The sequence below is a fragment of the Thermotoga sp. RQ2 genome (genome assembly GCF_000019625.1).
Taxonomy (GTDB): domain Bacteria; phylum Thermotogota; class Thermotogae; order Thermotogales; family Thermotogaceae; genus Thermotoga; species Thermotoga maritima.
In genome coordinates this window covers 401,226-458,503 of record NC_010483.1, presented here as the reverse complement: position 1 = coordinate 458,503, position 57,278 = coordinate 401,226, and the positions used below count along the sequence as shown (strand labels likewise).

The window sequence follows — 57,278 nt, the reverse complement described above, 5'->3', positions numbered from 1 at the left end:
CTGTTTTTGTTGTCTGTGAGCGCTCTGATGTACACAGCGACTCCTCCGGGTGCGTATCCTTCGTAGATCACTTCCTGGTAGTCTACACCTTCGAGTTCTCCCGTTCCTCTTTTTATGGCTCTTTCAATGTTTTCTTTGGGCATGTTTTCCGCCCTTGCTCTTTCAACTGCTGCTCTCAATCGCGGGTTTGTTTCTATGTTTCCTCCTCCTTCCCTTGCTGCAACGATGATTTCTCTGATCAGTTTTGTGAAGATCTTGGATTTCTTCGCATCCTGGGCCATTTTCCTGTGTTTAATATTGGCCCACTTGTTGTGACCTGACATCATTCCACCTCCTGCTGTCCTTTATATTTTAACACCACGATTGTCATATCATCATGCTGCTGGGCATCTCCCATAAACGACTTAACGTTTTTTCTCAGTGTCTCAAGCAGTTCAGCGGGTGTTTCACCTTTAAATTCCCTTAGAATCTTTTCGAGCCTTTCGTATCCGAATTCTTCACCAGCTTCGTTCCTTGCTTCTGTCAATCCGTCGGAGTAAGATATCACGAACGTATTAGGTCTCAGGTGAATGGTGTGTTTTTTGTATTCCCACTCTGTTATACCGATTGGAATCGCGGAAGCTTCGATCTTGACTAGCTCTCCCTTATGCAAGAAATAAACTGGATTGTGGCCTGCGTTTATAAGATTCAAAGTTCCATCTGGAGATATCTCTATGAAAACCATCGTTACAAAACGATCGTTTGTCATATCTTCACAGAGAATGGAGTTCAACCTGTTCACGAGTCCTTCCAGATCGGGACACGTGGTGACCAGTACTTTCAGATAACTCCTCACTGCGCTCATGAGCAGAGCCGCCGGTACACTCTTTCCTGCCACATCACCCACGACTGTGAGAAATCTTTTCTCCTGTGACACGAAGAAATCGTAATAGTCCCCACCAACTTGAACAGCGGGTTGAGAGCAGGCATCTGCTTCTACGAAACCAATCTCTGGAATTTTCCGGGGAAGAAGATTGGTCTGTATCTGTCTTGCTATGTTCAATTGTTCTTCCAGTCTTTCTCGCTCTATCTCCTTTTTGAGAAAATCCAATCTGTCGAGAGCACTCGCTATGTATCTTGCCGTCATCTCAGCTATTTTCCTGTCACCTGCGGTAAAAACTCCTCCGTCTTCTTTTCCAGCGAAACACACGTATCCGTAATATCTGTTCCCTTTTATCGGTACAAACAGAAGATTTGAAAATTTCTCAGATTTCCCGGGTTCTATCAGAACAGTCTTTTCTGGATTTCCTATCTCCGCTTCTATTTCTTCTCTGTTCAGATCCCCGACTGTCAGTTCACTTTCAAGATGAACGAGATAGCTTTCGAATTTTATCACGTTCCTGAGGAGTCGAATGACTTTTTCCAGTTTGTTCTGCAAGTTCAAAGGGAATTCGAACGTACCGAAAATCTCCGAGATTTCAAGCAGAGTTGATATTTCTTCGTACGAGCGCGAGAGTTCTTCAATCTGTGCTTCCATGAACATGGCCTGTTCTTCTAAACTTTTTCGATATTCGTTTATCTCGTACTCCAGGATCTTCAGAAGATCATCTATTCCCTTTGAACAGTCGTGTTCAAGATTCAAGATTTCAGCGATTCTTTCGCAAATTTCCCTTTCATTCATTTAATAGATGCTTCACCTCCTCGATGAACTGGGAGGGACTGAACGGCTTTCTCATGACCTTTCTGGCACCCAGGGAAAGTGCCAGAGATTCGTCCTCTTCACCACCCTTTGCCGTGAGGACTATCACCGGAATTCTTTTCCATTCTTCTTTTTCCTGAAGCTTCTTCAACACGGTGAATCCATCCATCACGGGCATCATTATGTCGAGAACTATCAGGTCTGGTGTGAATTCCGAGAGTCTTTCCAGGGCTATTTGCCCGTTTTCCGCTTCTATCACTTCGTAACCTTCTTTTTTCAGATTGAAAGAAACGATTTTTCTCAGAACCGCTGAATCGTCAACAAGAAGAATCTTTTTAGACACGCGTACCACCCCTTTCGAGGAGAGAAGAGAGAGGACCGTGCCCGGTCATGGCTTCTTCACATATGGGTAAGAAAAAAGTTCCTTCTTCTGCAAGGAGTAACGGGTTTATCAGTTTCTCCCTCTTTTGAGTATACCTGAAGATGTGATACTTTTTTCCACTCGATACTTCAAAATCAAGAAGACTCTCTTTGAACGAAACTTTTTTGTTCTTTTTCAAAATAGTCTTCTCCAGATCCACAGGTTTTTCTGAGATCACTAAGAAACGATACGAGTTGACCAGTTCGTTGATGTTTCCATCGAAGATCCATGCGCTTTCTAAAGCGAAATCCTTTGGGAGGATGTTTTTCAGAGTCTCTATGTGTTTTTCTGAGATGTTTTTCACAAAGAGTTCCACGTAGAAAGCGAGGTTCACCACACCCACCGGCATGGCGTCGAGGAAACTCATCTTCGGTTTTGGATGGAAACCTTCCGTGAAAACGATTGGAAAATCTGCTCTCCTTATGGATCTTTCCACGAGTTTTATAGACTCAAGTGTTGAGAGAAATCTCCTCATTCCTTTTTTCTTGAATCTGAGAACGATCTTCATTTTGCCACTTCCTTCGGATAGCGGTAAATCAAGAGGAATGCAATGCCGATGAATATCGGAAGATAATAGGTAGAAATCCTCCAGATGAGAATGGAGGCGAGTGTTTTTTCAGAAGAATTCAAAATCTTGGAAAAAACGATCTGATAAACCGCTTCCACTCCTCCACTCGCTCCAGGAGTGGGTATGTAAAACACGACCAAACTCAGGAAATAGAAGAGGCCTGTGACGTCGAGAAAACCTATTTTTCCGGATGTGAGCCAGATGGCAAGGTAGAGAACAAAAGATTGAACAAGCAGGGAAATGAAAGTGAGAGGAAAATCGAAAAACATAAAGCCACTTTTCCAGAGTACTTGAACGCTTTCTTTTAATTTTTCTGTCCATTCGAGAAATCTGGTATCCCAATCTTCTATTTTGGTGATCTTTTTGATGAGTCGATCTATCCATCTTATTCTTTTGAAAGCGTTAAAAAGACGTGCGATAAGAGGAGGATTTATCAGCGCAGACATCAAAACGGCTATGAACGATACGCTGATGAGGTACGCGAGAAGTATCAACTTTGAAGTCAAAAGTGCGTTCGAGAAGAGAAGGTTTCTGTATCTCACAAGGCCCAGAATCGAAAGAACAGTAACAGAGATCAGGTATTCTACGAATCTGGAAAGAATCACGTTCACATTGTGCTCAGATTTGAAACCCATCTTTGAGAGGTGATACGTCTGGAAAAACTGTCCTCCAAAATAAAAAGGGGTGAGCATACTGAAGACAAAACTCATGTAATTGTTGAAGAAAGAATCGTACAGTGGAAACTTCTCTTTCCATACGAACGAGTAAAGCCACTTCATCCTGAGAGAGTCTATGACGATAGAAAAAACAAATGTTCCGCAGAGGAGGAACATGTAAAGGAGAGATTTTAAATGAAAATATCTGGAAAATTCAGCGGGATCTACTTCCCTGAAAATAAAAAAGACGGCGAGAAATCCAAAAGCCAGCGCCAGAATTATGTTGATCCACTCTTTTTTACTCAGATTTTCACAACCTCCTCAAAGAAGATTCGAGGGATGCAAGCAGATCTTCAACGGTTTCCATCCAGTCTTCGACCTGGGCGACTCCGTACTCAAGCATCGGCTGTTTCGTCCAATCCAATCTCAGGAACTTTCTCTTCAACCTTTTGAGGAGTCTTTCCGCGCCTTCTTTCGATGTTCCGGGAAGAACGATCATTATTTCGTTTCTCTTCAGGAAATCGAATCTATCAGAAGACCTCAAAAGTTCTCGAAGGAGTTCATAGACACGTCTTGCCGTACCGTCATCTTCGAAAAAGAGATAGATAACAGAAAGTGGAAATCCGTATCGCTTTGATTTTTCGAATTCGTCTTCGAGATAGCTGAGGATACCAGATGGGAATATCAGGTACGCTTTCATCATTTCGAATTTTCTTCTCAGCAGAAAATCCGGAAGGCGTGGATCGATCACGTCCAGCACACCTTCCGGAATCTTCTCAGGTACGTTCTTTGAGACCAGAATCACCCACCGACCCTGTTCCTTCAAATCGTCGGTGATGATCACATCCGCCGATTCATTTATGAAAAAACCTACCTCTTGAACGATGCTGGCTATTCGTTCACGAAGTTTTTCATCTTCCAGATCGATTTTCACTTTCATTTCACCATCTCCAGGAAGTATCTGTGCAGTCTCAAATCGTCGGTGAGTTCTGGGTGAAACGTGCACGCGAGTATATTTCCTTCTTTCACCAGAACAGGGTCATAATCGTAAGTTGCCAGAATTTCCACATTCTTTCCTGTTTCAACGATCCTTGGAGCCCTTATGAAAATGGCTCTGAATGGATCTTTTCCTACAGCGGGTATCTCTACAAACGTCTCAAAGCTTTCGACCTGTCTTCCGTAGGCGTTTCTTTCAACGGTTATGTCCAAAACTCCAAGTTTTTCCTGGGAGTAGTTTTCGATGCGCTTTGCGAGAAGGATCACACCGGCACACGTTGCAAAGACGGGAAGGCCGTTGTTTATTCTTTCCACCAACTTTTCATCCATATCCATCTCTTTGAGAATTCTTATCATGGTGGTCGATTCTCCACCAGGCAGGATGAGACCATCCACCATGTCCAGCTGCTCTGGAAGTTTCACTATCAGGGTCTCAACTCCGAGCTTGTGGAGAGCTTCCACGTGTTCTCTGACGTCTCCCTGAACACCCAGAACTCCTATTTTCATCCCTTACCACCCTCTCTCCTGCATTCTCACTTCGAGTTCTTCGACATCGAGCCCTCTCATCGGCTCTCCTATGTCTTCGGAGATCTTGAGGAGTATCCTTGGATTGTCCCAGTAGGTAACGGCCAGCACCATGGCTTTCGCCATCTTTCTTGGATCCTTGGATTTGAAGATACCGGATCCCACGAACACTCCATCTGCTCCGAGCATCATCATGAGAGCCGCATCCGCAGGAGTTGCCACACCACCCGCTGCGAAGTTCACGACGGGAAGTCTTCCAAGTCTTTTGACCTCTCTGAGAAGCTCGACGGGAGCTCCTATCTCTTTTCCGTAAGCGACGAGTTCTTCGTCTTCCATCTTCGTCACCTGTTTTATCTGTTCCATCACCCTTCTCATGTGCTTCACTGCTTCTACAACGTTTCCCGTTCCGGCTTCTCCCTTCGTTCTGATCATGGCTGCACCTTCTGCTATTCTTCTGAGAGCTTCTCCCAGGTCCCTTGCACCGCAGACAAAGGGCACTTTGAATTCGTGTTTGTTGATGTGGAACCTGTCGTCAGCTGGTGTAAGGACTTCGGATTCGTCGATGAAGTCAACTCCGAGTTCCTCCAGTATCTTTGCTTCGGCTATGTGACCGATTCTCACCTTCGCCATCACAGGGATGGATACTGCCTCCATGATTTCCCTGATCTTTGCGATGCTTGCCATTCTGGCGACTCCGCCCTCTTTTCTGATATCGGCCGGAACTCTTTCGAGGGCCATTACCGCAACGGCTCCCGCTTCTTCTGCGATCTTGGCCTGTTCAGCAGAGGTGACGTCCATGATGACACCGCCTTTGAACATCTCCGCAAAACCCTTCTTTATGATCCAGGTACCCTTTTTGATTTCCATCGCGTTCACCTCCTCACTCTTCCTCCCAGTAGCGTTTCCCCACTTTTTTCAATCTGGGATTTTCTATCTTGTATCTTCCCACCTTTGCGCAGTGTCTTCCATTGACTTCAACGATGTCTGCCGTGATATCCACCTTCTCCCTCAGCAGGCGAGAACCAACACCGTACGCGTCTGCCGGTACCCCCAATCTTTCGAATAGATCTATCTTCTTCTCGTCGAATCCGCCGGAGACGACTATCTTCAGATCATTGAGCCCCACTTTGTCGAACTCCTGACGAGCTCTCCAGACGAGTTCTGGACACACTCCAAAGGAGGATTCATCCTTTGGAACCACGGACTTATCTCTCAAGTTCCCGGAAGTGTCGAACCTCACACCCCATATCTTGTTCTTTCCAGATCCTATGATCGGTGAAGGATCTGTCACTCCGAGTTTGAACGGCTTTTTCATCACGTACTCGTAGAACTTTTCGATGACCCTGAAGGTTGTTCCTATCACATCGTTGTCCCAGTCCACAAGAACGATCCTGTTCACATCTTCTTCCATGTGTCTGTCAAAAGCAATGGCAGCATCTTCCGTTTTTCCATCGTAGCAGGCTATCAGGGCGTGAGGCATCGTTCCCAAGGATTTGACACCCCAGTAGTCCGCGTTCGCGTCTGTAGAAACTCCAAAGGCCCCCGCTTTGAGAGCTGCGTAGCCGTCCGTTGCCTGGACCCAGTAGTGATCAAAACGGGCACTGAAAAAGAGCACGGGTTTTCCTCTCGCTGCCTTCACCACTTTCTTGACGGCCGTTGCCGTGCTGGTGGCTCTTGCGATCACACCGAGAAGCACCGTTTCGAGATACCCGAAATAGGTGGGATCTCCCTCTATTGTCATTATCGGCTCTCCTTCTTTCGCTTCCTCGCCGTCGTAGAGGGCGTGTACTTCTATTTCATCCCATTTGTCTACCCAAAGATCGTTCAGTTTCAATCTGAGGTCCCACTTTTTCTGAGTGAGCTCCAGAATCTTCTGAACGTCCATTTCAACTGAAGCAGCCTGCATTTCTTTGTCTAATTTCAAGATCTCTTCGAAGAGTTCCCTCGCTTTTTCCTCGTCTTTGTAGTATCCCGTGCAGAACTTCAGAATGGCGAGGGCCTCGTCAATTCCGCAGATTACGGCGTCTTTCCTCGGAAAGAACTGATAGTACACCCGTGGATGGCGGTTGTCCCTTTTCAAGACCTTCACATAGTTTATGAAGTATATGTCCGAGTAGTAACCGTTCCTGATGCGGTCGATGGGAACCTTGAAGACCTCGGGACTGAGTCTTTTCACATTGATCACCTCAAATGAATTCTGCTCCTAAAATTTCTTTCATTTCCCTCAGTGCAAAGCGGTGAAGCTCTTCATCGTAAGAAGCAACGCCTTCAGTGATTATTTTAACAGGGATATCCCTGTTTCTCAACTCTTCGACGGTGAAGAGCACACAGATGTGTGTTACAACTCCACAAACGTAAACTTCGTCTATCTCGTTGTCTCTGATTATCTTTTCAAGATTCGTGTTGTAGAAGGCACTGTAACGGTTTTTTTTCACAGAGAAGTGATTGGGATAATCTTTCAAAGCTTTCTCGAGTTTTTCAGTGAGTCTTGCACCATCAGTGTTTGCAACGCAGTGTTTTGGCCAGATGTTGAATTCTCTGTCTTCAGGATCGTGCCAGTCCTGTGTGGTGATGATGGGAAGGTTTTCCTTTTTGAACTCTTCAACCCACTTCAAAATGGGATCGATCACCTTCTCTGCTCCTTCGAAGTAAAGAGCACCGTCTTTGTCAACGAAATCCCTCTGGAGGTCCACCACAAGAAGGGCTCTCACGTTTTCACCCCCTAAAAAGAAAAGCCCCGTGCGGGGCTGGCGGAGGCGGTGGGACTCGAACCCACACGGGCCTTCCGGCCCACCGGTTTTCAAGACCGGCTCCTTAGCCAGTTCGGACACGCCTCCAGTTTTAAATTATACAACAAAACAAAACCCCCGGCAAGTGCCGGGGGTTGATTTGCGGTGGTGTGGATTAGAATGCGAGCCTGTAGGTGATGAATCCAAAGAATGTTGGTTCATCAAGTGTTGTATTTCCATCCTGATTTGTGTCGAGAAGTGTTTGAGTTGTGAAGAAATCGTAGTCGTTGTCCCTGTACGTTCCAAAGAGCACACCCGCGAGGAGTTCTCCGTACTTGTAGGCTGCACCGACGTTGTACCAGAAGTTGTCGGCAGATTTTTCAGCATCGAGTCTGAGGTTTCCAAAGAGTTTGAATCCTTCGTAGTCAAGAAGCGCACCTGCTCTCACGGGAAGTTCGTAGCTGTTGCTGCCATCAAGGTAGATCAATGGTTTAACACCAGCGTAAACCGTCAGGAAATCAACGGGATTTGCCTGAGCAAGAACGGTGGCTCCAAAGTATTTCTTACCCCAATCAACGGTGTCACTGTCCCATCCTTCGTAACTTATGTACGAGTTGTTATCGTAGAACTTGGCAGCTCCTTCGGAGTAGTTGAGGTACGGTGTCACTGTGAGTTTGACAACGTCGAAGTCGAATTCTTTGGAGTATTCTGCGTAAACGATGTAGTTGCTTGTTGCGTTGTCGCTCGTGTAAGCAAGGTCAACCACGAGACCGTCGAGAACGTCCTTTCCAGTGAGGTTCAGATGGAGACCGTATGCGTAGGTGCTTGTGCTTGAATCGATGTCGGTGTCGTAGAACGCACCAAACAGTGTTGCATCGACAAGATCCAGATTTGTGATGGAGACCTTAACACCGATCGCGTCGTCGAAGAAATTCCCTGTTGTTGTGGTGGCATCGTCAAGATCTGTTTCGTTAACAAGATCAGCGTAGTAGAATGCAAGGCCAAGCCCTTCGATTCCAAGCTTCGGTGTCACAGTATAGTTGGGGATAGAATAATCTACACCAGCGTTGGATGGACTTACGTAGAAGATGTAGTCATCTGCGATAATAGCTGTTGGGTTGTACTCTGCGTCGAACAGGGGTGTTTCAAGCTTTAGCCAGAAATCAGCAGTGTTGAGGCTTAGACCAGATCCGTTGAAGGAGAAGTTCACTGTCACTGTTGAACCAAAGGTCTGCGAGAAAGTCACCATGTAGCTTCCGTAAGAGGCTCCTGTCTGTGTGAGATCGATACCTTCCTCGTCGATGATGGCTGTGAATACCAGGTTACCCCAGGTACCCATCTTGAAAGGTAACTCGGCTGCAACTGCTGCTGTGAAGAGCAATCCCAGAACCGCCAGAAGTGTGAGAAGCTTCTTCATAACATCTTACCTCCCCTCAGAATGAAATTTTGAGTTATTTACCACTGATTGCAAGCAGAATGAGACCGAGAATTCCAAAGAACGCACCTGTGAGGATGCTGAGATTCCTGTTGTAAGCCTTCACGCTTTCGATTTTGTCCTCGAGTTCCGCCTTCACCTGATCGATCTTTTCGTTAGTCTCGTTGTACTTCATGTTGAGGTCTTCTTCGAGAGACGACGTTTTTCCGTAGAGGTTGACGATATCCTGTTCATGAAGATCAACCGTCTTCTGTATCTCCGCATCCTTTTCCTTGAGAGCGGAAATTTCATCGTTCAATTTGCTTTCTGTGTCGAGGAGTTTTGTGTAGACCATGTTCAACGTTTTCTCCTGTGACTCTATTTTAGCAGAAAGTTCGGCCTTCGTGTCAAGTATTTTTTTGTTTAGATCTTCGTTGAGTGCAGCGACTTTGTTGTAGAGGTTTATGATGTCTTTTTCGTGAAGTTCGACCATTGCGGAGATTTCTTCATCTTTCCTGGAGAGTTTCTCTTCTGTCGCGGCGATCTTGTTGTTGAGTTCCTCGTTAACGGAACTGATCTTGTTGTAAATGTTTATGATGTCTTTCTCGTGGAGATCAACCATGGCCTTGAGATCGGCGAGTTTGTTTCCAAGGTCCTTTTCAAGGGCTGCGAGTTTTTCGTTCACTTCAGAGATCTTTGCGTCCACATTCTCCTTGTATCTTTCGTAGTCTCTGGAGAGATTTCCAAGTTTGAGCCCGATGTTGTTCACAACTTCTCTGTTGAGCGAGATCTCTTTGTCGAACTCCATCTCGATCTCTTCTTTCACAGAATCGATCTTCTCGAGCAGTTCTCTTTCGGTTTCTGTGAGATTGGCCTGAGTGGTACCTATCTGGGATGCCAGAGTGTCCAGTATGCCGGTGAGACCGTTAACCTTCTCCTCGAGGGCCATGTACTTGTCGGAGAGATTTCCAACAACCTGTGCCAGATCACCTGAAGCACCTGCAAGCATCTTCTGTTCGATGAAATCGAGGAGCCTGCTCACCGCAGTCGCTGCTTCGTATCTGGTGATGTACCTGTCCCCTTTGAACTCGCCGTCCGGATAACCTATGAAGATACCCCTCTGCCACAGCTTCCAGACGTACTCGTAAGCCCAGTGATCTTTTGGAACATCAGGGAAGAACGCGAACATCGCTGAGAAGAAAACGGACAGCATTGCAACGGTAAGAAGAACTCTCTTCATGGGACAAACCTCCCTTCTCATTGATCACAGTTAAATCCTGTGGTGATTATACCATCCCGTCCAAAGGAAATTCAAGAGTTTTCTAAAGTTTTTTTGTCTCTCCACCTGATATTCTGTAGAACTTCCTCTTTCCAACTCTCAAAACTCGCTCTCCATCAGGTTCTACAGTGAATTTTATGTCCTCTATCCTCTCTCCGTCGATGTACACTCCACCTTGAGAAACGAGTCTTTTAGCCTCACTTTTGCTGGATGCAGCTCCTATCTCCACGAGGAGATCCACGATGTTCTTATCCTGAGAAATCTCAACGACCGGCATCTCGTCAGGAATTTCTTTCTTTTGAAAGACTTTCACGAATTGTTCCTGGGCCTTCTTTGCGTTTTCCTCTCCGTGGAAGAAACGGGTTATTTCGTACGCGAGAACCATCTTTACGTCTCGTGGATTGATCGTTTTTTCCTTCATCTTTTTCTCGTACTCTTCGATCACTTCTTCTGGGATGTTCGTGAGAAGGTGCATGTATTTTATGATGAGTTCATCAGGTATGGACATGAGTTTCCCGTACATCTCCTCGGGCGGATCGTTGAAAGCGATGTAGTTTCCGTAGCTTTTGCTCATCTTCAATTTTCCATCCGTTCCTTCGATGATCGGCATCGTCATGACGATCTGGGGCTCTTGACCGTATTCTTCCTGTATCTTCCTTCCCACAAGGAGGTTGAAAAGCTGATCCGTTCCGCCGAGTTCCACATCTGCCTGGATGGCAACGGAATCGTAGGCCTGTGCGAGCGGGTACAGAAACTCCGATACGGCGATGGGAATGCCTTCTTTGAATCTCTTTGCGAAATCGTCTCTCTCGAGCATCCTCGCAACCGTGTACTTTGAAGCCAGAACGATCACATCCGCGAAGGTCATCCTGTCGAGCCATTCACCGTTGAATCGAAGCTCCGTTCTTTCTGGATCCAGTATCTTGAAGGCCTGTTCCTGATAGGTCTTTGCGTTCTCCAGAACCTCTTCTTTGGTCAGCATGGGACGCGTTTCGTTCCTTCCAGAGGGATCACCAATGCGTGCGGTGAAGTCTCCTATGATCAAAACGACCGTGTGACCGAGATCCTGAAACTCTCTCAGCTTCCTCAAAACGACCGCATGTCCCAAATGCAGGTCGGGCCTTGAGGGATCCACGCCGAGTTTCACGCGGAGTTTTCCCTTTCTTTTTATTCTGTCGAGGAGTTCTTCTTCGCTTATGAGGTCAACAACATTTCTTTTGAGAATTTTCACCTGTTCTTCCGGCGTCATCCTATCACCTCGTTAGGACGAAAGCTGTTACTACGCAGGAAACGAAAAAGAGTACAGACAGGACAAGAGTGATCTTTCCACCGGTGTCGAGGCCTTTCCTCCTTCCAAAAACGGTGTGAAGTCCTCCACTTCCGAAGGCACCACCGAGCTCTGAGAATTTCGACATCTGTACCTGGACCATGTAGATGAGAGCCACGCTTATGATGGTGTGAACGATTAGGAAAAACGTCTTCATCACTACACCTCCCTGGGCATTATAACACGTTCTTCAAGAATCTTCCGGTGTAAGAGTGAAGATTCTTTGCTATTTCCTCTGGTGTTCCCGTTGCAACTATGTAGCCACCTTCTTTTCCACCTTCAGGACCGAGATCTATGATGTGGTCTGCGTTTTTTATGACATCGAGATTGTGTTCTATCACGATTACGGTGTTTCCTCTATCTACCAGCCTGTGGAGAACTTCCACGAGTTTTCTCACGTCTTCAAAGTGAAGTCCAACAGTTGGCTCGTCGAGTATGTAGAGGGTTCTTCCCGTATCTCTTTTTCTCAACTCAGAGGCGAGTTTGATTCTCTGCGCCTCACCCCCGGAGAGGGTGGTGGCTGGTTGCCCGAGTTTCACGTATCCCAAGCCCACATCGTGCAAAACCTGAAGCGTTCTCTTTATAGAGGGTATGTTCTTGAAGAACTCCAGCGCTTCATCCACCGTCATATCGAGTATATCAGAAATGTTTTTTCCTTTGTAGGTTATCTCGAGTGTTTCTCTGTTGTATCTCTTTCCCTTGCAAACATCGCACTCCACGTACACATCGGGAAGGAAGAGCATTTCTATCTTCACGTAACCCTGACCCTGACAGGCTTCACATCTTCCTCCCTTCAGATTGAAGCTGAATCTGCTCTTGGTGTAACCACGTGCCTTAGCAGCGGGGGTCATGGCAAAGAGGCTTCTTATTTCGTCGAACACCTTGGTGTAGGTAGCCGGGTTGCTCCTCGGTGTTCTTCCAATGGGAGATTGATCTATCGCGATCACCTTGTCGATGTTCTCGTGTCCTTCGATCGAATCGAATTCTCCAGCGGGAAGTTTGGTTTTGTGAAGGAGATTCATCAACGCCGGGTAGAGCGTTTCCATGACGAGGGAAGATTTTCCAGATCCCGACACTCCCGTGACACAGACGAAGACACCGAGGGGAATCTCAACGTCTATGTTCTTCAGATTGTTGTGACGAACGCCTTTGATCTTCAAAGACGCGTAAGGAAGCCGCCTCGTTTTGTTTACTGCGATCTTTCTTTTCCCCGAGAGGTATTCACCCGTCAGAGAGCTGTCTGGATTTTTCAAAAGTTCATCCACGGTACCCTGGAAGACGACCCGACCACCGTTCGTTCCCCCGCCCGGTCCGATGTCTATGATGTGGTCAGCGTTCCTGATCACTTCCTCATCGTGTTCCACCACTATCACCGTGTTTCCAAGATCTCTGAGCTTTTTGAGGGTTTTTATCAGTCGCTCTGTGTCCCTTGGGTGGAGTCCAATAGTCGGCTCGTCCAGAACGTAGATGACTCCCGTGAGACCCGAACCTATCTGTGTTGCGAGCCTTATTCTCTGAGATTCTCCTCCAGAGAGTGTGGTGGCGGATCTGGAGAGAGTGAGATATTCGAGTCCAACGTCCACGAGGAATTCGAGCCTTTTTTCTATTTCCTTCAGGAGTTCTCCCACGATTTCTCGCTCTCTTTCGGTGAGATTCAGATTCTTCAAAAATTCGAGTTCTTCTGAGATAGAAAGCTCGGTGAACTCGTGTATGTTCAAACCGTTTATCTTCACAGAGAGGGCTTCCCTGTTCAGTCTTTTCCCACCGCAGACGGAGCAGGTTCTCTGTACGATGAAGTTCTTTTCCAGCCACTCCTTCATCTCGGGAGATTCCGTTTCTCTGTGCCACCTCTGAACTTTTGGAACCACTCCTTCGAAACGATCATCTCCGTACAAGATGAACTCTTTCACATCTTCAGGCAGATCTTTGAAGGGAAGGTGAGGGGAAACACCTCGCTTTTCTATCTCCCTTGCGACCCATCTCGAGAGCCTTCTGTCCCATCTGTACGGAATGATCGCACCTTCGAGAACGCTCTTCTCTTCGTCTATCACGAGGGATGGATCCACCTCAAATGTGAAGCCGAGGCCGTGACAGTTCGGACACGCACCGTACGGACTGTTGAAAGAAAACAGCTTTGGTGTGATCTCTGGAAACCCGATACCACACACCGGGCACATGAGGTTTTCGCTGAAGATCTTGCATTCTCCGGTGTCGACGTTTCTGATCTCGACGAATCCTTTTCCTTCCCTCATTGCTAGCTCGAGACTGTCCAGTATCCTGTGTTCGTTTCTGGTTTCAAGGATCAACCTATCGACCACCAGCTTCACAGTGTGTCGTTTGTTCTTGTCGAGTTCCGGCACTTCCTCGAGCCTGTAAATCTCGCCGTCTATTTCTATTCTCGCGAATCCTTTGGAGATGAACTCTTCGATCTCTTTTTTGAATGTTCCTTTCTTCTCCGTCGCAACTGGTGCGAGTATGTAGATTCGACTCCCCTCTTTGAAAGAATTGAACAAATCCTGAAGGATCTCATCGATGCTCTTTTTCTCGAGAGGCCTTCCGCACTCAGGGCAGTGGGCTTTTCCTATCCTCGCGTAGAGCACCCTCAGGTAATCGTAAATTTCCGTCACCGTTCCAACGGTCGATCTGGGATTGTGAGAGACGGTTTTCTGATCTATGGCTATGGCGGGGGAAAGCCCTTCTATCTCGTCAACATCGGGTTTTTTCAGGTTGCCGAGGAACTGTCTCGCATACGTAGAAAGTGACTCCAGATATCTTCTCTGCCCTTCGGCGTATATCGTGTCCATGGCGAGTGAAGACTTCCCCGATCCTGAAACTCCCGTTATGACAACAAGCCTGTTCTTTGGAATCCTCACGGTTATGTTTTTCAGATTGTGAATTCTTGCTCCTTTCACCACGATTTCGTTCACAGGATCACCCCCAAAACGAGGGCGCCGAGGATCAGAGTCAGCACCAGTGGGAGGAACACCTTCTTTAGAATGTCGAACACCTCTACCTCGAAGAATTTCGCAGACAGCACGACGCACAGATGAACCGGAGACAGTATGACACCACCCACAGCGAACATGTAGGTGTACACGGCGTACTTGCTGCTGAACACCTCCATCAAAACAGGAAGAGAAATACCGACGGCTGCCTGTGTGATACCCGTGGAGATTCCCGACACGAGAGGTAAAAAGATGAGAAGGATCCAGGGAGAAAGATTCCATCTGACAAATTCAGCCGCGATGCCTTCACCCACGCCGGAGTGTTCAACTATGACCTTGTAGATGTAAACAAGAAAAAGGACGAGAAAAACATCCCACTTATTGAAAACCTGCTTCAGAGTCTTTAGAAGGTATCTTCTCCTGAATACCGCATAACCCGATGTGCTCAAAAGAAGTGCGAACCATCCTGGAACTTTGAAAATAAGTATGAGAACACCCGTTCCCAGAACGGGTATCAGTGGAAGAAGATTGAAGAAAGATCTGGGTTTAGAGAGACGGGGAAGTTGCTTTCCATTGAAAAAAAACCATCCCAGAAGAAAGGCTATGGCAAACACAGGAAAGAGAGTCAGAGAAACCTTTCCCGGATGGATCCCGGAGAGTTCAGAGACGAGCACCACAGCTGGATATATGGGCCAGAAGAATTCTATCGTGTGTCTGAACCAGTAGTTCTTGACGGCGAGTTTCAGCGGATTCTCTTCGGGAAGTGAATTCTTCACTATGGGAGCTGTGAAGAGAGCTCCGCCGGGCATCGGCATGAGACCTATGAGAGCGGGGACGAACGAATCCACGTTCTTCGAAAAGATAGTTCGCATTTCCTCGGAAAAGCGGTTGTAATCACCTGAATTTTCCATCATTCCTGAAAGAAGGTATATCAGAAAAACCGTCGCAATGAGTGACCAGAAGGAATCTGAAGAGATTGTCCAGGAAAGAATTTCCGGAATGTTTCTCACCTTGAGAGAGAGAATCATCACGATGACACCAGAGAGCAGAGAAATGGAAAGTTTTTTGAAAACTCTCTGCACAACAATGACTGTGAAAAGGGATAACAACACTGACAGAGTGTTCAAGACTCTTCTACCTCCACGACGTAAAGAAAAAGAAGAAGGGGAGATTTCCCCTTCTTTCTTGTCTGGAGCGGGCGACGGGATTCGAACCCGCGACCCCCAGCTTGGCAAGCTGGTGCTCTACCACTGAGCTACACCCGCCTGCTCTATCCTGGTGCGAGAGGTGGGACTTGAACCCACACGGGCTTCAGCCCACTGGATTCTAAGTCCAGCGCGTCTGCCAGTTCCGCCACTCTCGCACCGCTGGTGACCCGGGTGGGATTCGAACCCACGACCCCCTGATTAAAAGTCAGGTGCTCTGCCTGCTGAGCTACCGGGTCGCCGGTACAAATGATATCACAGAGTGGAGAGGATTTCAAGAGGTGAGTTGAGACTGCGAACGTTAGGTGTTAAAATATTCAACAAAGAGGTGATGTGAAATGACCGGAGTGTGCATCGGTTCCTCGAGTGTTTCATTCTACAGTGAAAGGGAGAAAGGAAATCTTCCTCACAACGGAGATCCCCTCGCTCTGCTTTCCATGATGATCCCCGCTTTTCTCGATGAAGGGCCCGTGGTCATCACAGGTCGAAAGACAAGAGAAATAATAGATCTGCCTCAGATATCCGAAGCGGAGGCAACGGAAATCGCCTACAGGCATCTCATGAAAAAATACGGAAAGGTCGAAGCCGTTGTCAGTGCCGGTGGGGAGAACACCATTCTCTACAGAGTGAACGATAAGGGAATCATAACCGGCATATACACGGGTAGCAAGTGCGCCTCGGGAACGGGAGAATTCTTCCTTCAGCAGCTTCAGAGGATGGGAATATCTCTTGAGGAAGCCAACAGTGTCGAGACGGAAGAGTACTATGAACTCTCCTCGAGGTGTACCGTTTTCTGCAAGAGTGATTGCACCCACGCGCTGAACAAAGGGGTTCCAAAGGAACTCGTTCTGAACGGTCTTGGAAAGGTGATGGCCGACAAGATAGTGGAACTGGCTCACAAGGCAGGAGTTAAGAAGATCCTCCTTGTCGGTGGAACGACGAGAAACAGGCTCATGTTGAAGCACCTGGAAAGAGTTCTGGAAGTGATCGTTCCGGAAGAAGCGCTGTTCTTCGAAGCCTACGGGGCTTACCTGTGGGGAAAGCTGAACGGAGTGGTATCGAAAAAGACCTTCACGATCAAAAAAGAAGAAATTACCAGTTTTCCCACTCACGAGCCTCTCAAAAAGTACCTGCACATGGTCGAGTTCAAAGAAATGCCGTTCCAGCAGGCAAGAGATGGGGATGTGTGTGTGCTGGGAATAGACGTTGGATCCACCACAACGAAAGCGGTGCTGATGAGATACGATGATGAAGCCATCCTGGCGGGAGTGTACCTTCGAACTCTGGGAGATCCCATAAGAGCGGCAAGGCAGTGCTACTCCTCTATATTGGAGCAGCTCAACGGGACGAAAGTGAAGATAATCGGACTCGGTGTGACGGGATCAGGGAGGAAGATCGTTGGGCTGTATTCTCAGACCGACGCCGTGTACAACGAGATAATGGCGCACGCGAAAGCGGCCGCTCATTTCGATCCAGAGGTGGACACGATCTTCGAGATAGGAGGTCAAGATGCCAAGTACACCTATCTGGTGAACGGGGTTCCGGCGGATTACGCGATGAACGAAGCCTGTTCGGCCGGGACGGGATCTTTCCTCGAAGAGGCAGCGGGAGAGTCCCTTGGAGTCCACTACACCGAGATCGGAGATCTCGCTCTGAAAGGCGAAAATCCTCCGAACTTCAGCGATCAGTGCGCGGCCTTCATAGGAAGCGACGTCAAGACGGCGGTGAACGAAGGGATCTCTAAAGAAGACATATGCGCCGGGCTTGTGTACTCCGTGTGTATGAACTACCTGAACAGGGTGAAAGGAAGCAGACCTGTAGGAAAGAAGATCTTCATGCAGGGCGGAGTTTGCTACAACAAAGCGGTGCCTGTTGCCATGGCTGCTCTCGTTGGAAAGAACATAGTTGTTCCCCCGCACCCGGGTTTGATGGGCGCTTACGGAGTGGCTCTGCTCACCAAAGAGAATCTTGAACTCGGTTTTCTGGAAAAGAAAGAGTTCAAACTGAAGGAATTGATCTCCAGAGAAGTCAGATACAGAGGAACGTTCATCTGTCCCGGTGGGAAAGAAAAATGCGATAGAAAGTGTGAGATCAGGATCATAGAGATCGATGGAAAGCGGTTCCCGTTCGGTGGTGCCTGCAACAAGTACGAGAACGTGCTGAGACACGCCAACATAGACAGCACAAAGTACAACTTCGTCAAAAACAGGGAGAAATACATTTTCCACCTCGAGAGAGAAGTGAAGGGAGCAAAGACCATCGGTTTGAGCAGATCTTTGGCGATGAACAACCTTTTCCCGCTTTTCTACACCTTCCTTACAGAACTCGGTTTCGACGTTGTGGTTCCCGAAAAGTCCGACAGACGCGGCTGGGAGATGATGAACTCCGAATTCTGCTTCCCGGTGGAACTCTCCCACGGCTACATGTACGATCTGATCTCGAAGAATCCGGATCTGATATTCGTTCCAAGGTTGAGAGGAATCAAAGTGGAAAATTCAGAGAACTACAACGTCTTCTGTCCCTTTGTTCAGAGTGAAGTTGACTGGCTCACATCTGCGTTTCCTGAAATGGAAGAAAAGCTCGTGACGGGCTATTTCGATTTCTCGCGCGGTGATGAAAAGGAAGAATTTCTCAGAGTGGCTGAAAGGCTTGGAAGATCACGCGAGGAAGGGGAACGAGCCTTTGAAAAGGCCTGGAAGGCTTTCAACGAAAGGTTTAGTCTCATAAAGAAACAGTGGAATGAATTTCTGAAAATTCTTGACGAGTCGGAATTCGGTGTGGTTCTCTTTGGAAGATCTTACAACGCCTTCTCTTCCGATGCGAACATGGGAATCCCCGAAAAATTCGCCACCCGCGGAATTCCCATCATCAACTTCGATTCCATACCCTTCGAGGATGAAAAGGGCTACAGAAACATGTACTGGTCGTGGGGAGAGATGATTCTCAAAGCGTCACGATTCGTCGAAAAGCATCCAAAACTCTTTGGGGTTTACATCACCAACTTCAGCTGTGGGCCCGATTCTTTCATCATCTCTTACTTCAGAGACATAATGGCGAAGAAACCATCACTCGTTCTGGAACTCGACAGTCACACAGCGGACGCGGGCATAGAAACGAGAATCGAAGCCTTCATAGACATTGTGAAGAGTTATCTCAGACTTCAGAGAAAGAAAGAAGAAAGAAAGAGTGCGAAAAGACCCCAAACAGTGCTGGAGAAAAACACCCTCTACGTGATCACTCCGGACGGAGAGAGACTGCGGCTCAACGATGAAAGGGTGAAGGTTGTTTTCCCGTCGATGGGTCAGTTCGGGTCTCAGTGTCTTTCTGCGGCTTTCAGATACTACGGTGTCAGGTCCGACGTGTGTCCTCCACCGGACGTCGAGGAGTTCAAACTCGGAAGGGGGAACTCTCTTTCGAAGGAGTGTCTTCCTCTTCAACTCACTCTTGGAAGCCTCATAAAGTACATCAGAGAGAAAGCATCCGATGACGAGATCATACTTTATTTCATGCCAGAGACGATGGGACCGTGCCGTTTCGGGCAGTACAGTGTCTTCATGAACCTGTGGCTCGACAGGAACAACGTGAGAAACGTGACGCTCTTCGGTTTGAATTCCGAAAACGCCTACGCGGGGCTTGGAATCGCTTTCAGGATCAGAGCATGGCTGGCTGTTGTCGTTTCCGATGTGTTCTTCGATGTGGAACGCGCTGTGATGACGCTGGCGAGGGACAAAGAAGAAGCGAAAAAAATCCTTGAAGGATGCAGGGAAAAGATATTGAACAGTCTTGCAAACGATTCTCTCAGGGACTTCTTCAAAACACTCGATGAAGTCTCAGAGATACTTTCGGGTGTTGAGAGAATAATGGATTACGAAAAGGCACCGAAGGTACTGCTCACAGGAGAAATCTACGTGAGAAGAGACGAGTTTTCCAGAAAACACCTCGAAAACCTGATGGAGAAGAACGGGATCATCATGCACATATCGCCGGTCCACGAGTGGATCTATTACACGGATTATCTGTACCTCAACAGGTTGATCTCTCCGAATTCCACCCGCGTGGACAGGCTGAAGAAGCGAATCGAGATCCTCGTGAAAAGGTACGTAGAGAGAAGAGTGAAAAAAATCTTGGAAAAAAGCGGCTTTTACAGGTCTCATATGGTGGATGTAGAATCCATTGTTGACGCGGCGAAAGACTACCTGAATCCAAAGCTCACCGGAGAAGCGATCCTCACCATAGGAACCGTCCTGCATGAGATCGTAAACCACTACGATGGTATCATCTCAATAGGACCCTTTGGTTGCATGCCGAGCAGGATAGCGGAAGCGGTTGTGAAAAAAGGCTTGAAAGAACAAAAAGAGAAGACCACAGGGGTTTTGAGAAAAGTACTGGACGAGTTCGGAGACCTTCCCGTGATACACATAGAGTCCGATGGGAATCCGTTCACACCAACGGTACAGAGCAAGCTGGAGGCGTTCATGTTCCAGGTCAGAAGATTGAGAAACTACCTGAACGGTCTGCTGAACACGGAGAACACCCTGGAGGAAACTGAAGAGACTCTCCCTGAAAATATCAGGGTTGATTCATGAGAGTCTCCAGCACCTCTTCTTCTATTTCTGAGAAACGAGGATCGGAAAAAGTTTTTATGGTTCTCGGCTTTGGAAACGGCACGCGTATTTCCTTCAAAATCCTTGCGGGGCGATCGGAGAGGATCAATATTCTGTCTGAAAGGAAGACCGCTTCCTCCACGTCGTGAGTGATGAGTACGACCGTACTTTTCATCCTGTGTACGATCTCAGAAAGCCATATCTGGAGTTTCTTTCGAGTGTAAGCATCTACCGAAGAAAAAGGTTCATCGAGTACGAGGAGCTCCTCGCCCGATAGAACGGCCCTCAGAAGAGACAGTCTCTGCCTCATACCGCCACTCAGCTGGTACGGCCTTTTCTCTTCAAAGCCAGAAAGACCGAATCGTTCAAACAATTCTTTTATGTTTGATGGCGGCAGTTCTTTTCTGAGAACGAGTGGGAGCACGGCGTTCTCATAGGCGGTCATCCAGTCGAACAGCACATCCTTTTGAGGACAGTATCCGAGACGAGATGTGAAGATCTCTATCTTTCCCTCGTAGGGAATCAATCCCAGAATAGCCTTCACAACGGTGGTCTTTCCACATCCGGATGGTCCCACAAGGGAGAGGATCTCTCCCCTTTGAACCTCCAAGGAGAGATCCTCCACCGCTTTGAGTTCTCCGTAGCAAACCGTGAGGTGGGATACCTTTATCACGGTAGGAACTCGTTTGTGAACGCCTTCGTCACGTCTATCGTCTCTTTCAGGAATCCCATAGAGTGAAGCCATTCCGCGTATCTCCTCCAGACTTCTTCTTTCTGGTAGCCCCATTTTTCCGCGTCCGCTTTGTACTGACCTGCGAGGTACTTTTGAGATTCTACAACGATCTTTTCATCCAGTTCCGGAGCGTATTTGAGGAGTATTTTGGCTGCCTCCACAGGGTGCTGTATTGCGTACTCGTATCCCTTGGCCGTGGCTCTCAAAAATCTTCTTACGAGATCTGGATTTTGCTTTATGAGAGATTCGCTCGTTATCAGAACCGGCGTGTAGTAGTCAAAGACTTCGTCTATATCCTTCAGCGGGAGGAACTCTATCTCTATCCCTTTCACCTTGCTGGCAACACCGTCCCATCCGTAGAAGATCCAGGCAAAATCGAACACATTGTTCAGCGTTCCCGCAAAGAAATCCATCTGTCCCACGTTCACAAAAATCACCTTTGAAGGATCTGCACCGTATTTTCTCATGATGTATTCTATGGTCGCCTTCTCTATAGGAGAACCCCAGCTTCCGTATCTCTTACCCTCCCAGTCTTTCACACTTTTGATTCCTTCATCCTTCAGCCAAGCGAAACCCGATGTGTTGTGCTGGATGATGGCAGCTATGGAGACGATGGGCATCCCTTCTCCTCTGGAGAGGGTGACCGCTTCCTGATAACTCACGCCAAATTCCGCTTTTCCACTCGCTACAAGCTGTTCCGCTGTCAACCGAGACGGTTGAACGATCTTCACATCCAACCCTTCTTCTCTGTAGTATCCAAGGTCCTTGGCTACGTAGAGCCCCGTGTGGTTCGTGTTGGGATACCAGTCCAGTACGACCGTTACCTCTTCAGCGAAAAGTGCAAGGACAGAGATCAAAAACATCGCAATGAAGGTCAGTCTTTTCATTTTACCAGCCTCCTTTCCTCGAACCAAGGTGTGAGTTTTCTGGAGAGAATATCAGCTATCTTGAAGACGGCAACGCTGAGCACAACCACAACTATCACAGAGAGAAAGAGCCAGAGAGAAAGAGCCTGTCAGCTCTGAAGGTGTTCATTGCCCTTATCATGTATATGCCCAGGCCTTTTTCTGCTCCAAGCCATTCTCCTATCACAGCGGAAACCACAGCGTATGTGGCGGATATCTTGAGCCCAGAGAGAACGTAAGGTAACGTGTGCGGTAGTACAAGGTACCTGTAGATCTGGATCTTCGTTGCCTTCATCACTTTGAAAAGATCCAGAGCGTCCTGATCGATCGTTCTGAATCCTTCGAGAGTGTTGAGCGCAACCGGAAAGAGTGTGACGAACGCTACTATGCCTATTTTCGTGCCCACGCCCAGACCGAACCAGATGATGACGAGCGGTGCCACAGCAACGATGGGTATCGCCTGTGAGATGATGAGGATCGGGTACATTACCTCTTTCACCGTCTGGAACAGATCCATCAGGACCGCAAGCCCCATTCCCAACACGAGGCCTATAACCAGGCCAGAAAAAGCCTCAAGGATCGTGTAGAGACTGTGATCCATCAAGATTTTCCACTGCGAAAGTCCCTCGAGAACTATGGAAGAAGGTTTGGGAAGAAGATACTGTGGGACTTTCGAGAACTCCCACACGAAAATCAGAGCTATAAAAAACAGCCATTTAGCGGTACTTCGATACCTTCTCTTCAATCGTGATACCTCCGACTTTGTAATCGATGTCCAGCTGAAGAACGAATCGTTTCGCGAACTGTTCAAGGTATCTGACGAGCTCTTTCACACGATCCATGATCTCTTCGAATTCACCTTCCACGGTGGTGTTGGAAGGACCCACTTCGTATTTCATGCCCCACGAAGAGATCTTTTCGATCGCTCTGTCGATCACCTCGTGGAGTCTTCCATCTTCCACGGCGGGAATCACCTTTATGGAAACCGTTACTTTCGGCATTTTTTCACCTCCTCAATTCGGCTCTTCTAATTTGAATTATAACATAGTATAATAGAACCGGGAGGGATGCCGATGTCGAAAAAGGTGACTAAAGAAGATGTTCTGAACGCCCTGAAAAACGTGATCGATTTTGAACTCGGTCTGGATGTGGTGAGTCTGGGTCTGGTGTACGACATCCAGATAGACGATCAGAACAACGTGAAAGTCCTCATGACAATGACCACACCCATGTGTCCTCTTGCCGGAATGATTCTTTCCGACGCTGAAGAGGCGATAAAGAGGATCGAGGGAGTCAACAACGTGGAGGTGGAGCTCACATTCGACCCACCATGGACACCAGAAAGAATGTCTCCGGAGCTGAGAGAAAAATTTGGAGTTTGATAAAAGACTGCTCTGGAAAACTCGAGGGAGTGACCGAAACTCCTGTTCTTGAGGTGTTACTCATCGTTTCCCGGGTACTTGGGATCCGCAAGGAAGATCTCTTTTTGAAAGACTTGGTAGTTTCTCCAACTGAGGAAAAAAGGATTCTGAAACTCGTGGAGAAAAGAGCAAGTGGATATCCCCTGCACTACATTCTCGGTGAGAAAGAGTTCATGGGTCTTTCTTTACTCGTGGAAGAAGGTGTATTCGTTCCAAGACCGGAGACGGAGGAACTGGTCGAACTCGCCCTCGAGCTGATAAGAAAGTACGGAATAAAAGCAGTCGCAGACATAGGAACAGGAAGCGGTGCCATTGGAGTGAGTGTAGCGAAATTCTCCGATGTGGTTGTTTTCGCGACGGACGTTTCTTCCAAAGCTGTTGAAGTCGCCAGAAAAAACGCGGAGAGGCACGGTGTTTCCGACAGATTCTTTGTGAGAAAAGGTGAGTTTCTTGAACCGTTCAAAGAAAAGTTCGCATCGATCGAGATGATCCTTTCGAATCCTCCATACGTGAAATCAAGTGCTCATCTGCCAAAAGATGTTCTTTTCGAACCTGCAGAGGCGCTTTTTGGAGGAGAGGACGGCCTCGACTTTTACAGAGAATTTTTCGGCAGGTACAACACGAGTGGAAAGATTGTGCTGATGGAGATAGGAGAAGACCAGGTGGAGGAGTTGAAAAAGATCGTTTCCGACGCTGTTTTCCTGAAGGATTCCGCCGGAAAGTACCGTTTTCTCTTTCTCAACCGGCGTTCCTCTTGAACAGTTGGAGTATCAGTCTGACTTCTCCAACCGTGATACCCAGTTTTTTGGCGATATCCACTTCTGAAAATCCCCTGTCGTACATCGAGACGATTCTTCTTTCTAAAGCGGTTTCCAGTTCCTCTTCTTTTTCTTCCGCTTTCGTTTCATCCTGCTCTTGAATAACAGGGATAATTGGTTTTTCCATCTTTTCAGATTTTTCCCCTTCATCTTCAGAGGAGAAGATCCTTTCTCTTTCTATTTCGGACATCTTGACCATCAGCCTTGACATCACGGTGTTGGCTTCGGATATGAGTTTTCTTAACTCTTGTGTCTTCTTTTCGAGGAGTTCGAGTCTGTTGGCCGACAGGTAGCGGAACTTTCCCATGAGTTCCATGATCCTCTCTTCTACATCCTCCTGATTCGGCTCTTTTGAGTTACCGTTCCTCCCAAGGAGAAGATACGTCCACGAAAAGACCACCGTTCCCACCGTGGAAAGCACCACCAGATAGTCTACGAGATTCATGAGATACCTCCTTCTTCCATCACTCTTCTGGCGAACTCGACAACGTCCATGTTGTACTTCAAAGTTGCGATATCATCGAAAGGAGTTTCTCCCAAATTCACGATAACGAGCTTTCCACCGCTCCTGACAGTTATGAGGGGAAGCTCGGCAGCGGGATACACAACGAGCGAAGATCCCAGGACGATCATCAAACTGGCCTTGGATGAAAGTTCGATCGCTTCCCTGAGGGCGTCTTGCGGCAGATTTTCCCCAAAGAACACGATGTTCGGCCTGATCAAACCGTTGCAGTCATCACAGCGTGGAACATCCAATGATTCGAGTTTCTCTATAACATCTTCGACGGTGTATTTTTTCTCACACCTCACACAGTAATACTCCTCAACGTTTCCGTGTAGCTCTATCACTTTTTTACTGCCCGCTCTCTGGTGAAGTCTGTCTATGTTCTGTGTGATCACAGCCTCTATCAGGCCCTTTTCTTCCAGTTTTGCGAGCAGCACGTGTGCAAGGTTCGGTTTTGCTTCTAACATAGGGAAAATACCTTCCTTGGCGAATTGGTAGAATTCCTCAGGGTGAGAGTAGAAGAAATCAATGTCGAAGACATTCTGGGAATACTTTTTGTATATCCCATTCGGTCCTCTGAAATCTGGTATGCCGCTTGGGGTACTGATACCGGCTCCCGTGAGAGTGACGGTCAATCTGGATTCATTGAGAAGATCCAGGAATTCCTTCATTTTCATTCACCCTTTTAAAGATAACTTTTGGAAACACCATGGATGAATCTGGACGCCAGATCAGAGTGTTGTTCTCACGTTCAGATGGGGTTGGTGTGACCGATATCACAGCTGCGTCTTCAGGTAATTTCACGACGATCTCCGTTTCACCCGCTACGTTCATTGTGAGACTTCCCATGCTGGTGTCCAAGACATCACCCTTCACCTGTGCAGCTCCCCTCAGGAGCGTTGTTTCTGTGACTTCGAGCATACCTCCTGTGTCTTCAACTCTCACGTTGTAATCCAGTGGAACTATTTCTCTTCCAACTTCTTTGCTGATCTGAGAAAAGTATTTATTCAACTCCTCCTTAGATGCAGAAGCATAATTGATCTTGTACTCTTCTTTTTTCTTCTCATCTTTAAAATAAAGCTTCGCACTGGTGGTGAACGTGGCGTTCCCGGAATAATCGTATTCCATGGTGCTCCTGTAGTATACTATTTCAAAGGGAGCTCTTCCTCCCAGAAAGAAAAAGAGAAATTCGACGAGCATGAAAACAACCATGATGATCAGCAAGATGTAGATGGTTCTTGAGCTCAACCTTTTCACTCTCCTCATTCTTGATATTCTCAATTAATATTATCACAGAACATGGAGGGATAAAAGTTGAGAATACTGAGCGGCATGAGACCTACCGGAAAACTCCATATAGGTCATCTCGTGGGAGCTCTGGAAAACTGGGTGAAGCTTCAGGAAGAAGGAAACGAATGTTTCTACTTTGTCGCGGATTGGCACGCTTTGACCACCCACTACGACGATGTTTCGAAGCTCAAAGAATACACCCGCGACCTGGTGAGGGGATTTCTCGCCTGTGGAATAGATCCTGAAAAGTCCGTGATTTTTGTTCAGTCTGGTGTCAAAGAGCACGCTGAGCTTGCACTGCTTTTCAGCATGATCGTTTCTGTTTCACGTCTCGAGAGGGTTCCCACTTACAAAGAGATAAAAAGTGAGCTGAACTACAAAGATCTTTCCACGGCTGGTTTTCTCATCTATCCCGTTCTTCAGGCAGCCGATATTTTGATCTACAAAGCTGAAGGAGTACCAGTCGGTGAAGATCAGGTTTACCACATAGAACTCACGAGGGAGATCGCCAGGCGTTTTAACTATCTCTACGATGAAGTCTTTCCAGAACCAGAAGCAATTCTGTCTCGAGTTCCAAAGCTTCCAGGAACGGACGGCCGAAAGATGAGCAAAAGCTATGGGAACATAATAAACCTTGAAATCACGGAAAAAGAACTGGAACAGACTATACTGAGAATGATGACCGACCCGGCAAGAGTGAGAAGGAGCGACCCTGGAAATCCGGAGAACTGCCCCGTATGGAAATACCACCAGGCGTTCGATATCAGTGAAGAAGAGAGCAAATGGGTATGGGAAGGCTGTACAACGGCCAGCATCGGTTGTGTTGATTGTAAGAAGTTGCTGTTGAAGAATATGAAACGAAAATTGGCACCGATCTGGGAAAATTTCAAAAATATAGACGAAGATCCACATTACGTAGAAGACGTTATAATGGAAGGGACGAAGAAGGCCAGAGAAGTAGCCTCTAAAACGATGGAGGAAGTGAGAAAGGCCATGAACTTGATGTTCTGAGGTGAAAGAATGGAACTTGTCTTCAAACTTCCCGTTTTCGAGGGACCTCTCGATCTTCTGCTCTATCTTGTGAGAAAGAAAAAGGTAGATATCAGAGAAATACCCATCGCACAGCTCGCAGACGAGTTCGTAGAATACCTCGAGCAGATGAAAAAGTTGGATATGAAGGTCACCTCCGATTTTCTGGAAATGGCCTCCACTCTGATGGAGCTCAAGTCGAAAATGCTCATTCCGAGAGTGAGAGAAGAAGAAAAAGAAGAGGTAGACAGAAAGAAAGAAGAACTCTACAGAAGAATTGAGGAATACTCCAAGGTGAAGGAAATTATCCAGAGAATCAGAAATGAAACGAATCTTCTGAAGAGAAAACAAATCAGGGTGAGAAGTGTCTTCTTTGAAAGAATAGAAGGCCTGGAAAGGTTCAGGAAAACGCTCGAGAGGATATGGAAAGAAGAATCACTACGTGAAGCTGTACACAAGGTGAGGAGCGAAACTCTTTCTGTTGAAGAGATGATGGAGAGAATACTTGATGAAATAGATGGTGAGATCGAGATCCTGCGATTGCTTTCCAGAGCGGAGAATGTCTACGAACTGATAGTCAGACTTCTTGCTATCCTCGAGCTTGTGAAGATAGGGAAATTGATTCTCGTGGGAGAAAGCAGGATCAGGAGGTACACAAATGCAGCTCAAGGCCGCTATTGAGGCACTCATATTTGCTTCAAATGGTATCACTCTGGAAAGGCTTATCAAAATACTCGAAAAAGATCCTGAAGAGATAAAAAGAGTTCTCGAAGAATTGAAAAAGGAATACGAAGACGAAGCACACGGAGTTGTTCTGAGAGAGGTGAATGGAAGGTATCGTTTTTTCACCAAACCTGAGTACGCTGATTTCGTTTCTAAGCTGTCCGGAAGGAAGTACAAAAATCTCACCGATGCGCAGATGGAAGTGGTGGCACTGCTTCTCCTCTCAGGACCGATTCCAAAGAGCGAAATAGACGCGTTCAGGGGGAAAGACTCATCCGCTGTTCTCTCCTCGCTTCAGAGAATGGGAATTGTCAGAAAGAAAAGAAAGGGGAAAAGCTATCTGTATCAGCTTTCCCCTTCGTTTGTTGAAAGCACCATGCTGGATGAAATATTGAAAGAGGTCTCACAGAAGCTCAGCAGCGATGGTGGCGAGTCTTGACCTTTCTCCCTTCTCCAGCTTTATCACCGCGGAAAGATCCGATTCCAGAAGTTTCAAGGCTGCGTAAACCAGTCCGTTCGTGTCTTTGTCCAGATACGGGGTGTCGATCTGGTACGGATCTCCAACGAGAACTATCTTGGTGTCTTCTCCCACACGTGTGAGGATCGTTTTTACCTCGTGTGGAGTGAGGTTCTGTGCTTCGTCTATGATGATGAACTGCTTTGGTATGGATCTTCCCCTGATGAAAGATATCGCTTCCACTTCCAGTATTTCCTGTTTCTCGAGTTCCTTGATTTTCAAACCGGAAAGAGAAGATATGAGTTCAAGATTGTCCATTATCGGTTGGAGCCACGGTTTCATTTTCTTTTCAAGTTCTCCGGGGAGATACCCGATATCGCGTCCCATGGGAACCGTAGGACGAGTCACTATCAGTTTTTTGTAGCGTTTTTCAACGAGGACTTTGTAGAGACCGCAAGCGAGAGCGAGAAGCGTCTTTCCGGTTCCTGCGATTCCAACAAGGAAGACCAGAGGTATTTCGTCATCCAGAAGGGCATCCATGGAAAAGATCTGTTCTCTGTTCCGCGGAGAAATGCCCATAGTCTCGAAAGGTTCCACTCTCAGAACTTTTCCTTTGCGATATTTCCCGTACACTCCACCCAGATCTATGTAGAAATTGTCGAGAAGGTCGAGTTTCTTTTCCACAACTCCTTTCACTTTTAACTGTTTTTTGAGTTCTTCGTCGTCGATTTCGACATACCCCTTAGGCATCGTCTCCAGCTCGGATCGATCGGTCAGATAGTCCTGGGCGGGAATACCAAGAGAGTCCGCTTTCACCCGAAGATTTATATCCTTGCTGACGAGAATGGTGGGGATCTTTTCTCTGTTCATGAGCTCTATCACGTACGCGAGAATGATGTTGTCCACGTAGCGTTCGTGAAGGAATCTTGGAACGTTCTCCACTTCTCTTTCCAAAACCATGACGCGGAGAATTCCGCCGTTCTCCAGCGGGATTCCTTTTCTGAGATTTCCTTTCTTTCTGAGTTCATCGAGGTGTCGAATCACCTCTCGGGCGTTCTTTCCCACACTTCCGTGTTCTCTTTTCAGCTTGTCGAGCTCTTCAAGAACGGGAAGAGGAATGATCACGTTGTTGTCTTCGAAGGAGAAGATGGAATCTGGATCGTGAATCAAGACGTTCGTGTCGAGAACGTAGTTCTTAACCATTTTATTACCCCCGTTTTCCACGGATGAATTCGTTGACTCTGTTTTCACCAAGAAATTCAACAAGCTTCACAAAAACTCTTGCGGTCACCAGGGCATCTGGAAGTGCACGGTGCCGTATCGTGGTTTTTATCCCAAGTCTTTCGCAGAGCCATTTGAGAGAATGGGGTCTTCCAAAGATCTCTTCTGAAAGATCGAGTGTGTCAATGTAGGGATTCGTTATTGGAAAATTTCCCGTTTCTTTTGCCATCATATCCAGAAAAGTGAGGTCGAAGTTGGCGTTGTGAAACACGAGCACCGTCCCTTTCACGTAGTCTCTGAAGAGATTGTAAACCGCATCCATATCAGGTGCTTCCTCAATGTCCATGTTGCTGATACCGTGAACTTTCTGAATCAGCGCAGGGATTCTTATTCTGGGATTCACGAGAGAGTGAAACGCTTTGTTCCTGTAGATCTTCCCCTTGAAGACAGGAACAGCGGCTATTTCAACTATCCGGTCTCCGGCAAAGGGATCGGTTCCCGTGGTTTCTGTGTCTACGACGCAAAAAACGGTGTCGTTCCATATCATGGCGAGCACTCCTCAGATTTCGATTCCAAAGATCTTCCTCGCGAGTATACCGACGAGGAAAGAAAATCCTGCCACACCGAAACTCAAAAGGAACATCTCAAGAAAGTATTTCGCGAAATCCTTCTCTTTAACCACCGAGACAAAAAAGGTGAAAAGAAGAACTATGAGAACGGCTCCCGTCAAAGTAAGGACAAGTGATAAGAATGGGTTTTTGAGTATGAGGTATGGAGCCACCAGCACGGCGACCGTTACGATGTAAGCGATGCCTGTGTAGATGGCGGCTTTTAAGGGTTTGGATTCACCTGATCCTTCTTCCGCTCTCTGCGAAAGATACTCGGAAGCTGCCATGGAGAAGGCTGCAGCGATACCGGTTATCAAGCCGGACAATCCGACTATCTTGGTGTTTTGAAAGGCGAACGTGAGACCAGCGAGTGCCCCCGTCAGTTCCACGAGAGCATCGTTCAACCCGAGAACCATAGAACTCACGTAATTGAGACGCTCTTCGTCGAGCATGTTCAGAAGCTCTTCTTCATGCTTTTCTTCGTCTTTGAGAATATGGACTACTTCTGGATACTCTTTCTCCAGTCTTTCATAGGCTCTTTCCGCTTTTTTCTCGTTGTTTTCCATGAGTTTGAGAGTGAAAGTCAAACCAAAAAGAACGGAAAGCAGTGAGTACCAGAACATCCTGATATAGGAAGGCTTAACATCCTTCCCGGTGATGTTTTTCAGTTTTTCGTAGTGGCTTTTCTCATCTTCCGCTATCGCAAGAAGGATCTCAGCGTTTTTCTTGTTCGTTCTCTTCGATAGCTTTCGATACACGTGGTATTCAGTGATCTCGTTTTTCTGAAAATCAAGAATTTCTTTCAAGACTCACTTCCTCCTCAACCGGATTGAAACATCTGACGTAGTGGTTTTCTTCTATCTCGGAAAGCTCTGGTAATTCTTTCAAGCACCTCTCCACTCTTCTTGGACAGCGAGGCAAGAAGGGACACACCGGTGGTATGTCGACCATCCTTGGGGGTTGCCCCGGTATGGACTCGAGCTTTTCAAGTCTTTTATCCACTCTCGGCACGCTTCTCAGGAGCATCTTCGTGTAAGGGTGTCTGGGTGAGTAGAAGATCTGATCGGATGTTCCTATCTCGACCTGTCTTCCTCCGTACATCACCATAATCCTGTCTGCCATGGAAGCGATCACACCAAGATCGTGTGTTATGAAGATGAGTCCCGTTTTGAACTCTTTTTGAAGTTCTTTCATGAGTTCCAGGATCTGTGCCTGTATGGTCACATCGAGGGCGGTGGTGGGCTCATCCGCTATGAGCACACTGGGATTGCAGGACAGGGCGATGGCTATAACCACCCTCTGCCTCATTCCACCTGAGAATTCGAATGGATAGTTGTTCATTCTTTTTTCGGGTTCCGGTATTCCAACGAGTTCCAGCATTTCCACCGCTCTCAGATAGGCTCTTCTCTTGTCGTAGCCAAGATGATACCTGATCGTTTCCATGAGCTGGTCTCCTATCGTGTAAAGCGGATTAAGAGACATCATCGGATCCTGAAAGATCATTGCGATCTCTTTTCCTCGAATCCTGTGCATTTCTTTTTCGGGTATCTTCAGTATATCCTGACCTTTGTATATGATCTCACCGCTCACTATTTTTCCGGGAGGCTTTATGAGGCGCATTATGGATTTCACTGTCACACTCTTGCCGGAACCAGTCTCACCGACAATTCCGAGAACTTCGTTGGAATTCAGCGAGAAGTTCACATCGTTCACGGCTTTGACTACACCTTCTTCCATGTAAAACCACGTGCTGAGGTTTTTCACTTCCAGAAGCGTTGCCAAACCGTTCACCTCCTATTTATCGAGAAAAACGAGTTCTCCAGTTGACGGATCGTACTCCGCCACACATTTTCCGTTTGAAAACACGTAGATCTCCCCGCAGTAGTAAGAATTCTCAAACAGAGACTGATTTCCTTCAAAGAAACTTTCGATCACAGCTTCCAAAAACACCTCTGCTGTAGCCATCTGTGATTCTGTGGCGGAAAGCTCTATCTTTTGAAAGAACGGTTCAACCAGTTCTTTCACCTTCTCTTTCACTTTCTCCGGCCAGTCCAGGTGGAGAACTACTTCGTTTGGCGGTACGATAGCTCTGTCCTTTTCTATTATCAGAGCTCTCTCTCTGGTGTCGGTGAACTTGTATCTGTAACGTTTTTCCCGAAGAATTTCCTCAACCATTTTTTTGATCTCTGGATCTTCAACGTGTATTCTCTTCACTTCCCACTTCACTCTAAAAAACAGAATGACGATGGCGATCAACAAAATTACCAGCCAGTACCTTCTCACCTCAGCTCACCCGGGAAGTGACAGGCGACGAAGTGTCCCTCTTCAACCTCTCGAAAAGCCGGTTCTTCCTTGGAGCAAATCTCTTTCGCTATGGGACATCTTGTGTGGAATCTACAGCCAGACGGCGGATTTATAGGGCTCGGAACATCTCCTTTGAGAATGATTCTTTCCCTCTTCTTTGTTGGATCAGGTACCGGTATCGCAGACATGAGAGCTACAGTGTAAGGGTGGAGCGGTTTTTCGAACAAGTCTTTTTTAGGAGCAAGTTCCACCATCTTTCCAAGATACATCACACCTATTCTATCGCTTATGTGCTTTACAACAGCCAGATCGTGCGAAATGAAAATGTACGTGAGTTTGTGTTCCCTCTGAAGATCTTCCATGAGGTTTATGATCTGACTTCTTATCGAGACGTCCAGAGCAGCGACGGCCTCGTCCGCCACGACGAGTTTGGGTTCCAAAGCCAGGGCACGTGCGATTCCGATTCTCTGGCGCTGACCACCGGAGAATTCATGTGGAAACCTGTACACGTAAGCCGAAGGAATACCCACATCCTCCAAGATTTCTTTGATTCGTTTCTCTACTTCTTCCCCCCTTGCGATCCTGTGTGTGACGATGCCTTCACCCACTATGCTCTTCACTCTCAACCTCGGGTTCAGGGAACTGTATGGATCCTGGAACACTATCTGCATCTCTCTTCGAAATTTTTTCCTTTTCTCCGGTAGATCATCGAGAAGAATGGACATGAACTTCTTTGGAGAACCCTTTGCCTCCTCAAAGAAAATACGGGCGTACTCTCTGTCGACACCTTCCAGTTTTTCCACATCTGACTCCTTCATGTTGACGAACCTGCTCAGATAGGTGCGCTTTATGTATTTTTTTGCCTTGGAACGCGGCATGAAGTAGTAGGTCGTGTCTTCGTTGTCCACGATGATGCGTCCCGATGTTGGCTCGTACAGTCTGAGCAGGGTCATTCCAATCGTGGTTTTTCCACAACCCGACTCTCCAACGAGGCCGAAGGTTTCTCCCTCGTTTATGCTGAAGCTGACACCATCGACGGCCTTCACCCATCCAACAATTCTCTTAAAAACACCAGCCCTTATGGGAAAATGTTTCACCAGATTTTCAACTCTAAGGATTTCCCTGCTCACGTTTCACACCTCGCTTTTTGCATGTCTCATTTCATCGAGTTTTTGCCAGAAGAAACACCTCACCTTGTGATTGCCATCCAGGTCTTCCAGTTCAGGTTCTTCAACGTCGCATTTTCCTTTTTCGAAGAATTCACATCTGGGATGGAATTTACATCCCGGAGGGAAGTTGAGCGGGTCGGGTACGTTTCCCGGAATGCTCTTCAGTCTCTCCTGTTCTACGTCTATTCTGGGAATGGATTCGAGAAGAGCATAGGTGTAGGGGTGCTTGGGTTCGGTGAAGATGGTTTTCACGTCTCCGTACTCGACCACCTTTCCCGCGTACATGACAGCAACTTTATCGGACATTTCCGCAACGACGCCCATATCGTGGGTGATCAGAATGATTGCCATTCCGTATTCTTTCTGGAGTTCCTTCATGAGCTCCAGGATCTGAGCCTGTATGGTCACGTCGAGAGCGGTGGTGGGTTCGTCCGCTATGAGAAGACTCGGTCTGCAGGAGAGTGCCATGGCTATCATAGCCCTCTGTCTCATCCCACCGGAGAGCTGGTGGGGGTACTCATCCACTCTCTTTTCAGGTTCGGGAATTCCCACTTTTCTGAGAAGATCTATAGCCATTTTTCTCGCTTCTTTTTCAGAGACGTTCTGGTGAAGAATTATTGCCTCCATTATCTGATCCCCTATCGTGAAAACAGGGTTCAAAGCCACCATGGGTTCTTGAAATATCATGGCGATCTCTTTTCCTCTGATCTTCCTCATTTCGCTCTCTGAAAGTTCGAGAAGATTCCTTCCTTTGAAGATGATCTTTCCATCAACTATCTTTCCGTTCTGATCCAGGAGTCTCATTATTGAGAGCGATGTCACACTTTTTCCACTTCCGGATTCCCCAACGATGCCCAGGGTTTCTCCCTCTCTGACCTCAAAAGAAACACCATCGACCGCCTTCACCACACCGTCTTCTGTATAGAAATAGGTTTTCAGATTTTCCACCCTAAGCAGAGGCTCTGTCAATTCGATCCCTCCTTAGAATTTTAGCCTTGGATCGAAAGCGTCTCTGAGCGCATCGCCCAGCAGATTCCATCCCAGAACGAAGAGAACCATAGCGGTACCGGGATAAACGAGGGCGTACCAGTGCTTTCCTATCTCCATCATCCAGTCTCTCGAGTAACTGAGGATGGATCCCCAGTCGGCGTATCCCTGGGGGGCACCGAGTCCCAAGAAACTGAGCACAGCGGCCGTTATCACGAGAGATCCCATGTTCATGGAAGCCCATATCAGGACGGGGAAAATGGTATTCGGAAGAACGTGTTTCAGTATGATGAGAAAATCGGGCACACCTATTGCTTTCGCTGCCAGAACGAATTGTTCTTCCCTCACCTGAAGAATGTTTCCTCTGATGAGCCTTGCCGCTCCCATCCATCCAAACACGATCATCGCTATCATAACCTTGTCGAGACCTGTCCCGAGAACGGTTGTCAGCACAACAGCCGCTATGAGGAAAGGAATAGAGAGAAAGATATCGGTGATCCTCATGAGAACCTCATCTATCCATCCTCCAAAGTAACCTGAGATTGAACCTATGAACACTCCTATCAGGAGTCTTGCGAGTGTGACTATGAGACCTATCTTGAAAGCCGTTCTTGTGCCCCAGACGATTCCGTATAGAATATCACGGCCACCAATGACACCGAATGGATGATAATCAACACAGCGTATAGGTTCTCTGTTGGGATTCTTCGCCAGGGCATCCTCTTTCGTGGTAGGGGGTTGTGGGCTCTGATTCCAGCTCACCACGGGCATCAAGTAAGGATCGGGTAGCTTGGCTCTGGTGAGCGGGTGAATGGGAGGAGCTATAACAGGCGCGAGAATGGCTATCACCACAAAGAAGAGCACCAGAGAGAACCCTATGATGGCGGATGGATCTCTAAAAAATCTCTTCATTATTCTTTTGAATTCCTGGTTCACGTCGTTTCACCTCTCATCCAAGTCTTATTCTGGGGTCTATAAGGGCGTACAGAATATCTATTATGAGATTTCCAACAACAAGAATTGTTGAGAAAAACAACGCAGAAGCCATCACCGAAGCGTAATCGAGCTGCAGAGCTGCCTGCGCGGTGAAACTTCCCACACCCGTTCTGTTGAAGACCGTTTCCACGATCACGGTACCGGAGAAGAGACCGATGACCATACCACCGGCAACCGTGGTAACAGGAATCAAGGCGTTTCTTCTGGCGTGTTTGTTTATAACCACATCTTCGGGAAGACCCTTTGCCCTGGCGGTTCTCACGTATTCTTTGTTCAGGACTTCCAGCATGCTCGACCTGGTGATTCTCAGAAGATACGCCCACCAGAGCCACGAAAGAGTTATGATGGGACCTATGAGGTGCTTTAGCCCATCCCAGAAGATGTCCAGTCTGCCGTTCAAAAGTGCGTCTATTGTAACGAGCTTTGTGTAGCGATGAAACTCCGGAGATTTGATCACTTCTTCAGCCCACATACTCAGATTCCCAGGAGGAAGCCAGTTCAGTATGCTGTAGAAGATCATCAGAACGAGCAATCCAAAGACGAAATCAGGAAAAGACCAGCCAACCACGGCGAAGATTCTTATGAAATGATCGAGGAATTTTCCTCTGTGAACCGCAGCCTTCACACCGAGCCATATTCCAACAAATACAACAGGGAAGATGGCGTAAAGCGCAAGTTCAACGGTGTATGGGAGTCTTCTCAAAAGAGCATCTTTCACCGGTTCTTTCCCAACAAGGGACCACCCGAGATCACCTCTCAGAGTGTTTGAGAGCCATTTGACGTATCTCACAACGAAAAAGTCGTTCAAACCGTACTTTTCCTTCAGGGCATCCATTTGCTCAGTCGTTAATTTGTCCAGCATATTCGGGTTGACGTACGCTGCGAGCAATTTATCCGGCCCGAGGGACTGGATCATCGAGAAGACGATGAAAGTTACTCCTAAGAGAATCAGGGGCAAGAGCAGAAGTCTTCGTATGATGTATGCGGTCACCTGGTACACCTCCTGGTCGTAAATTGGGTATGTATCTTCATATGATTATACAACATACCCTGAACCTTCCGACATTTGGAAGAGTCTGAACAGTGGTATAATAAAGGTGGTATAATAAAGATGGATTGATAAACCAGGGGGCGAACGGGTTCGACGGGGATGGAGTCCCCTGGGAAGCGAGCTGAGGTCCCCACCTCCTCGTAAAAAAGGTGGGACAAAGAATAAGTGCCAACGAACCTGTTGCTGTTGCCGCTTAATAGATAAGCGGCCGTCCTCTCCGAAGTTGGCTGGGCTTCGGAAGAGGGCGTGAGAGATCCAGCCTACCGATTCGGGCTTCGCCTTCCGGCCTGAATCGGGAAATTTCAGGAAGGCTGTGGGAGAGGACACCCTGCCCGTGGGGGGTCCCCCCTGAAATCGAAAACACGGGCTGCGCTCGGAGAAGCCCAGGGGCCTCCATCTTCGGACGGGGGTTCGAATCCCCCCGCCTCCACCAGAAAAAGGGCGCTTCAAGCGCCTTTTTACTTTTCTTCAACCTCTTTGACTCATTGTTTACCCATTATTAACGATAATGTTGAGTTTGTGTTCGTTTTTCTTAATCAATATCCCTTGAAGAGGCTCGTAAAAAGTAGTATATTTATATTAGCAGTCGAACGATGAGAGTGCTAAAAATCTACGAAGGAGGGATGGATGATGAAAGTGATACCTCTCGGTGAAAGGCTTCTCATCAAGCCCATCAAAGAGGAAAAGAAGACTGAGGGAGGAATCGTTCTTCCAGATTCCGCAAAGGAGAAACCGATGAAGGCAGAGGTCGTAGCCGTGGGAAAGATCGATGACGAGGAAAAATTTGACATCAAAGTTGGAGACAAGGTTATTTACTCCAAATATGCGGGTACAGAAATAAAGATTGATGATGAGGATTACATCATCATCGATGTGAATGACATACTCGCGAAAATCGAAGAGTGAAGGAGGTGTGAGATATGCCGAAGATTCTGAAGTTCAATGAAGAAGCGAGAAGGGCACTCGAAAGAGGTGTGGACAAGGTTGCTAACGCGGTAAAGGTGACTCTCGGACCGAAGGGAAGGAACGTTGTTATCGAAAAATCGTGGGGTTCTCCAACAATAACCAACGACGGTGTTTCCATAGCCAAGGAGATTGAGCTCGAGGACAAATTCGAAAACCTCGGGGCTCAGCTCGTGAAAGAAGTTGCTTCCAAAACAAACGACGTTGCCGGTGATGGTACAACAACTGCTACGGTTCTCGCACAGGCTATGATCAAAGAAGGTCTCAAGAACGTTGCAGCGGGCGCCAATCCAATTCTCCTCAAGAGGGGTATAGACAAAGCCGTTGAGAAAGCCGTTGAAGAGATCAAGAAGGTCTCCAAGAAACTTTCCGGTAGGGAGGACATTGCCCACGTTGCCGCTATATCTGCGAACAGCGCCGAAATAGGAGAGCTCATCGCAGAAGCTATGGACAAGGTAGGAGAAGACGGGGTCATCACTGTGGAAGATTCCAAAACACTCGAAACCTACGTTGAATTCACCGAAGGTATGCAGTTTGACAGAGGTTACATCTCACCATACTTCGTCACGGATGCCGAGAAGATGGAGGTCGTTCTGAAGGAACCCTTCATACTCATCACTGACAGGAAACTCAGCGCTGTGAAACCTCTCATTCCGATCCTTGAAAAGGTCGCTCAGACCGGAAGACCACTTCTCGTTATAGCGGAAGACGTTGAAGGAGAAGTTCTGACAACACTTGTTCTCAACAAACTCAAGGGTACTCTCCAGTCCTGTGCCGTGAAGGCTCCTGGATTCGGTGAAAGAAGAAAAGCCATGCTTCAGGACATAGCAATTCTCACCGGAGGTCAGGTGGCAAGTGAAGAGCTCGGAATCAATCTCGAAGATCTCACCCTTGAAGATCTCGGAAGAGCCGATCTTGTGAGGGTCAAGAAAGATGAAACCATCATAATTGGAGGAAAAGGTGATCCAGAGGCTATCAAGAAGAGAATCGCTCAAATCAAAGCCCAGATAGAGGAAACCACATCTGAGTACGAAAAAGAAACTCTCCAGGAAAGGATGGCAAAACTCGCAGGAGGAGTAGCCGTCATAAAGGTTGGAGCGGCCACCGAAACAGAGCTCAAGGAAAAGAAACACAGAATTGAAGACGCACTGAGCGCTACAAGAGCAGCCGTTGAAGAAGGTATCGTTCCCGGTGGAGGAGTAACACTCCTGAGAGCAAGAAAGGCCGTTGAAAAGGTCATAGAAGAGCTCGAAGGCGACGAGAAAATAGGAGCTCAGATCGTTTACAAGGCACTCTCAGCCCCCATTAAGCAGATTGCTGAAAACGCAGGATACGACGGAGCGGTGATCATAGAGAAGATACTCTCGAATGACGATCCAGCCTATGGATTCGACGCACTCAGGGGAGAATACTGCAACATGTTTGAAAGAGGAATCATTGACCCAGCAAAGGTTACAAGGAGCGCCCTGCAGAACGCCGCGTCCATCGCTGGAATGCTCCTGACAACGGAAGTGCTCATCGTTGAAAAACCCGAGGAGAAAAAAGAAACACCGAGTATTCCTGAAGAATTCTAAATGATAACAAGGGGGCCAAAGGCCCCCTTTACTTTTTTTACTTTCTGTGGTATGATGAAAATATCAATAGTTCCTTTCAGGTATGGAAATCTGTTGCGGAATAGATCCAAGAACTCGTTTGAGTTGATTCAATACTTCCTCAGAGGTCTTAAAAAAAGAAGGGGCGTTTGCCCCTTCTTTTGGTTTCATCAAACGCTGAACTTTTCTTCGAAAATTTTCGTTGTTTCCTCGTCTATATTGCATATGCGGATTTCTTCCAGAGCGGTATCCGGATGTTGATCGATGAAATCTTTTATTGCCTTTGAAAAGATTCCCACCGCTCTTTCTTTCGGAAATCCGAAGATTCCTGTGCTGATGGCAGGCATTGAGATGCTTTTCAATTTCAGTTCGTGAGCTCGAAGGAGTGCGTTGTAAACTGCTTTGTAGAGGAGTTCGTCCTCTCCATGACTGCCTCCTCTCCAAACGGGTCCCACAGCGTGAATCATGTATTTTGCCTTCAGCTTTCCAGCGCCGGTTACCACCGCTTCGCCTGTCGGAATTCTTCCACGCTCCTGAACGATCCTGTCGCTTTCCTCCTGAATAACGCTTCCACCTGCTCTCACGATCGCTCCCGCTACTCCTCCTCCGTGTTTCAGATATTCGTTCGCCGCGTTCACTATGGCGTCCGCTTCTTCTCTTGTGATGTCTCCCTTTACGATTCTGATCTTTTTCCCTTTGTATTCCAGTTCTTTTCTCACTTCGGCCATACTTTCACCCCCGTACTTCTCGGGCCAAAGACGTTTGAGCCTTTCAAAGAGTTCTTCCTCAAAACCTACTCTTTTTGGCTGGAAGATGACCTCACCTTTCAACTTTTCTGGAAGATAGTTCGTTTTCACAAAGCCGCCGAAATCATGAGGATAAAGATACCCTTCCCCGTATCCACGCTTTTTCATTTCTTCGGTGACGGGATTTCTCAAAAAAAGCGGTACGTCCTCCACAAGAAGTTCCTGGGCCTTTTTCATTGCAAGATAAACAGAATTGCTCTTGGGAGCGAGGGAAAGGTAGATGGCACACTCTACAAGGTTCATCAAGCATTCGGGAAGTCCCACGTGTTCGACAGCGATGGAGGTCGAAACGGCGATATGTAGAGCGTTTGGGTCGGCGAGTCCAACGTCTTCGCTGGCGAATATGATCATTCTTCGTGCTATGAATCGCGGGTCTTCTCCCATCTCTATCATCTTGACGAGGTAGTAAACGGCGGCGTTTGGATCGCTACCCCTCATACTCTTTATAAAGGCTGAAGCGAAATCGTAGTGTGATTCCTTCGTGTACCCGCTCACATTTCCCAGCAGAGTTTCCAGATCTTCAAGAGTTGCCCTCTTGTTTTTGAACGCCTGGTGGACGATCTCCAGGGTGTTCAAGAGTTTCCTGGCGTCTCCTTCGGAATACCTTACTATGGCTTTCTCTACCGTTTCTTCCAGATCGATGTTGAGAACCTCTGTTGCTTTTTTCAAGATCTTCATCAGGTCCTCGTCAGAGAGTTTTTTGAAGTAAAGAATCCTGCATCTTGAGAGAAGTGCGGGTACGATGGCAAAACTTGGGTTTTCAGTTGTTGTCGCAACCAGTACGATGTCTCCTCGTTCAACATGGGAAACCAAGACCATCTGCTGGTTTTTGTTCAGGCGGTGTATTTCATCGAGAAAAAGAAGCAGTTTTTTTCCGTATTTTCTCAGCTGTTCTCCTCTTTTGAGAACGTTCTTTATTTCAGAAACCCCGTGAACGGTGGAGCTCAGATAAACTACCTCGCCGTTGAAATACCTTTTCAGCAGTGAAAAAACCGAGGTCTTACCAGACCCCGGTGGTCCATAAAGGATGGAGGAGAACATGTTGCCTGTTTTTAAAGTTCGCCGGAGAATCCCTTTATCGCCGAATATATGATCCTGACCGACGAAATCCTCGAAATCTTTCGGCCTGAGCAGTTCATTCAAGGGTTTTTCTGAAATACTCAACGGTGAGCTTCAATCCCTCCTCAAGGGAAACTTTGGGTTCCCAGCCGAGTTTTTCCTTCGCCTTCGTGTAATCGAGAATGCTCTTTCTCACGTCGCCCTTACGCGGTGGTTTATAGACGGGCTCTTTATCGTAGCCAGTGATCTCTTTCAGCAGTTTGAAGAGCTGGTTCACGGTCGTGCCCCTTCCCGTTCCTATGTTGAAGACTTCGTTGTCGCCTTTCTCCATGGCGAGAAGATTCGCTCTGACTACGTCATCAACGTAAACGTAGTCTCTGACGTACTCTCCATCACCGAATATGTGAACTTCCTCTCCCCTGAGCATCCTTTCAGTGAAGATGGCCACCACGCCCGCTTCACCGTACGGATCCTGTCTTGGCCCGTAAACGTTGGCGTATCTGAGGACTGTGTACTTCAGCCCGTACTCTCTTGCGAAGAATTCCAGGTACATCTCGATGCTGTACTTCGCAATACCGTAAGGTGATATCGGATGAGGTGTCTCCGTCTCTGGTGTTGGAAAGACCTTCACATTCTCTCCGTATATAGCCCCACCGGTGGATGAAAAAATGAATTTTTTAACACCGTGCTTGATGGATTTTTCAAGAAGCACAAGAGATCCAATGATGTTCGTTTCCGCGTCTCTGACAGGTTCCCTAACGGAGATGGCGACACTAGCCTGAGCGGCGAGGTGAAAGACATACTCGGGTCTGTGCAGAGAGAAGATCCGCTCCATCATTTCTTCGTCCTCTATACTCTGTTCATAAAACAGCGCGTTTCTGTTGAGGTTTTCGACCTTTCCAGAGGATAGATTGTCCACCACAATGACGCCGTATCCGTTTTCTATCAGTTTGTCCACCACGTGGGATCCTATGAAGCCCGCTCCGCCTGTTACCAGAACGTTCATGGTTGAGCCTCCTCTTCTTCATCTTCTTCCATAATTCTGGCTTCTTCAGGGATTTCCTGAACGTTCACAAGTCTTCTGCTCTCTTCGAGGAATTCCTTCAGTTCCTGCACCTTGCTCTCATCGAAATTCACCATTATGTCGTAAAATCTCTTGAATCTTTCTCTCGTTTTTGTATCCAGGAAGTGTGAGAAATGACGCGCGAGTTTTTCCGCGGTGGGCGAAGGTATTCCCATCACGTAGAAGAAAAAGTTTCTGAGTCTGTTCTGAGAACCTCTCAACGATCTTGCTCTTCTTTTTCCCTTCTCGGTAAGGGTTATGTATCCGTACTTCTCGTATTCGACGTATTCGAGTTCTGCCAGTCTTTTCATGGCGTTTGTCACACTTGGAAGGCTCACACCCATCTTTCTCGCGATGGTGCTCACCCTCGCCGCGGGTTGTTTCTGAAGTATCTCCTGAATCACCGCAAGGTAATCTTCGAGCGCAGGTGTCAGGGTTTTCTTTCTTCCTCTTGGCATGCTATCGACCCTCCTTCTTTATGAAACTTTTTGCTTTCTCAATATCCTCAAGAACGATCTTTCTGAGTTCATTACTTCTATTTCTCAGAAGATAACTCGGATGGAATGTTGGAATGACCTTTTTTCCTGCGAGCCAGTCGATGGGATTTCCTCTGATTTTGGTTATGGATACCTTTTTCCCATCCATGAGGAAAGACAATGCCGTGGCTCCGAGAGCAACTATCACATCTGGGTTGATGATTTCGATCTGAGCGAGTAAAAAATGTCCACATGCCGCCTGTTCTTCAGGAGTGGGTGTTCTGTTGTTGGGAGGCCTGCATTTCACAACGTTGCATATGTAAACATCTTCTCTTCTGATACCTGATTCTCTGAGTAGCTCCGTCAGAAGCATTCCCGCTCTTCCGACGAAAGGTCTTCCCGTCTTGTCTTCTTCCTCTCCCGGTCCTTCTCCCACAAAAACGATCCTCGTATCCAGATTTCCTTCTCCTACGACAACGTTTGTCCTATTCAGATGAAGTGGGCAAGCCGTACACTTTTTCACTCTCTCTGACACTATCTCCATGAGTTCTTCCCTTGTATACAAGCCTTTCTCCCCCGGATTCTGGTAAAATATTTCTGGAAATTATCAGAACCTTACTTAATTTTATCATCCACTATAAATTTTTCCAAAAATCTTATTGGGGTGATGATTCGTGCCTTTTAGATTTAGACTTCAGAGAATATACGATGTTCGAAGAAAGGAAGAAGAAACTTTGAAAAACGATCTCTCAAAAATCAATGAAAAAGTGGAAAATACCCAGAGAATTATACAACAACTTTCCGCTGAAAAGAAGCGAATAGAAAGTAATTTTCTTCACAAAAAGGTTCTCAGAAAGGAAGATCTCCTGAATATGGAGATGCAGATGATGTTTTATGAAGAAGAGATCAAAAAAAAGCAAAGTGAACTTTCTGAACTGATGAAGGAACAGGAAAAAACGAGAAGTAAACTTTTTGAAAAAATGAAGGAGAGAAAGATTCTTGAAAAATTAAAAGAAAGAAAGATGCGAGAGTACTTTCGTGAGGAAAACCTCAAAGAAAGGAAGACCATGGATGAAATAGCGGAGAGGAAATTCTGGTGGGAAAGCTAACTCTCTCTGAACCTGTACTGAAGCGCTTCTGCGAGGTGACTCATTTCTACACTGCTCGAACCTTCCAGATCCGCTATTGTTCGTGAGATCTTCAGAACTTTATCGATCTTTCTACCCGACAGTCCGTATCTTTCCACGTATCTCTTCAGGAGGTCCTCACTCTTCTCGTCCAGCTGGACAAACCTCCTCAGCATTCTGTGAGACATCTGTGAATTGCAGGAAATATGAGTATCCCTGAAACGTCTTTTCTGTATCTCCCTCGCCTTAATCACCCGCTCTCTGATTGAAGAGCTTTTCTCTCCTTCGGGTTTTTTCATCATTTCCTCGAAGGAGAGCTTCGGAACGTTGATCACCAGATCCATCCTGTCCAGAAGAGGACCTGAGATTTTCTTTCTGTACCTCATGATGTCTCTGGGAGAGCAGACACAGGGTTGTTTCGGGTCTCCAAGATTTCCACAGGGACAGGGATTCATGGCACCGACCAGCATGAAGCGAGCGGGGTAGGTGACGGTGAACTTCGCTCTGGCAACCGTGACGATGCCTTCTTCGAGAGGCTGTCTCAACGCTTCCAGCACGTCTCTTTTGAATTCCGGCAGTTCATCGAGGAACAGAACACCGTTGTGTGCGAGGGAAATCTCACCGGGTCTTGGGTTGGTGCCGCCACCGATGATGGAGACGGTCGACGCTGTGTGATGGGGAGATCTGAAGGGACGGAGTTTCACGATCCCGGGATAACCAGATGCGCTGTACACCTTACTCGTCTCGAGGATTTCCTCTTCGGACATGGGAGGAAAGATCGTGGGAATTCTCTTCGCTATCATGGTCTTTCCGGAACCGGGATTTCCTATCATGAGGATGTTGTGAAAACCTGCGACGGCTATCTCCACCGCTCTTTTCACCATCTCGTGGTCTCTAACGTCGGAAAAATCAATCTCGTATTCAACGTTCGTGTTTCCTATACCCGAATACTCGATCTGTTTCAGCGCTCTATCTCCCCTCAAAAACTCAACGCATTCTCTGAGAGATTCCACTGCATATATATCCAGCCCTTTCACACACTTTGCTTCTTCTTCGTTCTCTTTTGGGATGAGCACCGTACCATTGAACCTTTCTGAAAGAGAAAGGAGAACGGGAAGAACCCCGTTCACCCTCTTCACTTCTCCATTCAGCGAGAGTTCTCCTATAGCGAGGATGTTTTCGCTCACCTGAACTATTCCTGTTGAAGCGAGTATGCACAGTGCGATTGGCAGGTCGAGCATGGAACCTTCTTTTCTCACGTCTCCAGGAGCGAGGTTCACCACGTATTTACCGTGTGGAAGAGAAAATCCGCTGTTCAGAATAGCACTTTTCACCCTTTTTCTGCTCTCTTTCACAGCGGTGTCACCGAGACCGACCACGTCTATATCGTTGAAAACGCTCCTGTTGTCGAAATCCACTTCCACATCTATTTTCATTGCTTCTATTCCCTGTATCGTGGCGGAGGAGAGTTTGCTGTAGTTCACCTGGCAGCCTCCTTGGGATCGTACTCCCGCTTCATCTTTTCCAGTGTTTCCAGAAGCGTGCCGAAACCGTTTTTGATGTTCACCTTGACGAGTTCTTTCGAATAGCGTTTCTTCAGTTCAACAACACCTTCCTTGAGGGATCTTCCCACGTTTATTCTTATGGGAAAGCCTATGAGATCGGCGTCTTTGAATTTGAAACCAGGCGAGACTTCTCTGTCATCCAGAACAACCTCTTCTCCTTTTTCTGAGAGAACCTGGTAAATCTTTTCTCCCACCTGCTTCTGTTCAGCGTCGTTCATGTTCAGAATGTCCACCACAACGGTGTAAGGGGCGATCGAAAGGGGCCAGATCATACCGTTCTCATCGTGGAAATGCTCCACAACAGCCGCCATCGTTCTGGAAACACCCCAGCCATAACAGCCCATGATGAAAGGCTTCATCTCACCGTTTTCATCCATAAAGTAGGCCTTCATGGCTTCGGAGTATTTTGTACCGAGTTTGAATATGTGACCAAGCTCTATCCCTTTTGTTGCCTTGAGAGGCTCACCACAGACGGGACAGGGATCGCCCTCCACCATCGTTCTCAGATCGTACCACTCGTCCACCTTGAAATCTCTGGGATGGTTTGCGTTTACGTAGTGCGTGTCCTCTTCCATACCCCCAACGACGAAGTTTTTCAGCCCCCTGACGCTGTGATCGGCCACTTTCTTCACATCCACACCGATGGGTCCAATGAATCCGACAGGAACACCGAAGTCCTTCAGAATTTCTTCTGGAGTTGCCATTCTCAGCGACTGATCTTTCAAATGTGCTTTGAGTTTCGCTTCATTGAGCTCCAGGTCTCCTCTTATGAGTACCATGACGTATCCTTCTCTTCCTTTGTAAAGAAGAGACTTCACGATCTTCGACGGAGGAACACCGAGAAACTCTGAAACTTCCTCGATCGTCTTCACCCCGGGTGTGGGAACCTTCTTGAAGGGTTTCTCTTCTTCCTGTTCCTGAGTATATTCACCTTTGTATTCGGCTTTTTCGTCGCTTGCCTGGTAGCCGCACTTTTCACAGAAGAGTACGTTCGTCTCTCCGATCTTTGCGGGAACGACGAACTCATGAGAAGCGTTCCCTCCGATGGCACCCGTTTCTGCCTCTATGACCATGTACTTCACACCGAGTCTTTCCATTATCCTCGAGTAAGCCTCTTTGAACAATTCGTAGGTCTCGTCCAGCGATTCCCAGCTGGAGTGGAAACTGTAGGCGTCTTTCATTATGAACTCTCTTGCTCTGAGAAGGCCAAACCTGGGCCTGATCTCATCCCTGTACTTGTTCGCTACTTGATAGACAACGAGGGGAAGCTGTCTGTAGGAGCGAAGTTCGTTCTTCACAAGGTCTGTCACGATCTCTTCGTGTGTGGGTCCGAGTGTGAAGTCTCTTTCGTGTCTGTCCTTGAGTTTCATCATCTCAGGACCGTAGTCGTCCCACCTTCCTGACTGTTTCCAGAGTTCCGCAGGTTGAAGGATGGGCATCAGAATTTCCTGTGCCCCTATCCTGTTCATCTCTTCCCGAACTATATTCTCTATTTTGAGAAGCACTCTTCTCCCTAATGGGAGGTAGGTGTATATACCGGCAGCTGTTTTTCTGATGAAGCCTCCTCGAAGAAGATACTCGTGGCTCACTGTCTCAACATCGGAAGGGGTTTCTTTGAGAGTAGGAGCGTAGAGGTCTTTCATCCGCAAGGCCGATCTCCTCCTCGATTTCGAGTTCTTTTGAAACTATTGTATCATAGATAGGAAAAGGAGGATGGGCCGTGCGATACAGAAAGCTCAGCGATTATCTGAAGGAAAGATACGGTGAAAGGGTTCAAAGAATAGTGATACACGGGGGATTCTCCTGTCCGAACAGGGACGGTACGAAAAGTAGGGGTGGCTGTATCTACTGTGATGCCACGGGAAGCGGTTTTACCACTCTGATGAGGCTCCCGATAAGAGAGCAGGTCATGGAAATGAAAAAAAAATACGAAAAGCGTGGAATCAAGAAGTTCATCGCGTACTTTCAGTCGTTCAGCAACACCTACGCTCCTGTTGAGGTGCTCAGAGAACGCTACGAGGAAGCCCTCGTGGACGACAGTATAGTCCAGCTCTCTGTCTCCACGAGGCCCGATCTCGTGTCCGAACGAGTTTTGGATCTGTTCGAAGAATTCAAAAAGCGTGTCGATGTTTCCGTTGAGCTTGGCCTTCAGACGGCAAACTATCGAACACTCAAGAAGATCAACAGAGACCACACCCTCGCGGAGTTCGTGGATGCCGCTGTGAGAGTGAAAAGGAGAGGCATCGAACTCGTGGTGCATGTGATTTTGAATCTGCCCTGGGACGATATGGAGGATGTGGTAGAGACGGCCAAGATTCTCTCCGCTCTGGATGTAGACGGTGTGAAACTCCACTCGCTCTACGTAGTGGAAAGAACAAAACTCGCGGAGATGTACAAAAAGGGAGAAATAAAAATCTGTTCACTCGAGGAGTACATCGACAGAGCGATCACATTTCTCGAATACCTCTCCCCAAACGTGGTCATTCACAGACTGGTCGCAGATCCTCCGAGAAAGGGAACGATTTTCGGCAATTGGGGAAAGAGCAAGATAGAAATCATCAACATGATAGAAGAAGAACTCGAGAGGAGAGATACGTATCAGGGCAAGAAGTTTGATTATCTTAACAGGTAGTCTTTTTCTCTTGATTTTCGGGTGCATTCCTGTTTACAAACACACGCTTTCGTTCCTCGTCTGAATAGCGGGGGACAACGATCTGGAGCAGTTCATCCCTCAGGATCTGAAGGAGATGACGGGCAACCTATCTTGGATAGACGTTTTCGCTCTGGTAGATTACAGGTCTTCTTCTTCTTTTTCTTCTGATACGCTCTACCGTGTGGAGGAAGATTTGATTCCTCTGGAAACTTTCGATGAGGTAAACTCAGGAGATCCGATTATTCTTTCTTCGTTCCTGAACGGGTACAGGGGAGAAGATCTTTCTTTCCTTGTTATCTGGAACCACGGAGATTGGTGGCGTGGAGAGTCTCAAAAGAAGGTGAAAGGCGTAGCTTACGATTTCACGGATCTGGATTTTTTCACCATAAGCGAGATAAAGAGCGTTTTGAGGGGTTCTCCCGTTACGGCGCTTGGCTTCGATGCCTGTTTAATGGGAACGTTTGAGATCTTGTGGGAGCTGAAAGACTGCGCTCGATACATCGTTGTGTCTTCAAAAGAGGTGCCCGGGAACGGCTGGGACTACTCAGTGCTGAGGTACTCAAAAGATATTTCTTCTCTTCTCTCGAACATCGTTAAGAGATACGGAGAGATCTACGGTACAGAATATTCTCTGAGCGTCTGGGACACTTCGAAACTGGCTGAGATCATGCTGTGGTTGAACAGAGTGGCCCAGTACATGATCGAGAGCAACCTTTCTCCGTGGGAGTTCGAGGTTGAAAGAAGAGTTGTGGGTGGAAGTGCCACCGAACTCGTAGAACTTGGAAGTTTTGCAAAATCGCTTCAAAATTCATCAGATAGTGTCCTAAGAGAATACGGAGAAGGTCTCTACAGTGCCATAGTTTCCGCAAGGATCTATGGAACACCTGATAGCTACACGGACCTGACGATCTACTTGCCTCAGAAAGTGAAAAATCCGGAATACTGGGACGATTTCGTTGCTTTAAACGATTTCACCTCGGAGAGCTCCTGGGACGATCTCATCGAACACTGGAGGGATAGAAATTGAAGAGGGTGAACATGAACCTGGCCTGGATGGGTGTTGTCTTTTCTGCGATGAGTTCGATTCTGCTGTTAGAATATTACAGGGAGATTCTGGCAGGATCTCCCAGTTACACCCTTGGGTCTATGACCCTTTTTCTTTCTCTGATTTCCACGATTTCTCTTTTGATCGTTTACAGACAGTGGAGTGTGCTCCTGAACATCAACGTTCTGGAAACGCTGAAACTATCGGAACAACATTCTGTGAACTTGAATGAGAGACCGTTTGTTCCAAACTGGCCGTACATTGCCTTTATAGCCTTCTGGTTTCTCGAGTTTCTCTTTGCGGGAATATGGATTTTCTCGCTGCTTCAGTTGATCTTTTTTGTGATCTTTCTTCACTATCTGTTTGAAACTATAAGGAAACTCCAAGAGATAAAAATCTACCTCTACAGAACCCTTTTCAACATCGAATACAAACCGGTAATAAAGGAAAGGAACGTGTTATCGGTTTTTCTCCTCACTCTGCTCACTCTCGGTGTGTACTGGTTGTATCTGGTTGTCAGGCTCTCTCAAGAAATAAACGAATTTCTCGATATGGACGATCGAATCATGAGAAATCTGGAGGTGAGATCGTGAAGGCCTGCCCGAACAAGGAGAGGAATCTCTCTTACTGCAACTGTTCTTATCCTGGATGTCCGAGAAAAGGCATCTGCTGTGAATGTATGCACTACCACAGACAGCACGGAGAACTTCCCGCGTGTTATTTCCCGAACGACGCAGAGAAAACCTGGGACAGATCCATCGAGCACTTCAAAAGAGTGGTGTGAGGGAGAACCTCACACCACCTTTGATACGAGTTCGCACACCTTTTCGAGAAAGGCTCTGTCTTCTTCGGAGAAAGGAGAAGGACTGTACGAATCTATATCCAGTTCTCCTATGATTTTTCCATCTTTGAAAATGGGAACCACGATTTCCGCTTTCGTCTTTGGACTGCAGGAGAGATAGTTTGTTTCTTTGCTCACATCCTGAACAACGAAGGTCTCTTCTCTCTCCGCTGCCTGACCACAGATTCCAACTCCGAACGGTATCTCCACGTGTTCTGTTGGCTCTCCTATGAACGGACCGAGTTTTAGCTTTCCATCCTCCACGAAGTAAAATCCCACCCAGTCGTAGTACGAAACGTGGTTTCTCAAAAATTCGCACAGATCACCGAGAGCTTCTTTTCCTCTTTTTAAAATCTTCTCGATTTCCTTCAGCAGAGAATCGAAGTACTCTTTTTTTCCTCCGTAGTTCCCGATTTCTTTTCCTTTTCTGAACTCTATCACCGCGTGGAGCGTGGCGAGTGAAAGCTCTCTTAGAAGTCCCTTTCTCCAGAGAGAGAACACATCCATCACCACGATCTTCTCTTTCTCTCCATCCACAACAACCCAGTCTGAAAGACCCAAAAGCGACATGAGGAAAACGGAGAAGTCTTCTCTTTTCAAATCGAGGAAATCTTCTCTCTCTGAGAGCGATTCTGCACACTCTATTTTTTTGTTCCTCGAGACGTCCAGCCAGTCCCACTTGAATCTGTCGAGCTCTCTTCGTTCTATTTCCCAAAGGATCTTCTCGATCTTTTCATCGTTCAATTCGAGTTTTCTCTCGTAGTTTGGGACTATCGGGCCGAACTTTCTTCTCAACTCTCTCCAGAAGTCGATCCATTTCGTTTTGTCCCACTTCAATATCTCGAGACACTCTTCCACCTTGTTCTGAACGATGCTTCTCATCGGATTCCCTCCTTTATGATCGCTCCTCCAAGGAGTGTGTCTTCGTCGTAGAAGGCAGCGATCTGGCCCGGTGTGACGGCAAAGACCTTCTTCTCGAACCTGACCTCCACTTCGTTATCTCTTACCCTGACAACTGCGGGGGCTTCTTCCGATTTTTTCCTCACCCTGCAGACGCATCTGAACTCTTCCGGCACTTCAACATGCCAGACAGGATCTTCTGCGATCAAACCGGAGAAGAAAACATCTTCCAGACCAGAGACCACAACGACGTTGCTTTCTGGTATCTTCTCTCTCACGTAAAGTCTTTCACCGAACTTTTCTATCTTCAGTCCTTTCCTCTGGCCGACCGTGTAGAGTGGATAACCTCTGTGGTGTCCGACGACTTCGCCTTTTTCTGTGATCACCTTTCCTTCTGAAAGGGTTATTCCTTCATCTTTCAGAAAGTTTTCGATGCTTCCATCCGGTATGAAACACACGTCCTGGCTTTCCTGTTTCTTTGCCACGTGTATACCGGCCTCTTCTGCGATTCTCCTGATCTCTTCCTTCGTGTAGATGCCGTTTGGAAAGAGAAGTTTCTCTATCCTCCAGGGTTCTATCCTGGCAAGGAAATACGATTGATCTTTTTTTCCGTCCACGCCCTTCTTTATTACCTTTTTTCCGTATTTGCCACTGAACTCAACACGCGCATAATGCCCGCTTGCGAAAGCGTCGAATCCTTGCGAAAGTACGTAGTCCATGAAGTATCCAAACTTCACATACCTGTTGCAATGGACGCAGGGATTGGGAGTGAGTCCTCTGAGCAGATCCCTCTTGAAAGGTTCTATGACCTTTTCTCTGAAGACTTCTCTCACATCGACGATCTCTATTTCCACGCCCAGAGAGCGAGCGATCCTTATCGCATCGGCTGTGTCAGAGGGACTGCAACAGACCTTCTTTTTTATCTCTTTTTTCAGGAAGAACTCGTCTTCTTTTGTTTTCATGTGGAATGCCTTCACCTCGTGTCCTTCTTTGAGAAGAAGATACAGGGCAACAGCACTGTCCACGCCGCCACTCAGAGCCACACCTACTTTCAAGTTCGCACCTCCTCATTTAAGATGATACCATTTCCTTCATTTGAGAAATTGAGTTAAAATAACTTGAGGAGGTGTTGAACCATGAAATTTCACGGAACAACGATACTGGTTGTGAGAAGAAACGGGCAAACGGTGATGGGAGGAGACGGTCAGGTCACTTTCGGTTCGACCGTTTTGAAGGGAAACGCGAGAAAGGTTAGAAAGCTTGGGGAAGGAAAAGTACTCGCTGGTTTTGCGGGATCTGTGGCGGACGCTATGACGCTCTTCGATAGATTCGAAGCGAAACTGAGGGAATGGGGCGGCAACCTCACAAAGGCCGCCGTTGAGCTCGCAAAAGATTGGAGAACGGACAGAGTTCTGAGAAGACTGGAAGCCCTGCTTCTTGTAGCAGATAAAGAGAACATCTTCATCATATCGGGAAACGGCGAGGTCATCCAGCCCGACGACGATGCGGCCGCCATCGGTTCAGGAGGACCTTACGCACTCGCCGCCGCCAAGGCCCTTCTCAGAAACACCGATCTCTCCGCGCGGGAAATCGTGGAGAAAGCGATGATGATAGCAGGTGAGATCTGCATCTATACGAACCAGAACATAGTGATCGAAGAAGTTTAGGAGGTGTTCTTATGAAGAGTTTCGATGAAATGACTCCGAAGGAAATCGTTCAAGAACTCGATAAATACATAGTTGGTCAGTACGAAGCGAAAAAGGCCGTGGCGATAGCAGTTCGAAACAGAATCAGAAGACAGAAGCTTCCAGAAGAATGGAGAAAAGAAGTGCTTCCCAAGAACATCCTGATGATCGGACCCACGGGTGTGGGAAAGACAGAGATCGCCCGGAGACTGGCTCAGCTTTCCGGATCCCCGTTCTTGAAAGTCGAAGCGACGAGGTTTACGGAAGTGGGATACGTGGGAAAGAACGTGGACTCGATGATAAGGGATCTGGTTGAGATCAGTGTCAACATGGTGAAGCAGGAAAAGATAAAAGAAGTGGAAAGACAGGCAGAAGAACTGGTTGAAGAGCGAATTCTCGATGCTCTCGTGCCCGAATCGAAAGCCGTGCCGGTTGTCACGAATCCCTTCATAAACCTCATAACCGGTGGACAGCAACAGCAGTACACGCCGGAAGACAGGAGAAGGTTCAGAGCGAAAAGGGAAGAAATGAGGGAGAAACTGAGAAAGGGAGAGCTGGAAAACGAAGAGATCGAAATAGAACTCGAAGAAACGGTTTCTCCGTTCATGGGAATCTTTGGACCGGGTATGGAAGACCTCGGGATAGAGATCACGAATATGTTCAGTGGGATGCTTCCAAAGCAGAAGAAAAAGAGAAAGATGAAAGTCTCTGAAGCGAGGAAGGTTCTGCTGCCTTTGGAAGCGGAAAAACTCATAGACATGGACAAGGTGGTTCAGGAAGCACTCGACAGAGCTCAGAACAGGGGAATCATCTTCATAGATGAAATAGACAAGATCGCCGGGAAAGAGAGTGCGGTGGGACCAGATGTCTCCAGACAAGGTGTCCAGAGAGACCTTCTCCCCATCGTCGAAGGTACCACGATCATGACCAAGTACGGACCGGTGAGAACGGATTACATTCTCTTCATAGCGGCTGGAGCATTTCACGTTTCGCGACCATCGGATCTCATCCCGGAGCTTCAGGGACGTTTCCCGATACGTGTGGAACTGTCACCTCTCACCGAGGAGGATTTCGTGAGGATACTGAAAGAACCAGAGAACGCCATCATAAAACAGTACCAGGCACTCCTTTCGACGGAAGGCGTGGAACTCGTCTTCACCGAGGATGGAATCAGAGAAATGGCTCGAATAGCGTACCAGTTGAATCAAAGGCTCGAAAACATCGGAGCCAGAAGGCTCTACACGGTCGCGGAAAAGGTCCTCGAGGAGATCTCTTTCGAAGCACCGGATATTCCGGAAAAGAGGATCGTTGTGGATGCCGAATACGTGAGAAGGAGGCTCGAAAGGATCGTTCAGGACGAGGACCTTAGCGCGTACATACTGTGAGGTGTTTCCCGTGAGGGTTCTTCTTCCTGCTTTTCTTCTGCTGCTCGCCGTTGGCTGTGCTCTGGTGAGCCCTGGAAAGGCGGATCTGTACGTCTATTTGTTCAACGTGGGAACAGACGAAAACGCTACTGTGGATCTGGAAAGCAGTTATTTATCGGTGAATGGAAAAGAGTACACGCTCGAGGATGTATTGGCCAATGATGAGGGAGTCTTTTTGACCACGGTGGATATACCGTTCGATCTGTCGGATTTTGAGCTCACCGTGGCGGCTACGATCGTGTTCGATGAGCAGACAAAAGAAGTGTCTTTTAAGACAACACCGGTGGTGCTTTACCACTCCGCGGGAAAGTTCAGCACCGACACGGTGCTGAAAAGCAACGCGTACCAACTCCTCGATCTCGAAAAGAAAAAAATCTTCGCAGTGGAAGACCCTGTGAAGGTGTACGGTGAACTCACCAGCGAGGGAAGTGTGGTGACGCTGAGTTTCGGGGAATACGAAATGAAAGTTCCCGTTTACAATGGGGAATTCCTGTTTTATCTGCCAGGAACGGATGAAAGTTACGATGTGGATGTGTTTTTTGATAGTGATTCAACATCCCTCACCATACAGGAGGGGAGGGACGAATACGAGGTCGCGTTCTAAACTGAGGCCAAGAAGGCGGAAACATTTCAGAGTTAATCTGGGACTTCTGACGCTTCTTTTCTTTATGATCTTTGTTTTTCTCGTGAGCTATCACAACTATCAGGTGGCACTGGAGAAGCACAATCGGTTGATGTCGAAATACCAGGAATTGAAGATAAAGATAGAGGAACAGAAGGCGCTGAACGAGAAGCTCTTAGAGGTGATAGAGAATGAGAAACTTCGTGGTCACAACCTCACACAAACCGGACAGGGAGCAGGTAATGAAAGCGAAGGAACTCGCTGAAAAACTCGGCACCATCTACGTTTCAAGAAGGAGATTGAAAGAGTTCAAAGTGGACTTTTACTACGTGGTGGAGAAGAACAGAATCTCAATAAAATGGCCCGGAGGAGAGTTCTTTTTTCATCCTTCTTCGGCTATCCTCCGGATGAGGAACATAAGAAGCGGTCAGAAGGACTACCTGATAGAGTCCCTTCAGCCGGAGGGGAGCGAACTCGTGCTGGATACGACCTTTGGTCTTGGAAGCGAGGCCATACTCATGGCCGCTTTTCTTCCTGAAGGTAAGGTAATCGGCCTTGAGGGATCCATTCACATATACACCGTCGTGAAATACGGAATGGAAAATTTCGAGACTGACATTCAGTGGTTGAAAGACGCTTTAAAAAGAATAGAGCTTTATCACGCGAATTTCAAAGAATACATCAGAAGTCAGCCCGACAATTCTTTCGATGTGGTCTACTGTGATCCCATGTTTGAGAATCCCGTGTACGAGTCCTCTGCCATGAATCCTCTGAGGCCCTTCGCCGTGTACGACACGGTGAACGAAGAAGACATTGAGGAAATGCTGAGAATCGCGAAGAAGAAGGTGATCCTCAAAAGCCACGTGAAGGATTCTCTCTTCAAAAGAATCAGGGTTGACGAACTGAAAGGTTCCAGAAAGAGCGGTGTTCTGTACGGGGTGATACACAAGCGATGAAGATAGCCATAGTCGGTGGACCCACTGCTGTCGGAAAGACAGATATCATGATCGAAGTGTGTGAAGAGATAGGTGCGGAGATCATCTCGATGGACTCGAGGCAGATCTATCGCTACATGGATATAGGAACAGCTAAACCAACACCGGAGCAGAGAAAAAGGGTACCTCACCACATGATCGACATACTGGATCCTGACGAATATTACAACGCTTTTCTTTACAGGAAAGATTCACTGAAGGCAGTGGAGGCCATTCTCAAGCGTGGGAAGATACCCGTATACGTGGGTGGAACGGGGCTCTATGCGGATGCTCTTGTGAGGGGTATATTCGAGGGAGTGCCCGCAGATGAGAACATAAGAAAGGAATTGAGAGAACTCGAAAGAAGGGAACCAGGGATCCTGAGGAAAATGCTCGAAGAATTCGATCCAGAGGCGGCAACACGTATTCATCCGAACGACCTTAAAAGAACCATCAGAGCACTCGAAGTTTATATGAAGACGGGAAGGAGGATATCAGAACTTCAGAAGGAAACAAAAGGAGACGACAGGTTCTTCATAATAGTGCTGACGAGGGAAAGGTACGATCTCTACGACAGGATAAACAGAAGGGTCGACAGAATGATAGAGATGGGTCTTGTGGACGAGGTAAAGAGACTCTTGAGTATGGGCTACTCAAAAGACCTGAACTCAATGAAGACGATAGGATACAAAGAAGTGATCGAATACCTGGAAGGAAAGTACGACTTCGAAAAGATGGTTCATCTCATAAAGAGAAACACAAGGCACTTTGCAAGAAGACAGATCATATGGTTCAAGAGGTACGAGAACGCCATATGGTACAATTTAACTTTCGTGAGCAAAGAGGAGTTGAAGAAGACTTTGAAGGAACTCATAGTGAAGAATTTTTCGGTATAATCTATATTTGAATCTCACGTTGAGGGGGGAGTTCACCTTGGCAGAAAAGTTCAACCTTCAGGACAGATTTCTGAACCACCTCAGGGTCAACAAGATCGAGGTGAAAGTGTACCTGGTGAACGGTTTTCAAACTAAGGGGTTCATCAGATCTTTCGACAGTTACACCGTCCTTCTGGAGAGTGGAAATCAGCAAAGTCTCATCTACAAACATGCCATCAGCACCATCATACCCTCTTCGTACGTTATGTTGATGCCCAGAAAACAGGAGCCAGAAAAGGAGGATGAAACTCCTGAAGACCAGGGATCTTGAAGGGAAAAAGGCGATCGTTGTTGCCGTTGGAAAGGATGAAGAGAAGATAAAAGAGTCCCTTGAAGAAATGAAGGGGTTGTGCAAAACCCTGGGCGTTGATGTTGTTGAATGGCTCTGGCAGAAAAGATCAAAACCCGATCCTGCTACCTACCTTGGGAGAGGAAAACTTCAGAAACTCAAAGAAATAGTGGAATTCTGTGAAGCAGACCTTGTCGTGGTGGACGATGAGATCACCCCGGTTCAGTCGAAAAACATGAGAGAGTACCTGGAAACGGAAGTGCTGGATAGGACTCAGGTGATCCTTGAAATCTTTGCACGCCATGCAACCAGCGAAGAAGGAAAACTCCAGGTGGAAATGGCGAGTCTCCTTTACGAATTGCCGAGGTTGGTTGGAAGGGGAGAGGAGCTCTCAAGACTCGGTGGTGGTATTGGAACGAGGGGTCCCGGTGAACCCCTGCTTGAGGTTTTGAGAAGACATATCAAAAACCGCATTTCACATCTCAGAAAAAGGCTGAAGGAGATAGAGAAAGAAAGAGAAGTTCAGAGAAAGCAGAGACTGGAAAAGAAGATACCCCATGTGTCCATTGTGGGTTACACCAACGCAGGAAAGTCCACTCTTCTCAAATCACTCACAGAGAGTGATGTTTATATTGCAGACAAGCTCTTTGCCACGCTTGAACCGGTGACAAGACGCTTGAAACTGAAAAGCGGGA

The 57,278-nt window shown here is 47.2% G+C and carries 61 protein-coding genes, 4 tRNA genes and 1 other RNA gene (2 of these 66 cut by a window edge); 22 read left to right on the top strand and 44 right to left on the bottom strand.

From position 1 onward, the window contains the following. From TRQ2_RS02400 to TRQ2_RS02305, 20 genes are all read right to left on the bottom strand, one after another. Positions 1–323 carry the start of a YebC/PmpR family DNA-binding transcriptional regulator gene (locus TRQ2_RS02400; protein WP_012310562.1) on the bottom strand. The gene continues 439 nt to the left of window position 1, outside the view, so only the first 323 of its 762 coding nucleotides appear in the window; it begins with the start codon at positions 321–323; its stop codon lies off the left edge, out of view. Then, positions 323–1,660, bottom strand: a complete 1,338-nt coding sequence (locus TRQ2_RS02395; RefSeq protein WP_012310561.1) for a PP2C family protein-serine/threonine phosphatase — start codon at positions 1,658–1,660, stop codon at positions 323–325. The genes TRQ2_RS02400 and TRQ2_RS02395 overlap by 1 nt, the downstream gene beginning before the upstream one ends. After that, the gene (locus TRQ2_RS02390) at positions 1,653–2,021 is read right to left on the bottom strand and encodes a response regulator (RefSeq protein WP_012310560.1); all 369 of its coding nucleotides are present in this window, start codon (positions 2,019–2,021) and stop codon (positions 1,653–1,655) included. The genes TRQ2_RS02395 and TRQ2_RS02390 overlap by 8 nt, the downstream gene beginning before the upstream one ends. Next, entirely contained in the window at positions 2,014–2,607 is a 594-nt protein-coding gene (locus TRQ2_RS02385; RefSeq protein WP_012310559.1) for a TIGR03936 family radical SAM-associated protein, read from the bottom strand. Before TRQ2_RS02385 ends, TRQ2_RS02390 begins: the two co-directional genes overlap by 8 nt. Next, the gene (locus TRQ2_RS02380; RefSeq protein ID WP_083758353.1) at positions 2,604–3,593 is read right to left on the bottom strand and encodes a YbhN family protein; all 990 of its coding nucleotides are present in this window, start codon (positions 3,591–3,593) and stop codon (positions 2,604–2,606) included. The genes TRQ2_RS02385 and TRQ2_RS02380 overlap by 4 nt, the downstream gene beginning before the upstream one ends. 40 nt (positions 3,594–3,633) lie before the next feature. Further along, positions 3,634–4,263 carry a diguanylate cyclase gene (locus tag TRQ2_RS02375; RefSeq protein ID WP_012310557.1) on the bottom strand — a complete coding sequence of 210 codons (630 nt, stop codon included), beginning with the start codon at positions 4,261–4,263 and terminating at the stop codon, positions 3,634–3,636. Then, on the bottom strand, positions 4,260–4,826 hold the full coding sequence (pdxT, locus tag TRQ2_RS02370) for a pyridoxal 5'-phosphate synthase glutaminase subunit PdxT (RefSeq protein ID WP_012310556.1): 567 nt from the start codon (positions 4,824–4,826) through the stop codon (positions 4,260–4,262). Before pdxT ends, TRQ2_RS02375 begins: the two co-directional genes overlap by 4 nt. A gap of 3 nt (positions 4,827–4,829) precedes the next feature. Then, complete coding sequence (gene pdxS / locus TRQ2_RS02365; protein ID WP_004081493.1) at positions 4,830–5,711, bottom strand: pyridoxal 5'-phosphate synthase lyase subunit PdxS; 882 nt, start codon at positions 5,709–5,711, stop codon at positions 4,830–4,832. Positions 5,712–5,724: 13 nt separating this feature from the next. Then, positions 5,725–7,020 (bottom strand): nicotinate phosphoribosyltransferase, encoded by a 1,296-nt coding sequence (locus TRQ2_RS02360; RefSeq protein ID WP_012310555.1) that lies wholly within the window; start codon positions 7,018–7,020, stop codon positions 5,725–5,727. A gap of 10 nt (positions 7,021–7,030) precedes the next feature. Then, positions 7,031–7,555 (bottom strand): cysteine hydrolase family protein, encoded by a 525-nt coding sequence (locus tag TRQ2_RS02355; protein ID WP_012310554.1) that lies wholly within the window; start codon positions 7,553–7,555, stop codon positions 7,031–7,033. Positions 7,556–7,592: 37 nt separating this feature from the next. Then, positions 7,593–7,681 (bottom strand) — tRNA-Ser (locus tag TRQ2_RS02350). A 67-nt stretch (positions 7,682–7,748) separates the two neighbouring features. Then, positions 7,749–8,990 (bottom strand): hypothetical protein, encoded by a 1,242-nt coding sequence (locus tag TRQ2_RS02345; protein WP_012310553.1) that lies wholly within the window; start codon positions 8,988–8,990, stop codon positions 7,749–7,751. 34 nt (positions 8,991–9,024) lie between these two features. Beyond that, positions 9,025–10,227, bottom strand: a complete 1,203-nt coding sequence (locus TRQ2_RS02340; RefSeq protein ID WP_012310552.1) for an S-layer homology domain-containing protein — start codon at positions 10,225–10,227, stop codon at positions 9,025–9,027. Between the two features lie 82 nt (positions 10,228–10,309). Then, the gene (gene tyrS, locus TRQ2_RS02335; RefSeq protein ID WP_012310551.1) at positions 10,310–11,515 is read right to left on the bottom strand and encodes a tyrosine--tRNA ligase; all 1,206 of its coding nucleotides are present in this window, start codon (positions 11,513–11,515) and stop codon (positions 10,310–10,312) included. Positions 11,516–11,519: 4 nt separating this feature from the next. Further along, positions 11,520–11,750 (bottom strand): preprotein translocase subunit SecG, encoded by a 231-nt coding sequence (gene secG / locus TRQ2_RS02330; protein WP_004081487.1) that lies wholly within the window; start codon positions 11,748–11,750, stop codon positions 11,520–11,522. 19 nt (positions 11,751–11,769) lie between these two features. Continuing rightward, positions 11,770–14,520, bottom strand: a complete 2,751-nt coding sequence (uvrA, locus tag TRQ2_RS02325; RefSeq protein WP_012310550.1) for an excinuclease ABC subunit UvrA — start codon at positions 14,518–14,520, stop codon at positions 11,770–11,772. Continuing rightward, positions 14,517–15,665: a TIGR00529 family membrane protein gene (locus tag TRQ2_RS02320; RefSeq protein ID WP_012310549.1), complete on the bottom strand. Its 1,149-nt coding sequence runs from the start codon at positions 15,663–15,665 to the stop codon at positions 14,517–14,519. The genes uvrA and TRQ2_RS02320 overlap by 4 nt, the downstream gene beginning before the upstream one ends. A 63-nt stretch (positions 15,666–15,728) precedes the next feature. Next, positions 15,729–15,803 (bottom strand) — tRNA-Gly (locus TRQ2_RS02315). An 11-nt stretch (positions 15,804–15,814) separates the two neighbouring features. Then, a tRNA-Leu gene (locus tag TRQ2_RS02310) sits at positions 15,815–15,901 on the bottom strand. Between the two features lie 5 nt (positions 15,902–15,906). Continuing rightward, positions 15,907–15,982 (bottom strand) — tRNA-Lys (locus TRQ2_RS02305). Positions 15,983–16,081: 99 nt separating this feature from the next. On the opposite strand from TRQ2_RS02305, the gene TRQ2_RS02300 reads away from it, so the two are divergent. Next, a complete protein-coding gene (locus tag TRQ2_RS02300; RefSeq protein WP_012310548.1) occupies positions 16,082–20,329 on the top strand; it encodes an acyl-CoA dehydratase activase in 4,248 nt (1,415 codons plus the stop codon). Here the strand turns inward: TRQ2_RS02300 and TRQ2_RS02295 are convergent. The 4 genes from TRQ2_RS02295 to TRQ2_RS02280 form a co-directional block, all read right to left on the bottom strand. Further along, positions 20,313–21,092 (bottom strand): ABC transporter ATP-binding protein, encoded by a 780-nt coding sequence (locus TRQ2_RS02295; protein WP_235231264.1) that lies wholly within the window; start codon positions 21,090–21,092, stop codon positions 20,313–20,315. The genes TRQ2_RS02300 and TRQ2_RS02295 overlap by 17 nt on opposite strands. Beyond that, positions 21,017–21,967, bottom strand: a complete 951-nt coding sequence (locus TRQ2_RS02290) for an ABC transporter substrate-binding protein (RefSeq protein WP_011943079.1) — start codon at positions 21,965–21,967, stop codon at positions 21,017–21,019. Before TRQ2_RS02290 ends, TRQ2_RS02295 begins: the two co-directional genes overlap by 76 nt. 94 nt (positions 21,968–22,061) lie before the next feature. Beyond that, the gene (locus TRQ2_RS02285; protein ID WP_012310547.1) at positions 22,062–22,730 is read right to left on the bottom strand and encodes an ABC transporter permease; all 669 of its coding nucleotides are present in this window, start codon (positions 22,728–22,730) and stop codon (positions 22,062–22,064) included. Next, the gene (locus tag TRQ2_RS02280) at positions 22,702–22,986 is read right to left on the bottom strand and encodes an MTH1187 family thiamine-binding protein (RefSeq protein WP_011943077.1); all 285 of its coding nucleotides are present in this window, start codon (positions 22,984–22,986) and stop codon (positions 22,702–22,704) included. Before TRQ2_RS02280 ends, TRQ2_RS02285 begins: the two co-directional genes overlap by 29 nt. Before the next feature lie 72 nt (positions 22,987–23,058). Between TRQ2_RS02280 and TRQ2_RS02275 the strand changes: the two genes are divergently transcribed. Both TRQ2_RS02275 and prmC read left to right on the top strand, forming a co-directional pair. Next, positions 23,059–23,367, top strand: a complete 309-nt coding sequence (locus tag TRQ2_RS02275; RefSeq protein WP_011943076.1) for a metal-sulfur cluster assembly factor — start codon at positions 23,059–23,061, stop codon at positions 23,365–23,367. Beyond that, positions 23,316–24,164, top strand: a complete 849-nt coding sequence (prmC, locus tag TRQ2_RS02270; protein ID WP_012310546.1) for a peptide chain release factor N(5)-glutamine methyltransferase — start codon at positions 23,316–23,318, stop codon at positions 24,162–24,164. The genes TRQ2_RS02275 and prmC overlap by 52 nt, the downstream gene beginning before the upstream one ends. On the opposite strand, the gene TRQ2_RS02265 is transcribed toward prmC, so the two are convergent. From TRQ2_RS02265 to TRQ2_RS02255, 3 genes are read right to left on the bottom strand one after another with little or no spacing between them, the layout of a single operon-like run. Beyond that, positions 24,145–24,669: a DUF6115 domain-containing protein gene (locus TRQ2_RS02265; protein ID WP_011943074.1), complete on the bottom strand. Its 525-nt coding sequence runs from the start codon at positions 24,667–24,669 to the stop codon at positions 24,145–24,147. The genes prmC and TRQ2_RS02265 overlap by 20 nt on opposite strands. After that, entirely contained in the window at positions 24,666–25,400 is a 735-nt protein-coding gene (locus TRQ2_RS02260; protein WP_011943073.1) for an NAD-dependent protein deacylase, read from the bottom strand. Before TRQ2_RS02260 ends, TRQ2_RS02265 begins: the two co-directional genes overlap by 4 nt. After that, entirely contained in the window at positions 25,372–25,977 is a 606-nt protein-coding gene (locus tag TRQ2_RS02255) for a DUF4897 domain-containing protein (RefSeq protein WP_004081475.1), read from the bottom strand. Before TRQ2_RS02255 ends, TRQ2_RS02260 begins: the two co-directional genes overlap by 29 nt. A 66-nt stretch (positions 25,978–26,043) precedes the next feature. On the opposite strand from TRQ2_RS02255, the gene trpS reads away from it, so the two are divergent. The 3 genes from trpS to scpB are packed head-to-tail and all read left to right on the top strand — an operon-like array spanning position 26,044 to position 28,210. Further along, positions 26,044–27,030 (top strand): tryptophan--tRNA ligase, encoded by a 987-nt coding sequence (gene trpS / locus TRQ2_RS02250; RefSeq protein ID WP_011943072.1) that lies wholly within the window; start codon positions 26,044–26,046, stop codon positions 27,028–27,030. Positions 27,031–27,039: 9 nt separating this feature from the next. Beyond that, complete coding sequence (locus TRQ2_RS02245) at positions 27,040–27,729, top strand: ScpA family protein (protein ID WP_011943071.1); 690 nt, start codon at positions 27,040–27,042, stop codon at positions 27,727–27,729. Next, on the top strand, positions 27,707–28,210 hold the full coding sequence (scpB, locus tag TRQ2_RS02240; protein WP_011943070.1) for an SMC-Scp complex subunit ScpB: 504 nt from the start codon (positions 27,707–27,709) through the stop codon (positions 28,208–28,210). The genes TRQ2_RS02245 and scpB overlap by 23 nt, the downstream gene beginning before the upstream one ends. Here scpB and TRQ2_RS02235 read toward each other — a convergent pair. The 9 genes from TRQ2_RS02235 to TRQ2_RS02195 are packed head-to-tail and all read right to left on the bottom strand — an operon-like array spanning position 28,175 to position 36,504. Further along, positions 28,175–29,431, bottom strand: a complete 1,257-nt coding sequence (locus TRQ2_RS02235; RefSeq protein ID WP_012310545.1) for a PhoH family protein — start codon at positions 29,429–29,431, stop codon at positions 28,175–28,177. The two genes, scpB and TRQ2_RS02235, sit on opposite strands and share 36 nt — an antisense overlap. 4 nt (positions 29,432–29,435) lie before the next feature. Then, complete coding sequence (locus tag TRQ2_RS02230) at positions 29,436–29,996, bottom strand: PolC-type DNA polymerase III (protein ID WP_012310544.1); 561 nt, start codon at positions 29,994–29,996, stop codon at positions 29,436–29,438. Between the two features lie 12 nt (positions 29,997–30,008). Continuing rightward, positions 30,009–30,863 (bottom strand): VIT1/CCC1 transporter family protein, encoded by an 855-nt coding sequence (locus TRQ2_RS02225; protein ID WP_011943067.1) that lies wholly within the window; start codon positions 30,861–30,863, stop codon positions 30,009–30,011. Beyond that, positions 30,847–31,839 carry an ABC transporter ATP-binding protein gene (locus TRQ2_RS02220; protein WP_008192160.1) on the bottom strand — a complete coding sequence of 331 codons (993 nt, stop codon included), beginning with the start codon at positions 31,837–31,839 and terminating at the stop codon, positions 30,847–30,849. Before TRQ2_RS02220 ends, TRQ2_RS02225 begins: the two co-directional genes overlap by 17 nt. A gap of 12 nt (positions 31,840–31,851) precedes the next feature. Beyond that, on the bottom strand, positions 31,852–32,340 hold the full coding sequence (locus TRQ2_RS02215; protein WP_008192162.1) for a hypothetical protein: 489 nt from the start codon (positions 32,338–32,340) through the stop codon (positions 31,852–31,854). Continuing rightward, a complete protein-coding gene (locus TRQ2_RS02210; protein ID WP_008192163.1) occupies positions 32,337–33,491 on the bottom strand; it encodes an ABC transporter ATP-binding protein in 1,155 nt (384 codons plus the stop codon). Before TRQ2_RS02210 ends, TRQ2_RS02215 begins: the two co-directional genes overlap by 4 nt. Before the next feature lie 3 nt (positions 33,492–33,494). After that, positions 33,495–34,499, bottom strand: a complete 1,005-nt coding sequence (locus TRQ2_RS02205; RefSeq protein WP_008192165.1) for an ABC transporter ATP-binding protein — start codon at positions 34,497–34,499, stop codon at positions 33,495–33,497. Between the two features lie 12 nt (positions 34,500–34,511). Then, entirely contained in the window at positions 34,512–35,453 is a 942-nt protein-coding gene (locus tag TRQ2_RS02200) for an ABC transporter permease (protein WP_004081440.1), read from the bottom strand. A gap of 13 nt (positions 35,454–35,466) precedes the next feature. After that, positions 35,467–36,504 (bottom strand): ABC transporter permease, encoded by a 1,038-nt coding sequence (locus TRQ2_RS02195; protein ID WP_011943065.1) that lies wholly within the window; start codon positions 36,502–36,504, stop codon positions 35,467–35,469. 136 nt (positions 36,505–36,640) lie between these two features. Between TRQ2_RS02195 and ssrA the strand changes: the two genes are divergently transcribed. The 3 genes from ssrA (at position 36,641) to groL (ending at position 39,101) form a co-directional block, all read left to right on the top strand. After that, positions 36,641–36,997: a transfer-messenger RNA gene (gene ssrA / locus TRQ2_RS09595) on the top strand. Positions 36,998–37,194: 197 nt separating this feature from the next. Continuing rightward, on the top strand, positions 37,195–37,470 hold the full coding sequence (groES, locus tag TRQ2_RS02190) for a co-chaperone GroES (RefSeq protein ID WP_008192171.1): 276 nt from the start codon (positions 37,195–37,197) through the stop codon (positions 37,468–37,470). Between the two features lie 14 nt (positions 37,471–37,484). Beyond that, positions 37,485–39,101, top strand: a complete 1,617-nt coding sequence (gene groL / locus TRQ2_RS02185) for a chaperonin GroEL (protein ID WP_008192177.1) — start codon at positions 37,485–37,487, stop codon at positions 39,099–39,101. A gap of 188 nt (positions 39,102–39,289) precedes the next feature. Here the strand turns inward: groL and TRQ2_RS02180 are convergent, their stop codons facing one another. Genes TRQ2_RS02180 through tmung form a run of 4 tightly spaced genes read right to left on the bottom strand, consistent with a single transcriptional unit; the run spans position 39,290 to position 43,088 of the window. Next, positions 39,290–41,089: an AAA family ATPase gene (locus tag TRQ2_RS02180; RefSeq protein ID WP_012310543.1), complete on the bottom strand. Its 1,800-nt coding sequence runs from the start codon at positions 41,087–41,089 to the stop codon at positions 39,290–39,292. After that, positions 41,061–41,990 carry an SDR family oxidoreductase gene (locus TRQ2_RS02175; RefSeq protein ID WP_012310542.1) on the bottom strand — a complete coding sequence of 310 codons (930 nt, stop codon included), beginning with the start codon at positions 41,988–41,990 and terminating at the stop codon, positions 41,061–41,063. Before TRQ2_RS02175 ends, TRQ2_RS02180 begins: the two co-directional genes overlap by 29 nt. Further along, positions 41,987–42,505, bottom strand: coding sequence for a metal-dependent transcriptional regulator (locus TRQ2_RS02170; RefSeq protein WP_012310541.1), 519 nt, complete (start codon positions 42,503–42,505; stop codon positions 41,987–41,989). Before TRQ2_RS02170 ends, TRQ2_RS02175 begins: the two co-directional genes overlap by 4 nt. Before the next feature lies 1 nt (position 42,506). Further along, positions 42,507–43,088 (bottom strand): type-4 uracil-DNA glycosylase, encoded by a 582-nt coding sequence (tmung, locus tag TRQ2_RS02165; RefSeq protein ID WP_011943060.1) that lies wholly within the window; start codon positions 43,086–43,088, stop codon positions 42,507–42,509. 109 nt (positions 43,089–43,197) lie between these two features. On the opposite strand from tmung, the gene fliJ reads away from it, so the two are divergent. Then, the gene (gene fliJ / locus TRQ2_RS02160) at positions 43,198–43,632 is read left to right on the top strand and encodes a flagellar export protein FliJ (RefSeq protein ID WP_012310540.1); all 435 of its coding nucleotides are present in this window, start codon (positions 43,198–43,200) and stop codon (positions 43,630–43,632) included. Here the strand turns inward: fliJ and TRQ2_RS02155 are convergent. Then, positions 43,629–45,134 carry a YifB family Mg chelatase-like AAA ATPase gene (locus TRQ2_RS02155; protein ID WP_012310539.1) on the bottom strand — a complete coding sequence of 502 codons (1,506 nt, stop codon included), beginning with the start codon at positions 45,132–45,134 and terminating at the stop codon, positions 43,629–43,631. The two genes, fliJ and TRQ2_RS02155, sit on opposite strands and share 4 nt — an antisense overlap. After that, the gene (locus TRQ2_RS02150) at positions 45,131–46,864 is read right to left on the bottom strand and encodes a proline--tRNA ligase (protein ID WP_012310538.1); all 1,734 of its coding nucleotides are present in this window, start codon (positions 46,862–46,864) and stop codon (positions 45,131–45,133) included. Before TRQ2_RS02150 ends, TRQ2_RS02155 begins: the two co-directional genes overlap by 4 nt. Before the next feature lie 71 nt (positions 46,865–46,935). Here TRQ2_RS02150 and TRQ2_RS02145 point away from each other — a divergent pair, with 71 nt between their 5' ends. From TRQ2_RS02145 to TRQ2_RS02130, 4 genes are all read left to right on the top strand, one after another. Then, positions 46,936–47,847: a TIGR01212 family radical SAM protein gene (locus TRQ2_RS02145; RefSeq protein WP_012310537.1), complete on the top strand. Its 912-nt coding sequence runs from the start codon at positions 46,936–46,938 to the stop codon at positions 47,845–47,847. 64 nt (positions 47,848–47,911) lie between these two features. Beyond that, positions 47,912–48,895, top strand: coding sequence for a clostripain-related cysteine peptidase (locus TRQ2_RS02140; RefSeq protein ID WP_083758352.1), 984 nt, complete (start codon positions 47,912–47,914; stop codon positions 48,893–48,895). Between the two features lie 5 nt (positions 48,896–48,900). Further along, positions 48,901–49,506 carry a hypothetical protein gene (locus TRQ2_RS02135; RefSeq protein WP_238514474.1) on the top strand — a complete coding sequence of 202 codons (606 nt, stop codon included), beginning with the start codon at positions 48,901–48,903 and terminating at the stop codon, positions 49,504–49,506. Next, complete coding sequence (locus TRQ2_RS02130; protein ID WP_004081411.1) at positions 49,503–49,697, top strand: DUF6485 family protein; 195 nt, start codon at positions 49,503–49,505, stop codon at positions 49,695–49,697. The genes TRQ2_RS02135 and TRQ2_RS02130 overlap by 4 nt, the downstream gene beginning before the upstream one ends. Before the next feature lie 9 nt (positions 49,698–49,706). On the opposite strand, the gene TRQ2_RS02125 is transcribed toward TRQ2_RS02130, so the two are convergent. Then, positions 49,707–50,636, bottom strand: a complete 930-nt coding sequence (locus TRQ2_RS02125; protein WP_012310534.1) for a GAF domain-containing protein — start codon at positions 50,634–50,636, stop codon at positions 49,707–49,709. Next, positions 50,633–51,709 (bottom strand): tRNA 2-thiouridine(34) synthase MnmA, encoded by a 1,077-nt coding sequence (mnmA, locus tag TRQ2_RS02120; RefSeq protein ID WP_012310533.1) that lies wholly within the window; start codon positions 51,707–51,709, stop codon positions 50,633–50,635. The genes TRQ2_RS02125 and mnmA overlap by 4 nt, the downstream gene beginning before the upstream one ends. A gap of 81 nt (positions 51,710–51,790) precedes the next feature. Between mnmA and hslV the strand changes: the two genes are divergently transcribed. The 8 genes from hslV to hflX all read left to right on the top strand — a co-directional run. Next, positions 51,791–52,321, top strand: coding sequence for an ATP-dependent protease subunit HslV (hslV, locus tag TRQ2_RS02115; RefSeq protein ID WP_011943053.1), 531 nt, complete (start codon positions 51,791–51,793; stop codon positions 52,319–52,321). A gap of 11 nt (positions 52,322–52,332) precedes the next feature. After that, positions 52,333–53,724 (top strand): ATP-dependent protease ATPase subunit HslU, encoded by a 1,392-nt coding sequence (gene hslU, locus TRQ2_RS02110; protein WP_012310532.1) that lies wholly within the window; start codon positions 52,333–52,335, stop codon positions 53,722–53,724. A gap of 10 nt (positions 53,725–53,734) precedes the next feature. Next, positions 53,735–54,367 (top strand): hypothetical protein, encoded by a 633-nt coding sequence (locus tag TRQ2_RS02105; RefSeq protein ID WP_012310531.1) that lies wholly within the window; start codon positions 53,735–53,737, stop codon positions 54,365–54,367. 64 nt (positions 54,368–54,431) lie between these two features. Then, complete coding sequence (locus TRQ2_RS02100; RefSeq protein WP_038033666.1) at positions 54,432–54,650, top strand: hypothetical protein; 219 nt, start codon at positions 54,432–54,434, stop codon at positions 54,648–54,650. Next, entirely contained in the window at positions 54,577–55,341 is a 765-nt protein-coding gene (locus TRQ2_RS02095) for a class I SAM-dependent methyltransferase (RefSeq protein WP_012310530.1), read from the top strand. The genes TRQ2_RS02100 and TRQ2_RS02095 overlap by 74 nt, the downstream gene beginning before the upstream one ends. Further along, positions 55,338–56,255 (top strand): tRNA (adenosine(37)-N6)-dimethylallyltransferase MiaA, encoded by a 918-nt coding sequence (gene miaA, locus TRQ2_RS02090; RefSeq protein WP_012310529.1) that lies wholly within the window; start codon positions 55,338–55,340, stop codon positions 56,253–56,255. Before TRQ2_RS02095 ends, miaA begins: the two co-directional genes overlap by 4 nt. A gap of 37 nt (positions 56,256–56,292) precedes the next feature. Then, the gene (hfq, locus tag TRQ2_RS02085; RefSeq protein ID WP_012310528.1) at positions 56,293–56,565 is read left to right on the top strand and encodes an RNA chaperone Hfq; all 273 of its coding nucleotides are present in this window, start codon (positions 56,293–56,295) and stop codon (positions 56,563–56,565) included. Beyond that, positions 56,537–57,278 carry the 5' portion of a GTPase HflX gene (gene hflX / locus TRQ2_RS02080; protein WP_012310527.1) on the top strand. 521 nt of this gene lie beyond the right edge of the window, so only the first 742 of its 1,263 coding nucleotides appear in the window; its start codon is at positions 56,537–56,539; its stop codon lies off the right edge, out of view. The genes hfq and hflX overlap by 29 nt, the downstream gene beginning before the upstream one ends.

Bases quoted from the DNA above. Each gene is read 5' to 3' on its own strand.
- secG (WP_004081487.1), bottom strand. From the start codon at position 11,750: ATGAAGACGTTTTTCCTAATCGTTCACACCATCATAAGCGTGGCTCTC.
- TRQ2_RS02385 (WP_012310559.1), bottom strand. From the start codon at position 2,607: ATGAAGATCGTTCTCAGATTCAAGAAAAAAGGAATGAGGAGATTTCTC.
- TRQ2_RS02245 (WP_011943071.1), top strand. From the start codon at position 27,040: ATGGAACTTGTCTTCAAACTTCCCGTTTTCGAGGGACCTCTCGATCTT.
- miaA (WP_012310529.1), top strand. From the start codon at position 55,338: ATGAAGATAGCCATAGTCGGTGGACCCACTGCTGTCGGAAAGACAGAT.
- TRQ2_RS02375 (WP_012310557.1), bottom strand. From the start codon at position 4,263: ATGAAAGTGAAAATCGATCTGGAAGATGAAAAACTTCGTGAACGAATA.
- TRQ2_RS02230 (WP_012310544.1), bottom strand. From the start codon at position 29,996: ATGATATGGAACGACACCGTTTTTTGCGTCGTAGACACAGAAACCACG.
- TRQ2_RS02170 (WP_012310541.1), bottom strand. From the start codon at position 42,505: ATGCCAAGAGGAAGAAAGAAAACCCTGACACCTGCGCTCGAAGATTAC.
- TRQ2_RS02265 (WP_011943074.1), bottom strand. From the start codon at position 24,669: ATGAATCTCGTAGACTATCTGGTGGTGCTTTCCACGGTGGGAACGGTG.
- TRQ2_RS02125 (WP_012310534.1), bottom strand. From the start codon at position 50,636: ATGAGAAGCATCGTTCAGAACAAGGTGGAAGAGTGTCTCGAGATATTG.
- pdxT (WP_012310556.1), bottom strand. From the start codon at position 4,826: ATGAAAATAGGAGTTCTGGGTGTTCAGGGAGACGTCAGAGAACACGTG.
- groES (WP_008192171.1), top strand. From the start codon at position 37,195: ATGAAAGTGATACCTCTCGGTGAAAGGCTTCTCATCAAGCCCATCAAA.
- TRQ2_RS02175 (WP_012310542.1), bottom strand. From the start codon at position 41,990: ATGAACGTTCTGGTAACAGGCGGAGCGGGCTTCATAGGATCCCACGTG.
- TRQ2_RS02290 (WP_011943079.1), bottom strand. From the start codon at position 21,967: ATGAAAAGACTGACCTTCATTGCGATGTTTTTGATCTCTGTCCTTGCA.
- TRQ2_RS02300 (WP_012310548.1), top strand. From the start codon at position 16,082: ATGACCGGAGTGTGCATCGGTTCCTCGAGTGTTTCATTCTACAGTGAA.
- TRQ2_RS02100 (WP_038033666.1), top strand. From the start codon at position 54,432: ATGATCTTTGTTTTTCTCGTGAGCTATCACAACTATCAGGTGGCACTG.
- pdxS (WP_004081493.1), bottom strand. From the start codon at position 5,711: ATGGAAATCAAAAAGGGTACCTGGATCATAAAGAAGGGTTTTGCGGAG.
- TRQ2_RS02395 (WP_012310561.1), bottom strand. From the start codon at position 1,660: ATGAATGAAAGGGAAATTTGCGAAAGAATCGCTGAAATCTTGAATCTT.
- TRQ2_RS02260 (WP_011943073.1), bottom strand. From the start codon at position 25,400: ATGAAGGAATTCCTGGATCTTCTCAATGAATCCAGATTGACCGTCACT.
- TRQ2_RS02095 (WP_012310530.1), top strand. From the start codon at position 54,577: ATGAGAAACTTCGTGGTCACAACCTCACACAAACCGGACAGGGAGCAG.
- TRQ2_RS02340 (WP_012310552.1), bottom strand. From the start codon at position 10,227: ATGAAGAGAGTTCTTCTTACCGTTGCAATGCTGTCCGTTTTCTTCTCA.
- groL (WP_008192177.1), top strand. From the start codon at position 37,485: ATGCCGAAGATTCTGAAGTTCAATGAAGAAGCGAGAAGGGCACTCGAA.
- TRQ2_RS02235 (WP_012310545.1), bottom strand. From the start codon at position 29,431: ATGGTTAAGAACTACGTTCTCGACACGAACGTCTTGATTCACGATCCA.
- scpB (WP_011943070.1), top strand. From the start codon at position 27,707: ATGCAGCTCAAGGCCGCTATTGAGGCACTCATATTTGCTTCAAATGGT.
- hslV (WP_011943053.1), top strand. From the start codon at position 51,791: ATGAAATTTCACGGAACAACGATACTGGTTGTGAGAAGAAACGGGCAA.
- hslU (WP_012310532.1), top strand. From the start codon at position 52,333: ATGAAGAGTTTCGATGAAATGACTCCGAAGGAAATCGTTCAAGAACTC.
- TRQ2_RS02295 (WP_235231264.1), bottom strand. From the start codon at position 21,092: ATGGCTTCACTCTATGGGATTCCTGAAAGAGACGATAGACGTGACGAA.
- TRQ2_RS02280 (WP_011943077.1), bottom strand. From the start codon at position 22,986: ATGCCGAAAGTAACGGTTTCCATAAAGGTGATTCCCGCCGTGGAAGAT.
- prmC (WP_012310546.1), top strand. From the start codon at position 23,316: ATGGACACCAGAAAGAATGTCTCCGGAGCTGAGAGAAAAATTTGGAGT.
- tyrS (WP_012310551.1), bottom strand. From the start codon at position 11,515: ATGACGCCGGAAGAACAGGTGAAAATTCTCAAAAGAAATGTTGTTGAC.
- TRQ2_RS02345 (WP_012310553.1), bottom strand. From the start codon at position 8,990: ATGAAGAAGCTTCTCACACTTCTGGCGGTTCTGGGATTGCTCTTCACA.
- TRQ2_RS02275 (WP_011943076.1), top strand. From the start codon at position 23,059: ATGTCGAAAAAGGTGACTAAAGAAGATGTTCTGAACGCCCTGAAAAAC.